Genomic DNA, 46,642 nt, shown 5'->3' with positions numbered 1-46,642 from the left:
AACCTTGGGGTTCCCGCCGCTTTGGGGCAATTCATCCCCTGATTCAGCAACGCCCTCCAGCATTAGCAGACGTTGCATTAAGATCCTTCACCTATCGCCCGCGCCATTTCACCGAACACCCGATCGGCTCCGTCGATGTGGGAACGATCGCTTCGCCGTTCAAGATTTTGGTGATCGCGGCTCTCAAATATTCCTGCTGGACGGATTGGGCCGATTCGGGACGGTCATCGACCGCGCCATTGTAGCAGAGAACGCCCTGCTGATTGAGCAAAAACACATGAGGCGTTTTGGTTGCGCCAAAGGTGTGAGCCACTTCTTGAGTCACATCGCGCAGATAAGGAAAATTGATCTCCTGGTCTCTGACAAAAGTTTTCATCTTGTCAAAGCTGTCTTCAGGATATTGATCCGCGTCGTTGGGATTGATGCCAACGATCGTAAAGCCCTGCGCCCGATAGTCCTGTTGAATCTGTTTGAGACGATCGAGATACATCTTTACATAAGGACAGTGATTGCACATAAAGACGACCGCAACCGCCCGATAGTCTTCTAGATAGCGAGCGAGATGATGAACCGTCCCATCTGTTCCAGGAATCTCAAAGTCTGGGGCATAGCTGCCAATCTGAGTGCCGATCGTGTCCATAGTGCTATTCAGGAATTGGGATTCTAGCTTATTAGTGTATCGGCAAGTTCGATCGCTGGAAACCGCAAAATGTTAAGAATCTGTTTCAACACAAAACTTCATAATTCTGTAATCTTAAAGATAGGTTCACTTATCGGTTGCTGTTATGCTGACTTCGCCCCCTGCCACAGATTACAAAACCTGGACGTGGAAAGGATTCCAGATTGCCTATCAAACCCAGGGGACAGAAGGGCCAGCCGTTGTGTTGATTCATGGATTTGGGGCATCGTTCTATCACTGGCGCAAAAATATTCCCGAATTAGCCAAAACTTGTCGCGTCTATGCGATCGATTTAATCGGATTTGGGCGATCGGCGAAACCCATTCCGATCAAGCAAGTCGAGTACACGTTTGAAACCTGGTCGGATCAGATTGCCGATTTTTGTCGCGAAGTGGTGGGCGAATCGGCGTTTTTGATTGGCAACTCGATCGGCTGTATTGTGGTGATGCAGGCAGCGGTTGATCATCCCGATATCGCACGAGGGTTGGCGTTGATCAATTGTTCTCTACGGCTATTGCACGATCGCAAACGAGTCGGACAGCCCTGGATCAAGCGAGTAGGGGCACCTGTGTTGCAAAAAATTCTCAAGCAAAAGTGGGTCGGAGATTTATTTTTCAACCAGTTGGCTCAACCCAAAACCGTTCGTCAGATTTTGCTCAAGGCCTATGCGCGATCGGAAGCCGTCACCGATGAGCTAATCGACCTCTTGATGGGCGCAGCCAAAGACGATGGAGCCGCCGCCGTTTTTGTCGCATTCACGGGCTATTCTCAGGGGCCGTTGCCCGAAGATTTATTCCCAAAACTGCCCTGTCCGACCATCATTCTCTGGGGAGAAAAAGATCCTTGGGAGCCGATCGCTTTGGGCAAAGAATTCGCAAACTATCCGCAGGTCGAGCAATTCATTCCGCTACCTGGAGTCGGTCACTGTCCGCAAGACGAAGCCCCCGAACTGGTCAACCCCATCCTGCAAGACTGGATCGCCAAGCAAACCTGATCTCAAGCTTGATTTAATGCAGATCGATGAACGCTTCGCTTCGCTTTTAGATCCAGGAACGCCCCCTAAATCCCCCAATTTTGGGGGATTTAGGGGGCTGAAGCCGATTGAAACGAAGCGATTCCGGACTTGTGTGTACACGGTAGCCCCAAGGAGAGGGAACCTCTAGCCCTCTTCTCCCCAGGGAGAAAGGTTGGCGAGGGCTTCGCCCCACTTTGTGAGGAGGGCGATCCGAGACTCTACAATTGTCGAAGTTATTTAATTCTTATTCCTAAGTCCTTTAAAACAGTTGCCAGTCGGGGGATTTTAGGCGTTTGAGTTGTTCTAGCCGCACAGTGAAATAGTGGTCGTCTAGTCGGCTGTATTCGTGAGTGTTGGCATGATTAACACTGATTGCCCATCGCCAAATCTGGGCCGCCTGCGTAAACGACTGTAGGGCAGTTATCTCTAACTCCGTCACCGCTTGCACCGACTGATAGCCCGTCAAAAAAGCTTCTCGCACCGTTTTTCCGACCCCTGTACAAAGGGCAACTTGCAGAAATTTAGCGATTTCAAACGCTCGCCAGCCATAGCCACACTGGTCAAAATCAAACAGTGTCACTTGATTGTCATCGGTAAAATGGGCATTGCCACTGTGCGGATCGCCCCAACAAATTCCCCAATAGGGCGGCGCTTGCGGAAAGTCTTGAAGCTGGAGTTTGATGTGAGCGATCGCTTCCTCGACGTACTCTAAGTGCTGCGCTTTGAGAAAGGGAGCAATGATCTTGAGAGAATCGTCCAGTAGATATTTGAGCGTGAGCGGATGGCGATCGGCATCACTGCGAAAATTTTCTGATACAAGATGCAGTTTTGCGACTGTTTCGCCCAGTTTGTGACTCTGAGTTGGATTCAAATCGCCCAAAGGGACTTTTCCAGGTGCGTAGATAAACAAAGAAGCGTAGCGCTTACCTTCGGGGGCAGTGATCTCGATCGCAAGCTGTCCGGTTTTGGTTCTTAGAGGGTGGGCGATCGGAATTCGGTTTTGCTGCAAAAAATCCAATAGTTCCAGTTCAAAATCAATGTCAGATTTAGAGCGCCAGTGGAGATGAGAAATTCTCAGAATATAAGGGCCTGCTTGAGTTTCGACGAGATAGACATCACTGAGTCCTCGATTCCAAAATTGGCAGCGGGTCACTATCCCAATCTCATAGTTGGGCAAAATTCTAGCAATCAGTGCCTCGGTGCTAAGCGTCGAGTAAACGACCGGAAACACGTCGTCAATCAGGCTGCTTGGGGTCTTTGAGATCGAATTTACCCGGCTGTATTCTGCGTTCATTTTTCTGAAAGCACTCCCTCTAAAGGACGCGCTCCTCACAGTTTGGTCGATAGACAAAAACTCATCCGGTCTAGATTAGAACAAGCCGTTTGATCAGATAGTGTTGACTTTGACAATTTGGCGATAGAAAGCTAAAAATTCTTTGCAGGGCTATTTTTCACAAGTTCGACATTCGACATTAGTTCTAGTCCAAAGTTCTAGTCCAAATGTCCACTAATACGCGGCTTGAAGCCGACTCAGCAAATACTCTCCTGACAAAACGGGGGCGTGGCGAGGGGGATTGTCTAAGCTTTGACAGCTAGGGAGACAGGCGATTTCGACCTCATAATCAGGTTGGCAAAAGAATGCGATCGAATAGCGATGAGAAGCTCGATCGCAGGTAGGCATAACGCGATGCTTGGTAGACCGAAATACATCATTGCTCCAGCGCTCCATTAAGTCTCCGGTATTGACCAACAGTGTATCGGGAATGCAAGGGGCAGAAATCCAGTCTCCGTCTGCGGTCTGCACTTCTAAACCACCCATTTGATCTTGAAATAACAAAGTCACCGAGCCATAGTCAGAATGTTCTCCGGCGCGAACTTGTCCTGGTTCCAAAGCTTGCATGGGTGGATAGTGCAACAATCGCAGCACAGATTCTTGATTGACATGACGATCGCTGATAAAGGACTCTGGCAAATTTAACGCTAAAGCAAACGCTCGAAAGACGCGATCGGCGGTTTCTGTACAGGCTTCAAAAAAGTCCAACATCGTCTCTCGAAAGGACACATCCTCAGCCAGCCAGCGATTTTGGGTCAGGGCAGGATTGGCAGAAGTTCGATCTTCTCTGCCCATGTTGAGCGCCTCTTTTGCGTCACCCGGACGATCGGGATTAAGCTGCTCTCGCTGCATGGCAATATAGCCCCGGTTGCTGACTTCATCGTTCCAGGCAAGCTGTTGTTTGGTGGCTAAGGGCAATGAAAAGAATTGTTGACTTTGAGCAAATGTTTTTTCTAATAGGGTTGGGTCAACGCCGTGATTTTTGAGGTAGATAAACCCGATCGTATGACAAGCTCGATAGATTTCTTGAGCGACAGTCTGCTGACCTGCCCGATCACCTTTCACAAAAGGCGCAAAATCAATGACGGGAATTTCTACCGAAGTTAACGTTTGTTTCGTATTCATTACAACCTTTGGAGAAAATACAGAATGATTTAATTGACTGCTACATTGCTTATCAAATAGCGATGGGTTGTGGAGTTTGACCTACCAGCGCCAATCTCTCGCTTGATGTATAAGAAAAGACCCAGTAGAGCCAAGAAAGCAACTCAGAAAGCCGTTTTCTACCCTAGAGAACTCTAATTGAGCGGCAAAATTTCTGCTGTGGCGATCGCGACAAACTGATCACCGCACCTTCATTGACCAAACTACATGAATCTGGGCACACTATGGCAGTTGAGACACCGACCTCTATTTTTAACCCTGCCGTCGATCGCACATTCTTTTTCGACAATGAAGCTCTCCACCGAGAAAAAAGTAACTGCTGGTTTTGGTGCAGCATTATCCTTATTGGGACTGGTGAGTGTTGTGTCTGTGGGGAGTGTCAGCCAGCTTAATCAGAGTTTGACCCAGGTAGCCCAGACGAGCAAAGTCGTAGAATCACTGCAAAGATTGATGTCTAGCCTCAAAGATGCAGAAACCGGACAGCGCGGCTACTTGATCACAGGCAGATCAGACTATCTAGCTCCCTATTACCGAGGCGTAAAAGCCGCACAACAAGAACTAAACGCGCTCCATCAGGCTTCTGCAAATCTCGAACAACAGCAGCGACTAGCGACCCTAAAACCGATCGTCGAGACCCATCTCGCAGAACTTAGTAGCACGATTCAACTCAGGCGATCGCAAAGACTCTCGACAGTCTTACAAAAGGTGCAACCTGACAAAAGTAAAGCAGAAATGGATTTGATCCGATCGCTGCTACAAGAAATGGAAGGCCGCGAACGACAAGTTTTAGAACAGCAAGAAGTACAGGCAAATATCAGAACCCAAACCGTTACCTGGATCATTAGCGGAAGTAGTTTGTTGGCATTCACGATCGTCGTTGCTTCAGCGTTAACGATTCATCGCGATCTCAAGCGTCGTCGCCAGGTTGAAACGGCTCTTCAAGAGAGTGAACTTCGCTTTCAAACCTTTATGAATCACAGCCCATTGTTAGCATTCATCAAAGACGAAATGGGGCGCTATGTCTACACCAATCAGTCTGTAGAACAGCGATTTGATCTTCCACCTAACAGCATTCAGGGAAAAACTGACTTTGATTGGCTCCCTCACGAAACGGCTCAACAAGTGCGCCAAAACGATCGCATTGTATTAACCACTGGGCAGACAACCGAAGCGATCGAAACCGTGAAAAACCCTGACGGCACATCAAACTATTGGCTGTCGTTTAAGTTTCCACTTAGGAGTGCGGGGCGATCGTGGTTGGGTGGAGTGAGCCTCGAAATTACAGAGCGAATTCGGCTAGAACATTCACTATTTCATCAAAAAGAACTGGCGCAGGTGACACTGCAATCGATCGCGGATGCGGTGATTACAACCGATGCCTCTGGTCGGGTAAAGTCGCTCAATCCAGTTGCAGAAGCGCTCACTGGTTGGACGCAGCCAGAGGCCGCAGGCTTGCCGTTAGAGACAGTTTTTCCGATTATTCATGAAACCACTCGTGAGGCGGCCGAGGGGTGTATTCATCAAGTCTTAAAGAACTGTACGGTGGGCGTAGATAATCAAAGGATTCTAATTGCCCGTGATGGTCGAGAGATTGCGATCGCAAATTCGGCGGCTCCAATTCGGGCGAGGAATGGGGCGATTTTTGGGGCGGTGATTGTGTTTCACGATGTTTCTCAGACTCGTCGCCTGACTCAGCAGCTTTGTTGGCAAGCCAGCCACGATGCGCTCACCGGATTGGTCAACCGTCAAGAATTTGAAGACCGTCTCAAGCAAATGGTGCAAAATGCTGAATCGCAGGGTCAACAACATGCACTGTGTTATTTGGATCTCGATCAGTTCAAAATTGTCAATGATACCTGTGGTCATGCGGCGGGGGATGAATTGTTGCAGCAGGTGGCAAATTTGCTCCAGGCTCAGGTGCGCCAAACCGATACGCTGGCTCGATTAGGAAGCGATGAGTTTGGACTGTTGCTGCACCGCTGTCCGCTACCACAAGCTCGAAAGATCGCCGAAACGCTCTGTGAACAAGTGCAGTCTTTGCGATTTCTTTGGCAAGAGAAAGTGTTTACGATCGGGGTCAGTATTGGTCTGGTGATGATCACAGCCGAGACAAAAAATGTCGCTGAAGCTTTGAGTACGGCAGATGCAGCGTGTTATGCGGCTAAGAATCGCGGGCGCAATCGAGTTCAGGTTTATCAGGCAGACGATCGCGAACTGGCTCGACAAAAGGGTGAAATTCGCTGGGTGGCTCGGCTGACGCAGGCTTTAGAAGAAAATCGATTTTGTTTGTATTATCAATCGATCGTGCCTGTCGTCCCGTCTTCTTTTGTCAGTGAGCATTATGAAGTCCTGCTGCGACTGCGAGATGAGGAGGGCAACATTGTGGCTCCAGGAATGTTTATTCCGGCGGCAGAGCGGTATCATCTTATGCACTTTATCGATCGCTGGGTGATCAAGACGTTATTCTCAACTCAAGGGCCGCGCTATCGTAATCTTTGGCAACAGTGTCAACACCAACACCACGCTTGTAATCATCTTTATGCAATCAATCTATCTGGTGCCAGTATTAATGATGATCACTTTATTGATTTCCTGCATGAGCAGTTTAGTATTCATGAAATTCCACCAGAGATGATCTGTTTTGAAATCACAGAGACGTTAGCGATCGCGAATCTAACTAAAGCGGCCCAGTTCATTTGTGATTTAAGAAGTTTAGGCTGCCGTTTTGCGTTAGATGATTTTGGCAGTGGCATGTCTTCTTTTGCCTATTTAAAGAATCTACCGATCGACTATCTCAAAATTGATGGCTGTTTTATTCGTCAGATGATGGACGATCCAATCGATTTAGCAATCGTCCGGGCAATCAAACAAATTGGACAGGTGATGGGCATTCAAACGATCGCTGAGTTTGTAGAAAATGACGAAATTTTGGAGCAGTTGCGATCGCTCGGAGTCAACTACGCTCAGGGATACGGAATTGCGATGCCTCGTCCTTTACCCAATCCCGAACGGCGCAATTCTCACTGTCATTACAACCCTCTAATTGTGGGCTAATGGGAAGCGATCGCGCGACTCCGAACTCAAGTAGAGTTAATGAAGTACGATTAGACGCTGCTCCTATTAAATAATTTTGCCCATGCGTCGGGATTCAATTTTTTATGCTCTGTTTCGTCAATCGCCCAGTTTGCTGTTTGAGTTGCTAGACACGCCTCCTGAGTTGTCTGAGCAATATCGATTTGAGTCGGTCGCTGTCAAAGAGCCAAAATTTGAGATTGACGGCGTGTTTTTACCGCCAATGGCTGAAGCGTCGGGGACAGTTTTCTTTGCTGAAGTACAGATGCAAAAAGATGAGCAATTGTATGAACGGCTGTTTGGTGAATCCTTTTTATATTTTTATCGCAATCGTGATTATTATGCAGATTGGCAGGCGGTGGTGATTTATCCCTCGCGATCAGTGGAGCAGACAAATTCTCAGCCGTATCGAGCGCTTCTAAACAGTGACCAAGTGCATCGGGTATATCTAAACGAGTTGGGTAACGTTGAAGAGTTGCCCTTGGGTGTGGCGGCGATGGTGCTGACGATCGTCGATGAAGTGAATGCACCAGAAATTGCCAGACTGCTAATTGGAAGAGCAAATCAAGAGGCTTCTACAGGAGCAGCGAGACAAAGCATAATAGAGATGATCAGCACGATTATGGTCTACAAATTTACTAATCTGTCACGGCAGGAGATTGATGCGATGTTAGGGACTAAACTTGAAGAAACACGAGTCTACCGAGAAGCACAGGAAGAAAAGGCGATGGCGATCGCTCTCAACCTGCTGCAAAAAAACCTATCGCTGGAGATGATCGCTGAAGCTACTGAACTCAGCATTGAACAACTTCAAAACCTCCAATCTCAGATCAAACGGGATTAGAAAGCGATCTTGTTTTCTACGTCCAAGAAGATTGCTCGATTTTACTAATCTGTTGCGGCAGGAGATTGATGCGATGTTAGGGACTAAACTTGAAGAAACACGAGTCTATCGAGAAGCACAGGAAGAAAAGGCGATGGCGATCGCTCTCAACATGATGCAACACGGTTTTCCAATAGATAAAATTTCACAGTTGACAAAGCTTACGATCGAACAGCTTCAACACTTCCAATCTCAGCAGAACTAGAGAACGACCGGGTTCACCTAAAGAGAAAGAGGTCGATGTAGAAAAGCGGGAACTTCGCTTGTTCTCTATGGAATTGAAAAGTTGAATGTTGACCTGAGTTTATAGGTTAGGCATCATGGCTAAACTCTCGACGTAGAATGGCTTTACTCATTTCAGGAGTGCCGATCGAGACAACTGATTGGGCATCCACCGACCATTTTTGTAGTTCTGCGCTGTGCGCTGAATTTAGGTTAATGTCAATTCGATGGACGCAGCAGTGAGGCGCTTCTAAATCAAAAAATAGGACTGCATATCGTTGTTTTTCGACCATCAACCGCAGCATTTTTTGTCCTTCTGCTGACTTCAAATCGAGAAATACTTTGAGACGGCGCTTGCCATGAGTCGGGTTTGAAATCGCGATCGTCCACATCACCATCGGGTGCGGCGACGGGCAGAAAAAGGGTCGCTGATGAATCTGGTTGTACAGCTTATTGATTTGAATTGACTGAATCTCAGCATGGGGCAACATCACCCACAAAGCAGGCAGCGTTTCTCGCTCGGCCGCAAAAGGGTGAGCAAAGACACTCTTGCTGTACTGTCCACGGTCTGGATAAATCGGAACGCCTGTGACTTTTTCGGGTTGAGTAGAGATCGGTTTGACTTCACGCCAGCGAATCGGTCGATCGTGACTAACCTCTCTCGAATGTCGCTCGACCAGGGGGTTGAGTTCGGTGAGAATCTCGGCGATCGACTGAGGGCGCTGTTCTGGTGATTTCTCTAGACAACTCATGATCAGATTTGTCAGCGCTTTAGGAAAGTCTTTCTTGGGAGCAACTTCTCGAAAGTGACGCGGAGACTGAGAGCAGTGGGCATGATACCAGCTTTGGTGAGAAGGTGACCCGGCTGATAGCGGCAACTGACGAGTCAGCATCTCAAACAGCGTCACACCCAGACTGTAGATATCAGAACGCACGTCAAAGCTTTCACCCGCGAGTTGCTCTGGCGCTGAGTAGGCAGGTGTGCCCATATAGGCGGAGGCAGCTTCGTCTGCTGCAAGCATGGTGGCAATGCCAAAGTCGAGAATTTTAACCAGTTCTTGCCAACTGGGGTCGGGACTGATCAAGATGTTGCCGGGTTTGATGTCTCGATGCACGATCGCGCGTGCTTGTTTACCATCGATCACAATTCCTGTGTGAGCACATTGCAGCCCCAGGCAAATTTGTAGCGCCAATCGCAGAAACCGAGACAGTGAGAGCGCTTCGAGTTGAATCACGCTGCTCAGACTCTCACCAGACAGATACTCCATCACATAAAACGGCACGTCGTAAGCATCAGTTCCGTAGTCTGTGACGCGCACAATATGGTGACTTTTTTGACCCAGTTGAGCGCAGACTTTTGCTTCATTTTCAAAGCGATCGCAGGCTTTTTGGCTGACTAAATGACGTTTCAGTAGTTTGACCGCGACTGGGTTGCCTAACAGCACATCCTTTGCTCGGTAAACACTGCCCATTGCACCTTGACCGATCGCTTCGATTAGTCGATAGCGATTGTTGATCAGTCGTCCGAGGTTGGGGTCTAGGGTCATGGATTGGGGCGATCGTTCCAGGTCGAGAGGTGACAAAAGCTACTCCATTCTGCTAGGTTTTCCAAAAATTTGCAGAAGCTGTTCCCTAACTTCATAAACTCAGGTTGCCCGTCTACCCAAGTCTTTGAACATCGTTGGTTTAATTTGCCTAGTCAACCAGGTTTAGTCTTATTTCAAAAACTCTAGTGAAAGGCTGGACAACGTGGTGTTACAGATGTAGTATACAAATAGTTACCGTAATACAGCCACCAAAGCCTTCCATGATTTGTATCCTCCGATCGTTCTTACGCAATGCTATGTCACGCCTACTCCATCAGGGTTTGGGCGAAACATTAGTGCGGGCGTGTGAGGGAGCAGATTGCTTTAGCGGACACAAATCCACCAGCGAAGGCATTACAGCCGCCAGATGGCTAAATCCGGGTCAATCGATCGACAGCGGGAGGTGCAGGGCAATCCTGACACTGGTCTAGAGAAAAGTACATCTAACTTTCTCCCCCCGCTCCTGATCGTCAGAGGTGGGGATTTTTTTTAGGAGTGAACTTTAATGCAAGCTCAACAGACCGAACAACCACACATACTTCAAAACCAGGTGGTCGTGTTTTCCAAAAACTATCTGCCCCTGGCACGCATCAATATCAAACGAGCGATCGTGCTCCTCGTCACCGGACAAGCCGAATCGCTGGAGTATGGCAGCCCTCGTCAATGGGAAGTGCGATCGCCCAGCGTCGTACTACAAATCTCAGAACACATTCGTCTGACCGGTGGTAACTCCGAGCGGCGCTGGAAAATCCCTCCTGTGGGTCGTCGAGAACTGTTTCGCCGTGACAATCACACCTGCCAATACTGCGGCACAACCAAACATCTCACGATCGATCACGTCATCCCCCGCTCAAAAGGCGGAACCCATACCTGGGACAACGTGGTAGCCGCTTGTGAAAGATGTAACTCAGCTAAGGGTGATCGACTACTACACGAAATCGGCATGGTTCTCAACACTAAGCCCAAATCACCCATTCACCCAGCGATCGCCTTCGCCGAACAATTTTGGAAAGAACAACCCCTGTTGTAAAGGATGGGTTTTCTGAGTAGCGTCTAAGTACAGGACAAAAGCTTGCAAAAACCAAGCAGGAAAGGGTTTCATGAGAATTACCACATTCTTTAACCACGAAACCCTTATGAATCAGGTTACTCTACTTCGAGATGCCTTGCGGCCCCATCTTACTTCTTGGCACGGAGCCAGACTGAGCTTTGTCGCCGCCTTCTTAATGGCTCTGCTGCGGGTCAAAACAATCAACTTGAGTGAACTGGCAACTGCCTTCAGCGGCAAAGCTCAAACGGATTCCCACGACAAACGACTTCAGCGGTTTTTCCGTCACTACGAACTCGATTATGCCGAGATCGCTCAAGCAGTCGTGGCGCTGATGGGCATTCCTGAGCCGTGGGTACTCTCAATCGACCGTACCGAGTGGCAGTTTGGCGATTGTGTCTTCAACATCTTAATGCTGGGAGTCGTCCATGAGGGAGTCGCCTTTCCCCTAGTGTGGACAATGCTCGACAAGCGAGGCAACTCCAACAGCGATGAACGCATGACGTTGTTCAACCAGTTTTTAGAGCGGTTTGGCGACCGAAAAGTTGCCTGCCTGACGGCAGACCGAGAGTTTGTGGGCAAAGACTGGTTTGGCTACCTGCTACGTGACCCGCTCACCCCCTTTCGGATTCGCCTTCGAGAGAATCACATCCTCCATCAAGGGCGCAAAAGTCTCAAAGTCGGGATTGTGTTTGCAGATTTACAAATTGGACAAACTAAAGTTCTGCGCCACAAACGTCGCCTCTGGGGACATTGGCTCTACATTGCGGCTTTGCGATTAGCGGACGGCTCCCTTCTGGTCGTTGCCACTCAAAGCGCTCCCCACTCAGCGATCTCGGATTACGCCAAACGCTGGGGCATTGAAACGCTGTTCGGCATCTTCAAAACTCGTGGGTTTTGTTTAGAGTCAACCCACCTCACCGATTCAAAGCGGTTGAGCAAACTGCTGGCGTTGCTCTCGTTAGCCTTGTGTTGGGTCATCCTCACCGGAGAGTGGTTACAGCAACTCAAACCGCTCAAAGTTAAAAAACATGGACGTAGAGCCAAGAGTATTTTTCGCTATGGTTTGGATCATCTCCGCACTATTGTGTTCAACTTGGAGCAGAAAATGAATGATTTCTTGCAGGTTCTAAGTTTTTTGTCCTGTACTTAGGAGTAGCGTAGTCAGCGAATCCGTCATAGAGAGGGCAATACAGGGATTTCTTCACCCTTGTCCTCTCGCCCTCCAAAAAAAAGTTGTCGTATGCCCTTGACAGTATGTAGTACGTTGTATTATGTTTGTAGTATGAAAGCGAAACACCAGAACACAACACCAAAACACAACACAAAGGAGCTAATCCGATGACCACTCGCTCCCTTCTACTAACTAGCAACTTCTCAAAGCCCTGGGAACTACTGCAAACACATTCCCTGCAACGCTTTGAGAGACACCACTCAATCAGGGAAGCAATTCTTCTTACGCTATCCAACAGCCTGAAGTACGCCAGCTAATAGCGATCGAACACGACTTTCTCTAATTCCGGCTGACACCAGCAAACCTGAACCATGAAAACTAAATAGAGACCACCTTGGGAATGTAGCTTAGTCTGGCTCAAAGCAGCGGTTTGTCGAACCGAAGATCGTGGGTTCAAATCCCATCATTCCCGTGTAGCCTTGTGGACGACTAGAAAAGTCGCTGTGCCGCTCAAGTACAGAGAAGCGGGTGCAACTCCCGTCGAGGCTCCCAAATGAGGATGTAGCTCAGATGGACAGAGTACTTGTTTCCGAGACAAGTTGCCACAGGTTCGACTCCTGTCATCCTCGCTGATGGGGACGTGAATGGTATTCGACTGCTCCGAAACCAACAAACGGACGGTTGCAGAATTGGGGTTCGATTCCCCACGTCTCCACCAATCCAGGTTTGCATCTCCAGGTTGCCAAATGGGAAGGCGTTGGTCTGCAAAACCAATTATTCGTGAGTTCGATTCTCACCCTGGAGTCCAACGATCGCAGTGTTGCTTAATTGGTAAAGCCCCAAGTTCATATCTTGGTGATTGTGGGTTCGACTCCCACCGCTGCGACCAAATGCAGAGATAGTGTAACGGCAGCACAAGGGTCTCCAAAGCCTTTTGTCCGGGTTCAAATCCTGGTCTCTGCGTTCTACGGTGTGCCTTAGTCTAAGAAGCTTACAAACTGGTAAAAACTGATTTGCCTATTAGTCTGATTGGTTTGTGTCTTACAGTCTGCTTGCAGGTTAAGACGACTTCTGAAACTTACACATCGTAGAAATCTCGAAGTAGAAATCTCGAAGTAGAAATCTTGAAGTAGAAAACTCAAATCCTGGTGCCGTAGGCAAATTGGTAAAGCCACAGAACTTTCAATTCTGCGTTTGCGGGTTCGACTCCCGTCGGCACTGCCTGGGTAGGTATGCAAATGGCTGAAGCAGACCGACTGTAAATCGATCGTCTATGACCGTTGGGGGTTCGAGTCCCTCCCTACCCACCTGACAAGTTCCATCAAGAACAAAGTGAGAATCCCTCATCCCTTCCTTGACACATCAATTATGGAGAGTAACCCTATTAGGCAATAGGCGCTGTTTGCTAAACAGATGGAGTTTACTACTTGTGGTTCGAGTCCACTGCTCTCCGCCTGATGAGAACGTAGTGTAACTGGATAAACATCTCGGTCTACGAAACCGAAGATTGAAGGTTCAAGTCCTTCCGTTCTCGCCAATTTGGGAATGTAGCTGAGTTGGTTTTAGCACCAGGTTGAAGCCCTGGAGACGCGGGTTCGAGTCCTGCCGTTCCCATCCCATCTGGGAAATTGTATTGCCCCATAGCTCAATGGCGGAGCTGGCGGCTGTTAACCGCACGGTTGTAGGTTCGACTCCTACTGGGGCAGCCATTCATTGCCGAGTAGACGAATTGGTAGAGTCATCCGTCTCTGAAACGGAGGTTTGTAGGTTCAAATCCTACCTCGGCAGCCAAACATTGGGAAGTACGCAAATAGGCAAAGCGACTTGACTTTGAATCAAGTGTTTGAAGGTTCGATTCCTTCCTTCCCAGTCAGGGGGCGTGAGATGTAACTGGGTCACAATCTCTATCCTCCTGTTTCATGCTTCTGTAGCCCAACTGGTAGAGGCGGCTGTCTCAAAAACAGTCTGTGTGCGGGTTCGACTCCCGCCAGAAGTACCAATCATGCTGCTGTAGCCCAATTGGAAGAGGCACTGGTTTTAGAAATCAGGGGTTGTGGGTTCAAGTCCCATCAGCAGTACCAAGTTAGTTCGTGATTGTGATTTTTAATTTGAGGTTCAAAACAACCCCGAACGGTAAATCAGCAATCACGAGTGATGAGATATCGGGATGTAGCTCAGTTTGGTTTAGAGTTGCCGCTTTGGAAGCGGAAGGTCGTGGGTTCAAATCCTACCATCCCGACCATTTGCCCTTGTGATGCAATTGGAAGACATGCCGTGGTCAGAACGCGGTTTTTGTGAGTTCAAATCTCACCGAGGGCACTGATGCTCCTGTGGCGAAAGGGAAGACGCACTAGACCGAGGATCTAGTTTTTTGTGGGTTCGATTCCCACCAGGAGTACCAAGCACCGAAGGCGGAAGTGGTCTACGCGCACGCCCGATAAGCGTGTTATTAGCAGGTTCGAGTCCTGCTCGGTGTACCAATTAAAAAAGGGATGAGGGATGAGGGATGAGGGATGAGGGATGAGGGATGAGGGATGAAAGCTTCGGATTAAGTTTTAGTTGGTCACTCATTCTTTTGTTTGGGTCGTTGGCAGAGCGGATATGCGGCCGCCTTTTAAGCGGAAAGATCCAGGTTCAACCCCTGGGCGACCCACCAACTTTAGCGTCTGGTTGAGCGATCGATTTGATTGGTTAGTCGATCGCTGCATTCTACCTCCATAGCAGTTCTAAATCAGTTGTGAGACTCTTGAAATAACGAGTTCTTAGCGATGAGTTCTTAGCCATCCGCTAACGACTGACCACTAACGACTAACTACCAACTTCTCACAACTCAAATAAGACAGCGATAGTTGAGCGATCGCAAATGGGCTATTAGCTCAGTGGTAGAGCAGCCGCCTCTTAAGCGGAAGTGTGTAGGTTCGAGTCCTACATAGCCCACCAAGCCCCTGTGACGCAATCGGTAGACGTGTCCGGCTTAAACCTGGAATCTTTGCGAGTTCGACTCTCGCCAGGGGCACTGCGGGGATGGAGCAACAGTGGCTCGGCAGTCTCATAAGCTGCAAATCAGTGAGTGCAATTCTCACCTCCGCGTCCAAATGCAGGTGTGATGTAATGGGCAACATGAGGCTTTCGTACAGCCTTTTTGCAGGTTCAAGTCCTGTCACCTGCTCCAGATTTCTACTTTCAACATCAAATATCAAACATCAAACATCAAACAATGCAGACGTGGTGTAACTGGCAACACAGGGGCTTGGTACGCTCCCGATGTGGGTTCGATTCCCGTCGTCTGATCCAAAGAATGCTGATGTGGCTCAATGGGTAGAGCGCCTGACTTGTAATCAGGGGGTTGTAGGTTCAAATCCTATCATCAGCTCCAAAATGTGGACATAGTGTAGTGGCAGCATGAGAGGCTTCCAATCGGGAGCATCCCAATTGTGTAGCACAGTCTTTCTGCCCTCACCCTCACCTTTCCCCCAGGAGAGGAAATAAGAAATCTGGCTCCCTTCTCGCCAGCTACCGTGTACACACAAGTCCGGAGTCGCTTCGTTTCAATCGGCTTCAGCCCCCTAAATCCCCCATTCTGGGGGACTTTGACAAAGGAAAGATTTCCAAAGTTCAAAGCCATGACGACAGCTCAAAGTCCCCCAAATTTGGGGGATTTAGGGGGCGAAGGTCTCGGCAATGACGGATCAATCAACTTGTGTGTACACGATAGCTTCTCCCTGGGGAGAAGAGCCTACGGTGTATACACAAGTCTATACTCACTTCGTTCTAGTCGGCTTCAGCCCCATAAATCCCCCATTCTGGGGGACTTTAAGCAAAAAAAACTTCCAGAGTTTAGAACCCTGATCAGTGTTCAAAGTCCCCCAAATTTGGGGGATTTAGGGGGCGAAGGATTACGGCAAGTACAGATCAATCGACTTATGTATACACGGTAGGGGAGAAGGGCTGGGGATGAGGGCTGTCCATACCAATACAAAACCAATGTATAAAACCAATGTGCGAATGTGGTGCAAGCGGCAGCATCAGAGTATGCCAATCTCTAGACGCGAGTTCGAGTCTCGCCATTCGCTTTTGGAGTCCTGTAGCTCAATGGTGGAGCGTCTGTCTTACAAACAGATCTTACAAACAGAGGGTTGCGGGTTCAAATCCTGCCAGGACCACCAAACTGTGGGAGTGTCGCCTAATGGAAGGGCATCGATCTTCTAAATCGATCTGTGTAGGTTCGACTCCTACCACTCCTGCCAACCCTGAATAACCAATCACCAAACTTGGGTCTGTAGCTTAACTGGGAAAGCGTCTGCCTTGCAAGCAGGAAGATGTCGGTTCAAATCCGACCAGAATCCACTGTGACTGAACCCGAAGTGGTGGAGGGGCTGATCTGTGAAATCAGTGTTAGCGAGTTCGACTCTCGTCAGTCACCCCAATTAGTTTTGGGAATCTGGAAGGTGCCGCTGAATGGACGGCAACTGGTCTTGAAAACCAGGGTAAGGTTGCACTTAGGGGTTCGATTCCTCCACCTTCCTCTTAGACATTGGACAGTAGGCGTTGGATATTAGTACGTTGAATGTTAGACGTTAGATATTCGGTTTAATGTCCAGCGTTCAAGGGCTAGTGTCTAATATCCTTGACTAACTTACAGTCGATCGCTTCCCTTAACTTTAGTGACAAGCCCCAAACGCTGTAGCCCTCGGATGGTTAACCACACAAGATCAAGTTCCCACCATTGATAGCCATAGCGGGCCGAAGATTGACAGGCATGGTGATTGTTGTGCCAGCCTTCGCCAAAAGTGAGTAGAGCAACCCACCAGCAGTTTGTTGAGCGATCGCGGGTGTTGTGACTCCGATAGCCAAACTTGTGACAGACACTATTCACAAAACAAGTACTATGAAATCCGATAAACAATCGTACGAAAATCCCCCAGACGACAAAGGGCAGCCCGCCTAGTAGATAGAGCAAGACACCTAATGCGAGTTGCAGCGTAATGTAGTGCTGATGGCAAAACCGATAAACCCGGTCGTGGGCGATATCTTGAGTTAATCGAGGTAGTTCGGGTTGTAGGGGAACGGTGTGCATTAGCCAACTCACATGGCTCCACCACAGTCCTTTTGTAGAATCGTGTGGATCAAGGGGCTGATCAACATACAAATGATGAGCGCGATGGTAGCCAACCCATCCCAACACTGCGCCCTGACCTGCCAATGTGCCACAGACAATCAGGGAATATTCTAACCATTTAGGAACTTGAAAACTGCGGTGAGTTGCCAGGCGATGAAAGCCCATCGAAATGCCCAGCCCGATCGTAATCGTGTGCAACAATAGCGCAACTCCAACCGCATTCCAGCTAAAGGTGCCAGGGACGAATACGAGTAGGGTTAGCAGGTGTAATGCGATCGTGGGTAAAATCACTTCTAACCGGGGACGGGGCAAACTAAAAACGGAAATGGTCATGAGAAACCTTGGTAATCGTAAATTCTGGACAGGGTGAAAAATCTGCTTGTAGCATTCTCGGTGTCATCGCGAGCGTTTGCAGCAGGACTATGAGAGAAATAGCGGTTGTGAATGTGCAAAAATGATTGAGTTAAATAAGCTTTCTAGAACAGTCGAAAATCACGATTGGGAACACAATCTTTGGCATCGTATTCAGGCAAGCACGCAGCACTAAAACTTTGCAGTAATGCAAGCGAGTACCGATGATGAATAACTTTGTGAATGATGTAATTGCGATCGCTCTGTCGTGATAGCGAATCCCTTCTCAGAAATGCTGGCAACCTTGGATTAAGCGCTTGACTCCCTCGATCGCTCCCCAGATTGACCCCTCAAAATACTCAAAAACAAGTCCTCTATACCTCGCAGATTTTAGGTTAACGATCGGCAAACATCCCCACTCAGAAGCGATCGTTGGCTTCATTACCGTTATGGGACACCGGAGTTGCACCTGATCCCGTTATCTTCTAGGGGCTATTCTCCAGTAGAGCCGACAAAACGCCCTCAGTATATCATCAGTTAAGAAAATGACAACTGGAGAGCCAACCCGTTTGATTCAGATCCTTGAGGATGGCTTTAAAGTTCTAGCGTGTGTTGTGCAGCGACTCTTTAAGCCTTTCCGTCACTTGATCGACCCAGGGACAGGGGTGGGACTTTCAATCGGTCAGGTGATCACAAAAAAGTAGGATAGAGTCTTGTCCTGCAACTCTAACCGTCGATCGACCCCCTGAATTTTTGATTGAAATCCCAACTCGTTAAAAAGCGATCGCGCCTGTCAAACGATCAGTTCAGACAGATTGCTTACTCATTCTCTGGATTGACTTGAGGCAGACCCATGCTGTAGTTCAACACGCGGCTGTTGAGATTGTAGGCAACCTCGCCCTTGTTGAGCAGCGATCGTACAAAATGCTCTAGATCTGACCCGATGCGTCGCAGATTATACTCTGACAGAGGCGTGCTGCCGCAGGCTTCGACCAGTTCGTCAAACTTGCGGTAAACCTTTTGCAGCGCATCATCATTCCAGGCCAACTCATTATCGGGGTCAACATCCAGCGTCAAAACCTTTTCACTGGGCACCAACTCATTATTCTGGATTTCGGCAGTAAAAATATGAATGTGGCGGGTTGTGGACTTTAGAAGTGTCATAAGGTAAATCCGGCTGAACGCGATAAACAAACACCACTGTTATTGTAAATGGAGTTTAAGCCAAAGATTCTAGACACTTTGATCACAAAGCATTGAAGTTCTGAATGCTACAAATTGAGAAGATTAGCGTCTAATGTTGAATATCTTTTCAATTTCAGCCCCCACTCCCCATGTCAAAAGTCCTGAAAATCCTCTTTGTCCGCCACGCCCAATCTGTCGGTAATCAGCAAAAACGAATGCAGGGACACGGAGATTTTGAGTTGTCCAACATTGGTCGCACCCAATCTGAGAAGCTTGCCCAATATCTGCTGGCTGAGTCGTGGCGACCGTCTCACGTTTATAGTAGTCCGCTCAAACGCGCGGCCCAGACGACTGAAATTTTGTTGTCCTATTTTCAAACGGCTCCCTTGCCCGCGACCGTCAGCGACATGATCGATTCGGGGGTCGATTCTCCTTCGGATGAGCCAGAAAGCGGAGGAAAAGCGATCGCCCTCGAATACGCCGAAGAACTCAAAGAATTTCAAAACGGCATCTTTAAAGGTCTCACCTGGTCAGAAGCCCGCCACCAATATCCCGACCTCTGCCGCACGCTTGAGGCTTCGCCCGACTGGATTCAAATTCCCAAAGCCGAATCGCTTCAAGATGCCCGGACTCGTTCTCACGCCTTTATTACCCGCCTGCTCGATCGCCACGTTGACGGAGATCAGGTCTGGGTCGTCAGCCACAGTTGGATTTTGCAGCATTTGATTGCCGAGTTGATGGGCTGCGATCGTTCCTGGCGACTGAGGGCGAGAAATACTGCCGTGTTTGAATTTTGGATCGACCGATCGCGCTGGCACCAGACTAACCAAAACCGCTTAAATACTGACCTCTGGCAAATTCGCCGCTTTAACGACTGTCGCCATCTCAACTGGGCAGGGGGTGGAGAGTAGGAGGGAGGAGGGAGGAGGGAGGAGAGAGGAGATTGGGGCATAGAATTCGTGCCCAAAAGATGCGAATCTGGAGTTTTTTAATTCGCGACGGGATATTTTTTGCTCGTAATGGTGGTTTGAACGGCTAGGCAAAAAGTTTTGTTGGTCAAGTCTTTGGTCGTTTAATGGCTCGATCGCGCTCCATTTCCCATCACCTGATATCATGGCAACTGAACAAGGCTACAGGGTTCATTCTCTACCAAATTATGAGCATGACGGTGAATCCGCTTAACGATATCTACAAGCAGGCACATCAAGGCAGCGTTGCGGCGATTATCCAGGTTCTCAACGATAAGTTGTCTGACTCTGGGGTGAGAACTCGTGCGATTTTTGCCAACGGCGTTTTACAACTGCTGTGTGAAGCCCCCACCGAGGAGCAGCTAGAGCAAACCATGCTCACCGATCGCGTCCGCAAAATTTTGGAATCGATCTCGCCGCGCAATATTCGTCGGGTCAATATTAATAGTCGCATCGTTCGAGAACAGCAGCTTCTCTGGCTCGAAGAAATCAATCGCGATCCCGATGGGCAGCTTCTCTGGTCAAAAGAAATTTCTCTGGCGCGTCAAAGTCTTTTCAAACGGTTTCGAGAAGACCTGAAAGAACGGTCAGCCAACAGTTACGACCTCTCTAATCTGCCTAAATCGATCTCTCCTCAAGTCGTCCGCGAACAGAGACAGTTCACTAGGGGCATCGTGGGAGGATTGGCGCTGAGTCTGGGGCTGCTGGGAATCGGGTGGGGAGTCTATGCGTGGCAAAATGGTCGATCGGTCGCCGAATCTCAACCCGCTGCCCCAGCTAATCCCATCGCGCCCGTCCCAAATGCCGAATCTCAACCCATTGCTTCACCCAGCCCGGTAGCGCCCGTCCCAAAAGTCGATCAACCGACTGTCACATCCAACTCAGTAGCGCCTGTGACCAAGAACGTCGCCCCCGTCCCTGCAAAGACTGCCCCAACTACCCCAACACCTGCTCAAGATCCCTTTGCTGCTGCCGTCCGCCTCGCAGAAAAAGCCGCCCAAACGGGACAGACCGCCCAAACGCCTGCTCAGTGGTTAGAACTCTCCAACACCTGGGGCAAAGCCTCTGACCTGATGAGTGCCGTCCCGACTAGCGACAAACGATATGTGATCGCTCAAGACCGCAGAATGCTCTACCGCAGATACCAGGAGTCGGCTTTGCAGAGAACCAGATAGCGATCGGGTCGGGGATCGAATCAACCTGGCTTTTCTGGCGTTGCTGAATCAGGGGATGAACTGCCCCAAAGCGGCGGGAACCCCAAAGTTCAAAGTCCCCCAGAATGGGGGATTTAGGGGGCGAATCCCTCAATAACGAAGTGAAGAAACTCCACCGAGTTCACGTTGACTTCACAGCGGTTTGGGTAAGATTTCGCTGACGATTTCGTAGTCGTTGACGATCGGCGCACCCGAAAACAATGGAGCCATCTTCTTGAGAATTGCTTTTTGAGCGTCGTTGTCGTTGGCTTGCATCATCTCTTCAGTCTCCCAAAGAATGATCGAAATGCCGCGATCGGTGCCTTTTTCACGAAGCAGATAAGCGCCCTCAAACCCTTGCGCGTAAGTGGAAACTGCCTCCTGATAAAGCTGTTGCGCCTCCTCAAACTTGCCGAGCTTAAACTCACCAATGGCAACCTGGGCACACTTATGAATCAAAAAATCCTGAAAATCTGACATAAAATCTTCCTGTCTCTAAGCCGAGTCGATCGCGGGGGGTTGCTTCTATTAAACGCTCTTGATGGAACGCTGAGACTTGACCCCACCGCAAATAGACATATTTCTTAAACCAATGCTTAAACTAGCGTCAGTTCGATAAACGTTTTGGCGCTTCATTGTCTGGCATCTCCCCTCAACTTCTGAAGGGCGTTAAGACAAAAGTTCCGGTGCAAAGTCTTCCACGGGTGGAGGATCTAGGAAGCAACCCGATGGAACTGCCGACAGCCTCTCTAACTAACCTGTCTAACTGATGTTGAACCGGGCGATCGGGAACTCCCAAGAAACACCAATTGTCATTTGCCATTAGCTACAGATCAGGGTTTCAGTGCTATCGTCTATTGCTGATATTGCAATCGGTTCGCAACCATCTCGCTAAAATACAAACCTGTTCACTTCTACTCACACAACTCCTCACACAAAGTTATGGCACGTCAGGGCACTCAAACTCGATCGTTTCTTTCTTTCTTTAGGCTTATCACCTCGGCGCGACTCGGATTGGCCGCCCTGCTCTGGGTGAGTGGCAGCTTGGCGGTCTTGTCTCAGACTCCTTCTGCTCCCAGTGTCGTCGTCCCCACCGAAGCGCCCGCCCCCATCCCGACACAACCCCCCGTTCCGATCGAAACTCCACCTTCTACAACCCCCACCCCGATCGAAACTCCGCCCTCGATCGACCCTGCCCCGGTGCAAACGCTTCCTTCGACCACACCTGGCACAACTCAACCGGGAGTCTCTTCGCTAACCCTTTTTGTCAATCCCGCTTCGGGGAGCGATAGTGCTGACGCAGGTAAAGTCGCCACCACGCCTTATCGAACGATCGCTTATGCCCTTCAGCAGGCGGTTTCTGGCACGACGATTCAACTGGCTCCCGGTACTTATAGTGCAGAAACAGGCGAAGCCTTTCCGGTGCGGATGAAGCCAGGAGTCATCTTGCGAGGCGACGAAGCAGGCAAAGGGCAGAGCATCCAAATCACCGGAAGCGGCTCCTACACTAGCAAAACCTTTGCATCGCAGCTTGTGACCGTTTTGGCCGCATCGGGTAGCGAAATTCGGGGCGTGACGGTGACCAATCCGGCTTCCCGCGGCTCCGGAGTTTGGGTCGAGGATGTGAATCCGATCATCGCCAACAGCACCTTTACCAACAGCGGACGAGAAGGCGTGTTTGTCACAGGCAGCAGTGCGCCCAGTATTACCGACAACCTGTTTACCAAAAATGGCGGCAACGGCATCTCAGTCGCCCGATCGGCACGAGGCGAAATCAAGGGCAACACCTTCTTGAATACCGGATTTGGACTGGCGATCGGCGGCACATCTACCCCCATTGTCGAAAACAATCAAATCAGTCAAAACCAGGCCGGCGTTTATATTAACGACAATGCCCGTCCCGTGCTGCGAAACAACGTCATCACAGACAACTTGGGCGATGGCATCGTAGCCACGATCCGCGCACAGCCCGATCTCGGCAGCGAAGAAACCGCCGGAAACAACACCATCCGCAACAACAAAGGCTTTGATCTCAACAACTCAACCGGAAGTAACGTTTTGGTAGCGATCGGCAACAACATCGACCCCAAGCGCATCTCTGGCAAAGTTACCTTCGTCGCCAGTACCGGAAACGTTGCTTTTCAGGACATTCAAGGTCATTGGGCGCAAGCTTACATTCAGGCTCTCGCAGCGAGAAATGTGATCACGGGCTTCCCAGATGGCACCTTCAAACCGAGCGATCCGGTGACTCGCGCTCAGTTTGCCACCATTATTGCTAAAGCCTTTACCCCGGCTCCTCGTCGGGCGGCAACTAATTTTTCAGACGTTGCCAAAAGCTTTTGGGGATTTGGTGCAATCCAGACGGCTTCTCAGAGTGGATTTATGGCGGGCTATCCCGGTGGTACTTTTAGCCCAGAGCAGAAGATTCCACGGGTGCAGGTGTTGGTGGCGATCGCCAATGGCTTAGAGTTTGGGGCAGGGGATGTTTCGGTTTTGTCTAAGTTTGCAGATGCGACGGCGATTCCTTCTTACGCAAGTACGGCTGTAGCGGCGGCGCTGTCTCGTCAAGTGGTTGTCAACTACCCGACGGTGGGCCAGTTGAGTCCCAATCGTGAGGCAACCAGGGCCGAGGTGGCCGCATTTGTCTATCAGGCGTTGGTGAATGCAGGTAAGGCGCAGGCGATTCCGTCGCCGTACATTGTGCTGAGTCCTTAAACAGAGAACTGAGAGCCAATCTTCCTGACTAGGATTTGCGGCTCTCTAAGCGAAACAGCCACACCATCAGAGCGACCACGCCGATTTGTAGGGCCAGGTTAGGAAGGGCAGCTTCTATGTCTCGACCCGCCAAAAGCTGTGCCAAAAACACAAAGGCTCCGATCGCTCCCGATGCGCCAAAAGTGCCATAGATAAACTTTCTCAGCCCTCGATAAGGCGCTCTGGACTCTGCCATGAGAAAAGCGTACTTTTCGGGGTCGGTTTGTTTGAGGGTGGGACGTTTGGGCTTTGGGTCTGGCATGGGTCTGCAAAAAGGGTGATTCGATCGTGACATGAGTTGGGATAATTTGTCACACTTCAAAATTTGGATGGCACACGTACCCAGAGACTGCTATACTGGCTAATCGTATTGCCGATGTGGCTCAGTGGTAGAGCAATCGATTCGTAATCGATAGGTCGCGAGTTCAAATCTCGCCATCGGCTTTCTAACAAAACTGTACGTTTGCTGTACATTCGCACACTGCGCGATGTGCAACTTAAAATTCATGCGAATCCACGTCTTTTTGAGGGAGATAGGAGGATCTCACGTCAGACTGTTTGCGCGGTGATTCTCTCAACCCGTCTTAAAAAGGGGAACTTCAAAAAGTCGCGTATGGCGTTAGTTAAGATTCGGGCAGTTCACCAAAGCGATCGCGATAGCGAGCAAGTTCGGCGGCAAGATCTTCGGCGCGCTGGCGTTCTTGAGTGGCTTGGGTTTTTGCGGCTTCGAGAGCAGCGGCTAACTCATCGGGAATCAGCAGTTTTTCGCCCTTGTCTAAGCGGTAAAAGCCGATCAAGCTGCCTTCTAGGGTAAATCAAAGCTGTAAAGGCTGACTCTGGCCGTCAGTAATGAGTTCGTAAGTCTCTCTCCGTAGTCGATAGCCGCGCAGCTTTTCGGGAATCCATTCTCCTCTAGGGTCAAACTGCCAATATTCTTGAACCCCTAACTGCTCGTACAGTGTCTTCTTAAAGCCTTCATCTTGGTTGTCGCGTCCGCCAGGTTCTACGTCAAAAATGACCATCACATCTGGAGCAGTCCGCAGTTTTGGAAAGCCTTGTAGTGCATGTGATCTAGTTTATCGTACGATCGCGCCTGAAGGGTTGACGGCTCTCTGTGGTCGCCTGCGGATAGGCTGGAATATTGTTCTCGGCAGCGGCGACGCAATTGAAGATTCCTAGCGGTAATGCTTGAGGTTCCCTGTTTAACGATCGCCATAGCTAACCGGAATCGAGATGATAACCTCTGTGCCTTGACCCACCTCAGATTTAACCTTTAAGCAGCCATTGTGTTTCTCAACGATCGCATAGCAAACGGATAGCCCCAGTCCGGTGCCTTTACCGACAGGCTTAGTTGTGAAAAAGGGATCAAACACACGCTGTTGCACTTTTTCTGACATACCGCTTCCGTTGTCCGCAATCCAAATCGTCACGGTAGAGTGCTCTGCTGCTGTGCGAATGCGAATCGTGGGAGGTGATTGAGACTTGATTGCCGACTGAGCACTATCGCATTGCCGCTTGTCTTCTAGTGCGTCGATCGCATTGCTGAGAATGTTCATGAACACCTGATTAACTTGGCTGGCATAGCAAGTCACTTCTGGCAATTGCCCATAGTCCTTGGTCACGATGATTTCCAAACGACTTGCCCTCACCTGCAATCGATGCTGCAACATCAAAAGCGTACTATCAATTCCCTCATGAAGATTGACGGGTTTCATCTCGGCTTCGTCCAGGCGGGAGAAGTTTCGTAGAGAAAGGACAATCTGACGAATCCGGTCAGATCCTAATCTAATCGAGCTAACCAGCTTGTGAACGTCCTTTTGTAGAAAATGCAGGTTTGTCTCTTCAAGTTTGTTTTGAATCTGAGGAACCGCTTGAGGATAGTAGGTTTGGTAGAGCGCAATCAGGTCAAACAACTCCTGGAAGTAGGTCTCAGCATAGATGATGTTGCCGTGGATAAAGCTAACTGGGTTATTGATTTCGTGAGCAACCCCCGCAACCATCTGCCCCAGTGACGACATTTTCTCAGTTTGAATCAGTTGAGCCTGAGTCTGTTGTAGTTGTGCCAGCGCTTCTGAGAGATGTTGATTTTTTTCATGTAGCTCTTGAGTGCGCTGTTCTACTTTCTGCTCCAGGGTGTTGTAGAGCATTGAATTTTGCAACGAGATCGCACCCTGAGCTATCAAAAGCTGTAGTACCTTGAGGCGATCGCGAGTAAATACCCCGGAAGTTAAATAATTCTCTAGATACACCAGTCCGATCACCTCCCCTCGACTGTGAACAGGCGTACACAATACACTTTTGGGCTGCCGTCCTAGAATATAAGGATCGCTTGAGAAGGGCAGCTCGGTGCGGGCATCATCGATCACGATCGTTTCGGAAGTACGAGCCACATAGTTCAAGATAGACTGCGGCATGACCTGGCTAGAGTCAAGTGGGACTGATTGCACCGTTGGTTTAACCGCATCGCTAGACTGAGCCGCAACCACCCATCGCTGATCCTGCCGTAACAGCAATACACTCCTTTGGGCACCCGCATTCTCAATAACGACCTGCATTAAGCGATCGAGCATTTGGTCGAGTTGAATTTCGCTAGACAGGGCTTGAGACGCTTTGATCACCGCAGTCAAGTCTAGAACTTTGGAACCCTCCAGGCTACTGTTTAAGCTAGAACTAGCGGAAGTAGAGGAAGTCACTCTTTGAGACAGCGATATCTCTTCGGATTGCAGCGTGAGTAAGGTTGGATAGTCTTGCTCTAGGCGGGTTACTTTTGCTTTTGCGCCCCAACGAATATAGGCATAGTAAGCATCCGTCAGGTAAACTTGAGCGATTTTAGGTTTGCCCCAACCTAGATAAAACTTGCCCGCGAGTTCACAAGCCAGAGCTTCTTCTTGCTGATATTGGTGGGTGATGGCTCCTGCGATCGCGTGATCGTAATGCTCGATGGCGCTGGCAGATTGTCCCAAAACACGACAGTGTTCTGCGGCGACTAGATGAAACTTGTGTAGAAAATTGGTAGGCGTGTCTGCCCATTGCTGCATTCTCTTTTGATTGTGCTGTACTTTCTCCAGGATTGTCGTTTGTTCTGCTTCTGAAGCGATCGCATACAGTGCCAATCTTGCTAGTGAATCATAGAAGTAAAATACTGGAATAAAATATAAGCCTGAAACTCCATCAATGTAATGCTCTGCCAGGTTTGCGGAGTCAACGGCTTGCTGTAGGTCGCCAAATAGATAGCTGAGAATTAGTTTGTTAAGATAGACCTGATAGAGCGCATATCGATCGTCTGCTTGTCGATGCAGTGGTAGTAGTCTCTCTTCGTCATACGCCGCACCAGACAGCACGATCGGGTTCTCAGTAGACCCTAATAGATTTAAGACGGTTTGCTGATAAATCTGGTGATAGGTCAGTGAGTTAATCTGATTGATTTGAGTCAGGGCATCCTGATAGATAGTAAACTGTTCTGCGAGTTGGTTTAGCTCCCATCCGCTAAAGTAGGCGTACTCATTGCGGTGTAGAATGCAGTAGGAGGCATATTCCAAATCTCCTGTCTCTAAGCCACTGTGATAGCCTTCTTTAAGCGGTTGTAGTGATGCAGTTAAGGGCTGTTGCCAGTGGGTCGTCATGCTGTAGACGATCGTAAAGATTTTTGCCTTCAGGCTTTTAGCGTCAAGCTGCTCTAGTAGACGAATCGCTAACTGTCCAAAGTGGTAGCCTGTTTTAGGATTGCCAGTGGTGGATAGTAGAAGCCCATAGTTGGCGTAAGCAAACGCAGACCAGGATGAATTTCCGTACTTCAAAGAGAGATTGACTTGCTCACAGATCACCAAAGGCAGCAGCATTGGAGCACAGACAAACGTAATAGAAATCAGGGTAGACAGAATTCGCATTGCTGCCAATTTTTCGGGTAGTTGCACCAATGGGAGATGAATCAGGTCATCAACGGCTCGATCGACAAGGCGAGTTTGAATCTGTTGCAGGGCGAAGTCAATATCCGATGAGGTTGGAGTTTTAGGAAGATCAATGTCTAGCAGGCTCAGAACTGATAAAGCGAGTTTTAGTGCTTCTGACAATCGGTTTTGAGCAATGTTTGCTTGAATCTTGACTTCATAGACTTGAATGCGATCGCACAGGGTTTTAGCGTGCTGTAGTACCTGTTCTGTGAGGTAGTCCATTTGTTTGAGATCACCATTGAGATAGGCAGACTCGACTGCTTGTGAGTACAGCATTAAGGTGAGATCGTAGTCTTGCTCCCAGGTGTCGATCGACAATAAGGCTCTTCCAGCCTCAAAGTAGCTAAAGGCAGCACTGTACGCTGCGGAGGCAACTGCTTTTCGCCCTGCTTGTAGGTTGAGTTGTGCTAAGTTTTTGCGCTCGATCGCGTCACCCAGCAAAGTAGCTCCTAAGTTAAGCTGATTGACAATCTCAAACAGTTTTTCGTCGCGGTTTCCTTCGGTAAGCAACCGTTGACCAATCCGCAGGTGAGTAGCTTGTTTTTGATCGTCAGGAATCAGTAAGTAGGCGGCCTGTTGAACGCGATCGTGGAAGAATTTGTAGCTCGGTGACGGACAGGGTGCCTGATCACTCAACTGCCACAAGGCATCATCGCCCGCTTGAAATAGCTTATACTCCTCTCCAGTGGGTACGAGCAATCCTTCTTGTAGGGCAGCCCAGAGATCAGTTGTTGTTTCATTGAGCGATCGCTCATACACGACAGCTAACGTCGCTAGATCAAACTGGTTGCCAATACAGGCCGCGAGCTTGAGAACGGCTTGAGTGGACTCAGGTAGCTTTTGTAGCTGGAGCCGCATAAACTCAATGACATCTTTGTCTAAGGACAGGATTTGGATTTGCCCCAGATCGGACTGCCACCTGCCAAGCTGAGGGTCAAATGTGAGCCATCCATCCTCCTGCAAAGACTTGAAAAACTGAGTGCTAAAGAAAGGATTGCCATTTGTGCGGCGATAGATCAAGTCGCTTAAAGGCTGGGCTTCTGGTAGTGAGTCATTGAGGGTGTCTGCAACAAGGTGATTGAGGTCGATCGGGCTGAGGGGGAATAGCTCGATCGTCTGGACAGTTGCCCCCGCCGTTTGAATCTCCTCGATCGTCACAGTAAGCGGATGACTAGGAGAAACTTCGCTATCTCGATAAGCGCCAATCACTAACAAATCGTGACTATCTGGGTCGCTCATCAATCGCTGCATTAGCTTTAACGAGGCGCTATCTGCCCACTGCAAGTCATCCAAAAAGATTACTAAGGGATGTTCTGGCTTTGTAAAAATCTGAATAAAGTTCTTAAATAGAAGATTGAAGCGGTTTTGTACAGCACTTCCTGTTAGTTCTGGTGCAGCAAGTTGCTCACCTGTAATGTAGGCTAGTTCGGGAATGACCTCAATCATCACTTGAGCATTTTCGCCCAGTGCTCGCAAAATTTTGAGTTTCCAGCGTTCTATCTGAGTGTCGCTTTCGGTGAGACACTGCCCGGTCAAGTCGCGAAAGGCTTGCACAAAGGCAGAAAGGGGAATGTTGCGCTGAAATTGATCAAACTTGCCTCTGATAAAATATCCTCGCTGCCGCAGAATTGGTTTGTGAATTTCGTTGATCACAGCCGTTTTGCCAATTCCAGAAGCCCCTGTTACCAGGATGAGTTCGCTTTTTGAGGCGGTCAGGCGTGTAGAAGACGGTTCTAATGGTTGACGCTGGGCGACTCGTTCAAATGCGGATAATAGCTGGGCGACTTCTTGAGATCGACCATACAGCTTTTCAGGAATGATGAAGTGATGGGAGTAGTCTTGTTGTCCTAGTTCAAACGTAGCAATGTTGCCGCGCTGTTTCCAGTCGTGTAAGCAGACCTCTAAATCATGCTTTAGCCCCAAAGCACTTTGATAGCGATCTTCTGCATTTTTGGCCATCAGCTTGCTCACAATGGCTGAAACCATGAATGGAACAGTGGAATTGAGGTGATGAACGGCGGGCGGCTGTTTGGCGATGTGGCAGTAGACTAGCTCGATCAGGTCGTCTGTACTAAACGGTAGCTGTCCTGTGAGCAGTTCAAATAGCGTAATGCCTAGTGAGTAGAAATCTGTGCGGTAGTCAATGCCGCGATTCATGCGTCCGGTTTGTTCGGGGGAGAGATAGGCGAGGGTGCCTTCTAAAACGTTGGGGTTAGTCAGGGTTGGCGTTTCGCGGGGCAACTGGGAGGCAATGCTAAAGTCAATTAGCTTAACTTGTCTGGTGAGCGGATTGATCAGAATATTGGCAGGCTTGATGTCTTTGTGAATGATGCGATCACAGGACAGACCATCGAGAATCTGGGAGAGCGCGATCGCAATGTGTAGAAACTCTACCAAAAACTCTGAGGTTTCTAGTTCACGACCGTCCCAATTTCTCATTGCACCATACTCTTTGAGCGAAATGCCGCCAAAGTCTTCCATGACGAGCACAAACCCATTCTGGTAAGGCTCCAGGCTATAGGGTCGAATGACTCCCGGCAGATTAAGCTGTCGCATCAGGCTGTACTGATTTTTGAACTGCACGAGTTCGACAAAGCTGGGATAGGGGTTTTTGAGGAGTTTGAGGACAACGGGCTGTTGAGTCAATTCTTGGCGACCCCGATAAACTAGCGTTCTAGACCCTTCGTAAATGAGATGTTGAACTTGATATCCCGCTAACTGAATTTGTTTTGCCATCGTCTCCTAACCGTTGATGAGTTATACCGAGTCATCTGTGCTAGTTATTCCCCACTGAGGCGCGCTTTTCACCGAGGTTTAGTTGTTTTCTGGTGGCTAGTTGAGAGTTTCGATCGCTCATCCATCAGAAACTGGATTGAGAAGAATTGCTTTTTCTAAAAAAATATTGAGAAACAAGCGTTAACTTTACAGTTCCTCTTTGACTCAAGCCGCAAATATACTGAGGTAGATTAAAGAAATAAACTTATGAATTACAATTTTTCAGTAGCTACACTGAAGCAATGAACATTTAGATATTTCCGAACAATGAAGTTAGGTCTTGGGTGGCGATCGAATAACGCTCTAAGTATTTTATATTACAGGGCGTAAATTACCTCTCATTCAATACATCAATCTTCGGTCTGATTTTTGGCTGATCTAGAAAAAATTTCGCGCCTGCCAACCGTACTGAGACGAGGTTTCTTTTAAGATTTATCGTGTTAATCAATACTTAGAAACGTTTTGAAAATATCCGTAACTGATCCAAATACTTCTATTTTCTGCTCAAAAGTCAATTTGATTTTTCTTGAGTTCTCCGTAAATTCACTTGAATTTCGCTCTACGGGAAATCTCGCTATCGGCTAACGCAGAGGGCAGGCTATCTTATCGAACAACTCAGTGTTTTCACGCTGACCTTACTCAAATTTCATCAACTATCTGCAAACAACCTGCATAGCATCCTTGCTCAGGTCGATTTCCAGAACTGCACTTTAGAACTGGTTTTTGCAGAATCAAAACATTTCAACGCATCTAACAAGGCGCGTGACAGTGTTGTATTTAGAATTCGCGAATCAGTTGCTGAGGTGCCTCAGATTGCACTTAACAGGTAACAATGCATATGGTACTGTCTAACAAAACCGTTCATTCTTCCTACCTTGTCGATCGTCTCTTGTCAGGAAAGGATGAAAATCTGTTCAACTCGGTCAAGTTTCGGTTGATTGCTCAAGCATTGAGAAAGTCTAATCTCAAACAACTTCGCATTCTTGATCTCGGCTGTGCGGATAAGGTTGCATTCCGCTATCTCTCTAATTTGGGCGTTGATTTTGACTATTGTGGTGTGGATTATGAATCCCCTTTTTCACCTGATATTTTGTCGGATATTCGAGACTCCAATCAAATCATCTCAAAGCTTCCGTGGCAACCAAATGTCATCTTTTTACTAGATGTGTTGGAGCATCTGGAGGGACTCGAAGTAGACATTTTGCAAGTGCTGCAAGCTTGTTGCTCGATTTTGCCGCCTGGGGGTTTGGTGGTTGTGACGATTCCACAGATGTATCGGCTCGATCGCTTCAAGTTCAAGCATCTCCACTACAAAGAACATAAGATTCGGCTCCGTCAAGACGAATGGTATAACCTCCTCAGCCATGAACTTAAGGTTTGCAACAGTCAGGGGGTTGGCTTTATTTCGGTTCTTCCCTACTTAGTCATGTTTCACCCCCGCTATGAAAAGACTCCTTTCCTGATGCGTCTATTCAAGCAACTGCGCGAGAAAACTCTGGAAAAGCCATTTCTACGCAAGTTAGACTGGCATCTGAGTCGGTTGCTCGGTGGTGTACCCTTTTTCCGCAAGTGGACGAATGATGTCTTGTTTGTCTGCGAAGTGCCGCGCGCTAAGTTCTAATAGAGCGATCGTCAATCTTGCACCATCCTGGTTTAATGAAAGTTGGAGGAGGGAGGTTTAATAGACTTCCTGCATGAATACCTGGCGATTAATGTTAGCTTCGCAAGAGCCTTCGGAGGGCATCTATGATTCGTGCAGGAGTCTAATGTTAAATTTCCCCCTCGTTTCAGTGTGGTTTGCTCACCAGAATCAACTGTGAAACAGGGAGACACTTAATGAATCGTTTTCATCCAGATTTTTTGGGTGAGGTTGCTCGTCGAGTCGGCATCAAACCTCATTCTGGATACCGTCAATTTGTCGTACAACATCTCTATGAAGATACGCTGCGGCTACTTCTGACTTCTCATCAGTTTTTTGCGATCGAAGTTGTGATTGGCATTGGCTACTCTGGCAAAGACCACGTTGTAGAAGCCTTGCAGCGTCAGGGCATTCGGGTACTCACTCCAGGGTTTGACGAATTGGAAGAAACTATCCAGGTTGAGTTGAAAAATAGCCTCGAACAGTGTCGTCAAGCAGGTCATCAACTCCTTTTGCATGAAGTAGGTGGGTATGCAATCACTTGCTTTCACAAATACTACCGAGACTATCAAAACTATGTGCGCGGCGGTGTTGAGATTACTAAGCAGGGGGTCTGGGCGGCGCAGCGTATTGAAGATCTTTTGATTCCTCAGTTAAATTGCGCTGAGACTCGTCTCAAGGAAATTGAGGGGGATTATGTCGGAGATGCGGTGGTGTCGTCTCTGGATACAATTTTGCGGGAGATTGGCTATGCGATCGCAGGTCGTCTCGCTCTCGTCAATGGCTATGGTTGGGTGGGTCGCGGGGTTTGCCGCAGTCTACGAGCCAAGAATCTTGTGGTTGCAGGACAGGATCTTGATGTGATTAAGAAGGTTGCGCTCAAGCTAGACGGCTTTTTGTTGCGAGATGAGTTGGATAGCCTGGATCGAGTCTCGATCGTGATTGGTGCGTCGGGTGGCTGCTCGATTACTCCGGAGTTGATTGACCGATTGAGCGATCGCACTATTCTAGTCAGTGCTAGTTCTAAGAAGGTTGAGATTGACTTGGACTACTTAGATCGACAGGCAAAATCAATTGAGTTGATTCATCCCCATGTGGAGGCTTATCACCTTCCAGATAGAACGCTTTATCTCGTCAATCGAGGTTATCCGGTTAACTTTGTGGGTAGTAGTGTTCCGGATGAGATTGTTGAGTTTCTATTTGCAGAAGCGCTTATCTTGTTGGAGCAGTTAGTTTCTAATGATTTTCCACCGGGGACGTTCCCGCTTGCTCCTGAGCTAGAAGAGATTCCAGCACAGGTTTGGCTAGATTTACGTTAAGGTTCTTTCACGTCGTATATTGTTCGTATATTGGCGGTTTTGCCCCCCAACTCCCTAATTTTGGCTGACTTTAGCATAATTGGTGGGGCTGTAGGCGGGGTTTTGTGGACGGTAGATGCATCCTGGTTGAGCGATATGGTTTGATTTAGCTGAAATTTAAGATCATGTCCGACGCGAAGGTGTGGCTCGACAAAAGTGTAGTTTGCCCTGGCGAAAAACATGGCGTTCCGAGGAGATCTCGTGGGATTAGGGCTGTAGAAATCTTTGGAACAGGTCAAAGTTCCTTGCCCGTAAAGATTGCCTGAGTAATCACTCAAAACGAAAGGTGCAGCGATCGCCCTTTGGGTTGTCAACGAAAAGACGGCGATCGCTACGGATGCCAGCGCAAATATTCTCTTGATGAAATCACGGGTAGCTTTTGGAGTCATCATGAAAATTGCACTGTTGACACTGTTGATGGTTGTCGGAATTGAGAGAGCGGCGATCGCTAATGAAGCTCAGGATTCAAGAATAATGTACCTGACAGATATGTACCCTATCTGTGAAGGGGATCTATATAAAATATGTCAGTCAGTTGCTCCTTCAGAAGCACCTTCCCCAGCTATCAAAAGAGTGTTTGTATTACCTCCCACGCTAGTTATTGAAGAAGGTTCTCAGGGCACCTTACTTGAGCTGAGTGGACTTTCATTGATTCCATTTTCTAGCTCAAACGAAAGCTCCCCATTGTAGAGGAATTGCCCATTTTTAACCGACACAGGGCTGTTCAAGGTGCATCGAAGAAGACTAGCGTTAAAGAACGATCTATCAACAGGGTCTGACGAAACTATCTTCGTTATTAAATCTGCGAATGTCCAATCCAGATGTTTTGAAGTTAGCGATGTACAGGTACTAGGAAAATTGGATGTCGGAGAACAATCGGAAGACGGCTGCTTAATTCCTAATTAGTCCACCATCAAGATCAGTCGATCGAGCCTCGCATACCAGGGGAACGGTTGGTCTTTGAGAACAGTCCACTTTTCTTTGAAGATCTCTGCTTGCACATGATAGTCCTGCGAGTCAGTAGCCACCGATTTGAACTTGAGAAAAAGGGTCATTCGGTGCGGCGTTTCACTAGTTGCGGCTAACCAACAGGGATAAGTGTAGTCGTCAGGATCAGTGGTAAGGCTAATCTGATGGGCACGAATGCCAACGTCGGTGAGGCGATCGGGAATTGCTTCGAGAACCTGCAACGTCAGACCCCAATCGGTTGCTTCAACTAAGTTAGTTCCGACTACTACTGCACGAGAGAAGTTCTTACAACCTGTGAGTTGAGCAATGCGAACAGTTTGGGGATGCTCAAAAATCTGATGTTTGGAATCATAAGCGATCGGCTTTCCACTAGACATCACCATCAGCGTCTCACAAACTCGAAAGGCTTCCTCCAGGTTATGGGTGACAAACAACGTCACTCCGCGATAGGTAGACAAAATTTTGATGAGTTGTCGCTCTAGTTGGCTGCGGAGGTAGGTATCAAGCGCCGAAAAAGGCTCGTCTAACAACAGGACTTCCGGTTCGGTTGCTAATGCTCTTGCTAGGGCGACTCGTTGTTGTTGTCCCCCCGAAAGCTGGTGAGGATAGCGTGCAGCAAAGCTGACTCCTCCGGGCGTGTCTAATTCCTGCAATTGTACTAGGGCAAGCTGTTGTCTGATTCGCTGAAGGCGCTTGGGTTTGGACAGATGATGTAGCCCAAATCCTACATTTTGAGCAACCGTCATGTGGGGAAACAAAGCATAGTTTTGAAACACTAAACTAACGTTGCGTTTGGAACTAGGCAGGTTGATTTGCTTGTCGGCATCAAATAGAGTTTGTCCATTCAAAACAATGCGCCCTTTGGTTGGGGTTTCTACTCCAGCAATACAGCGCAGCGTCATACTTTTTCCTGACCCTGACCCGCCGAGAATGCCTAAAGTTTCTTGCTGCGCCGTGAGTGTGGTGTCGAGTGTGAAAGTAGATAGCTGTTTTTCAATGTCAACAAATAGTCCTTGTCCTGTGTCAGATTGAGGTTGTGTGCAATGGTGTGCTCGATGCTCTGAGGGAGTCGATCGCGTCCACTTTCCCCCTCGATTTACGGGTTCATCAGCTTCGATCGTGCCTGATTGTTGCCGATACAATGTCTGCTCATATTGCTTTTGCCACAGGTTGACCATGATCAGACCCGACACTGAGAGCGCCATGATCACACTTGCCCACAACCAGGCTTGACCCACATCTCCGGCTTCGACTGCGAAGTAGATAGCCATTGGCATGGTTTGAGTTTCCCCAGGAATGTTGCCCGCCAGCATCAGGGTGGCTCCAAATTCTCCTAATGCCCGCGCAAAGGCGAGTGTGCTTCCGGCTAATAGTCCAGGCACTGATAACGGTAAGAGAATCTGTCTAAAAATTCGTAGTTCTGAGGCTCCTAATGTTCTGGCTACTTGAAGTAGGCTAGAGTCGATTTGCTCAAATGCCCCCAGTGCTGTTTTGTACATCAGAGGAAACGAGACGACGATCGCCGCCACAACTGCCGCATACCAGGTAAAGATGATTGTAAAGTCAAACTGCTCCATCAGGTTGCCAAGCGGCCCATTTCTACCAAACAGCAATAGCAGAAGAAACCCAACTACAGTCGGCGGTAAAATCAATGGAGCAATGAGAATGCCTTCGATAATCGCTTTCCAGCGACCGCGATAGCCCAACATCCAGTAAGCGGCGGCCGTACCAAGCAAGAAGGTAACGATCGTTGCCAAGCCAGCCGTTTTGAGGGAAATCCAGAAGGGGGAAAGATCTAGTTCCATAGGTTCAAGCTATTAGCTCGTGACTGGTGAATCAAGGAAGTTTTGTGACTTGAAGAACTTTAACGACAGGCTTTAACTACCCCAAAATTCTCGACTAAGACACGTTAAAACCGTACTTCTGAAACACTTGTTTTGCTTGATTGCCAAACAAAAAATCGACAAAGCTTTTGGAAGCAGTTTGATCACGACTATTTTTTAGCACTGCGATCGGGTAGACGATCGGCGAATGTAAGCTGGCTGGAACCGTTTGGGCAATTTTAACTTTGTTCGTGGTTCTCGCATCGGTCAGGTAGACTAATCCAGCGTCGGCATTTCCGGCTTCGACAAACTGCAACACCTGGCGGACATTGTTTGCCAGAACGTACTTCGATTTTAGTTGATTCCAAATACCCGCTTTAGTCAAGGCTTCTTGGGCATACTGTCCAACCGGAACACTACGCGGGTCACCGATCGCAATCCGTTTGACTCGGACATGGGTTAAACTCTTTAAGTCTGTCACGCTAGACCGATTACTAGGAACAACCAACACAAGCCGATTAGTCAACAGATTACGCCGAGTGTTTGAGGTGAGAAGGTTTTTATGTTGTAGGGCATCCATCTGTCTCACGGCGGCTGAGATAAAAACATCAGCAGGGGCACCATTTTCAATCTGCTGTTGTAGTGCGCCGGAGCTACCGAAGTTGTAGCGCACCCCGACATTAGAGCGAGATTGTTGATAGATTGGGTCTAGTTCTTTTAGGGCATCAGCCAGGCTGGCAGCAGCAGAAACAATGAGTTGAGTATTTACCTGAACGATCGCCACGGGTGTATTGAGCAGCCGAATCCCAAAAGATACACCAAAGGCTAGAACTACAAGAGTGACGAACACCAGAATGCGTTGCTTTTTCATACAAACCTCTAAAGGACGCTGACAACAAATCCGGAGGTAGCTGTCACCAGAGCTTTGAGTTTTATATCATGGTTGTAAAACCTATAGCAAAGCGCTAAGTGCTGAGGTTGAGAAGCCGTTACGTCTGTCTTTTAGTTTCTTCCAAAGTCGTTGAGTTGCTTGGATCAGGCTTTTTTTGAGCAACGATGTGAAAGATGTGCCAATGTTTTTCTTCACCGATCGCCGTGATTCCATCTCGTTCTTCTTCCTCAAACCACTCAATCTCAAAGGGTTGTAAAAGCACTTCAACTTGTGGGCGCGTGTGATGCGATCGATGAGGATAAACCGCCCAGGAATCACGATCGCCAAACAACTGCCCACAAAAGCGTCCTTGTGGTTTGAGCGAGGTCACGATCGTTTGCCACAAGTCTGAGAAATTGGCAGGTGGACAAAAGGGAAGACAAAAGCTGGCATTAATCAAATCAACCGCAGCAGGCAAAGTCAAGGCTTCAAAACGCATCAGTTGAGTTTGAAGGTGGTCTTGTTGAATCGGACGATTGAGGAGACGATCGAAGGCGGCTTGTTCTGCGTCGATCGCCAATACCTGCCAGCCGCGATGCAGCAGTTCGACAGTATCTCGCCCATCCCCACAGCCTAAATCAACTGCTTGGAGCATGGGACAATCTAACAATCTCTCTGTGTCAAACCTCGCTAATGCTTTCAACAATGTTTCTCGCGGTGAGCCACCTTCTACGGCTTGATAGTAGATTGTCCAGTCGGGGTTATTAGCAGGGATAGATGGACTCATTAGTAACGCTCATTGAATGCAGGGTTAACACTGTCGATTTCTATTTTATTCAAGCACTTTTGAGATTGCTGAAGTACCAGTAGAGATTAGCCACGGTTAGATCAGAAACATCTTGCCAACTAGACGGCACTAGAGCGGAGTAGCCTGATTTGGGAGCTAGATCAGCGATCGCGACTTCATATTCTTGTCGTGACTCAGGTTTGATCATAAAGCGCAACTGATCGCGCAATCCTCGAAAATCAGTTTGAGTCCGCAGCGTTTCATACAATGCCTCTTCGGGGGGAATTTGTAAAATGTCAGGTGTGATCGTCTCAAAGTCTTCAAGCGTCAGATTAGGAAGTTGTTGTAATTCACTGGGCGAAAGGGATCGGATTACATCAATTTGAGTTTGCCACGCTTCTAAAACCTGCAAGTCTTGATGATGAATGCGAGTAATTTCTGGAAAGATAAAGTCTAATTCAACTTGAGATTCACAACTAGTCACCACTGAGAGAACATTCTGTTTAATCTTGTTTTGCAGATCAGAGATACATTTGCTGGCAGCGATCGGTTCATTGTGTAATTGAAAGACTAGCGCGATCGTTTGCTCGATCGTCCAGGCGCATTCAAATCGACGCAATTTCCCAGCCGCATTCATCTCTGGCATCAAGTGAGGGTCGTTGTAGATTGCCAGTGACTCACTCATCGTCTGCACTGCATTGGCTAAATACTTGTCTCTAGCACTTACATTTTGGCACTCTAGCGCTAGTCCAACTAACTTTGTGGCTTCTGAAAACCGGGCGTAGGCGCGTTCTAATTCTCGGCGGCGATCGTCCAAGGCCTTCTGATCAATCCGCTGCAAAATCTCTGTATGTTGTGAGGTCAAGACTTGTTTAATATCCAAAAAGCCATTGTTCAATTCTTTTCGCAGTTGCTTTACGTCTTCTCGCAGTTGCACTGTTTGATATAAATTCACTGCGGTCAAAACTCCGGTGACTGCAACCCCTGCCCCGATGATAGCTGTTGTCGTTTGCAAGACTCCCAAACTTTGTTGAAGCGTTTCGAGCATCCTGTAAGTCTTTTGAAAGCCGCGATGAATTTGAGCCATTTGAGCAGTCGTTCTTATCAAGTCCAGAGGCACAATAGCAGGATTGAACTGAGTAGAGGCAGAAGCTTTGGCGATCTCAATAATCTTCTTTGTTATGGGATCAATTAAGATAGGCAATCTTTTTCCGTCTTTTGTCATCATGTAGATAGCTTTGCCCGCTTCTAAAAGTTTTCGCCCTTCAGGTGAGAAAAGATATTGAATGAAATACTGCATGAGGTGATTTGCACATTTTCGAGTGAGAGTGCCGCCAGTCTAGCCGTAAATTTCCTGATTGAGTAGGATGTAGGGAGTAAATGAGCTAGTAGCCGACTCAGGTTCAGTAAATTTACTGATTTTTCTGGAAGTTTGACTGATGAACGAATATTTCACGTCTCTGAGGGCGATCGCTCAATCTTCAACAGAGCTATTAGCAGATCAATACCACTCAATAAATTCTTCAGAGATTAAACAATCTGCTAAAGCATTGCGTAGCTCGATTCAGCCATGTTTAGACAATCTTCTACAAGCACAAGTCCAACTCAAAAGGAATTTGATGGGCTGCATGAAAACTTTGGAGCAGTCCGAAGCAGTCTTGCAAAGCAAGCAGCAAGTTATTAAGACTTCAAACCTCACTATCTTAGAGAGACTTGGGGAAATTAGCGGATGTTGGAATCGTATTCAGCAACTTGCAGCCGAACAAAAAGTGGAAGTCATCGCACAAGCAAAGCAGAAATGGTATCAGCAGATCGAAGAATTAAAAGAAGGCTGCTTCTTAAATACGCAAACAAAGCAATATCGAGAGGGCATTGGCTGGGGTGAGAAAGACAAATTTAGGCGAGACTTGCCTGGAAAAGTAGCTTCTGTCTCCGAAAATCTAGATAGCGAAATCAAAGAGGTTCTCAATCATCTGCTGCAAGCACTCGACACTAAACATCTTAATTCAGCGCAGTCTTTTGTTGACCTATTTGACCCAAAGTTGAAATTTCAGCTAACTAAAAGGAAGGAAGATATATTAACAGAAGTAGAAGATGGATTTGATCGCCACCTAGATACTCTGTCTGATAGTCATACCGTCAATTTATCCCAAGGTCTTCACTACAAAATAGAAGAGTGGCGGCAACGTTTTGGAGACATCTCCTGGGAAGAAGTTGCTAAGTTTAGAGATGAAGGACTGACAAAAATTGAGCAGCGAGTTGAAATGGTGATTAGCGATCGCCTCGCCATGCTTCAAAAAGTCGTGAAGTGGGCGCTCACCTTCTACAATTATTTTCTCAACATTCAAAAGCGCTATCAACAAGAAACACCCGAACAGCGCGCAGCAGAAAAAGCTTGGATTGATCAACAAAGACAACAACTCAAACAACTACTAGCCAGTATCGAACTAAGCCTGAAGTAATCTAAGCTTATGGGAATTTGATGAAAGGCTTCATTCAAAACGATTACAAATCTGCAAGTCCTCCAAGCTTCCCACAGATAAAGAACTTTGACATAAAAATCCTCGCTTAAAGTTCGCCAGAATTGGGAGTTGGGGGGCAGAAGATTTGCACACCGAAGCGAAAAAACTCCATCGTCCAGTGCCCCGCCCCATGAACCCAACAAAAAACCCCCAACTCCAAATTCAGAATTGAGGGCAATGAATTAAGCTATCTCTTGAGACTATTTACTTTTCCCACTTTTGGGCGACCACTTCGGCTAGGTCAACCACGCGCTGACTGTAGCCCCACTCATTGTCATACCACGCAACAACCTTCACCATGTCGCCACCCATCACCATCGTCAACGCCGAATCCACGATCGACGACTCATCCGTCCCTGCGTGGTCACTCGACACCAAAGGCAAATCGCAATATTTGATAATGCCCTTCATCGACCCTTCAGAGGCATCTTTGAGAACTTGATTGACCTGCTCGGCGATCGTCGCCTTTTCAACGTTGACGACCAGATCGACCACAGACACATTGGGAGTCGGCACCCGCATCGCGATTCCGTTCAGCTTACCGCTCAGTTCAGGAAGCACCAGAGCGACTGCCTTAGCCGCCCCCGTCGAGGTCGGGACAATGTTCATCGCCGCAGCCCGTGCCCGACGCAAATCTCGGTGGCTGGCATCCAACAAACGCTGATCGCCTGTATAGCTATGAGTCGTCGTCATCGTGCCTTTGATGATGCCAAAATTATCATTGATCACCTTGGCGATCGGGGCAAGACAGTTGGTGGTGCAGCTTGCGTTACTGATGACATTGTGTTTGTGGTGATCGTACTTCTCATGATTCACGCCAACGACAAATGTCCCATCTTCATTTTTGCCAGGAGCCGTAATCAAAACCTTTTTGGCACCTGCATTGATGTGTTTTGTGGCACCTTCTTTGCTGATGAAGACCCCCGTCGATTCGATGATCAGATCGATGTCCCAATCTTTCCAGGGCAAGTTCTCAGGATTGCGATCGGACGTACATTTCACCACTTTGCCGTTGACGGTAATGGTGTTTTCGTCAGCATCGATATCTGCGTTAAACCTGCCCAACATGGTGTCGTACTTGAGCAGGTGAGCATTGGTTCTAGGGTCAGACGTGTCATTGATGGCGACGACTTCTATCTGACTGTTTTCCCTGCCTGCCCAACACCGCATGAAGTTGCGTCCGATGCGCCCAAAGCCATTGATCGCTACTCTAATCACTGCGTCTTGCCCTCTGTAGATAAATACCTATTAATGAGAGTCATCATATCGTAAAAGGTTGATCGATTCTTAAGGAAAAATGTAGAAAAGTGAGGAGGGAGGAGGGAGAAGTGAAGAGTCGCTCAAAGCCTATGATTGGTATAGTTTGTGGGCTTCGATATAGGCTTCTACAGACTCTGGAATCAGGTGACAAAGCGGTTCCTGCAAGGTTGCGCTGCCTCGACAGTACTGACGAATCAGACTAGACGAAAGCGCGATCGGCTCCATCTCAATCCACTGCAATCGCACCCCTCGCTCGTTCTGAGTTTTGAATCCTAAATTCTGACTTAATTTCTCCTCACCCCTGACCCCTGGCCCCTCTCTCCTCCCTCCTCTCTCCTCCCTCCTCTCTCCTCCCTCCTCTCTCGATCGCGGAGCCACCAGCCAAATACAGGCTTGCCGCAATTCCTCACTGCCTCGCCACCGGGCCAAATTCTCAAACGCATCAGCACCAATGATCCAGAACCACTGGGTGTCGGGATAAACCACTTGCAGATCGTGAAAGGTGTCGATCGCCCAGGAAACGCCTTCTCGCCGAGCTTCGATGTCTGAGGTGGTGAAATGAGGATGAGGGGCGATCGCCAACCGCACCATTTCTAAGCGATCCTCAAACTTGGCGAGGTCTCGTTTGTGCGGCGGTAGACGACTCGGAACCCAGAGTACGCTGTCCAGAGCAAACTGCTCAACAGCCGCCTCCGCGATGTGCAGGTGCCCCCGATGCACCGGGTTAAACGTGCCGCCAAAGATGGCTAACTTTTTCATGAAAAAACAGAATCAAACCGCGACATGCGACTTCTTTGAGTTTTCTATTTTAAGGAGTTAGAGAATTATTCTGTAGATGACCTCACGTTGAGATCTCTTTAGCTCGTTTAAAGAGGGGAGACATCAATTTAAGGTTGCACATCGCGTGACAAACTCCATTTTTCCTGGTTAAGTCAAACAGCAGCATCAATTTTCTTTATGGTTGTGCTGTTTTAAATGATCCAGGGTATCGTAAATGGCAAATCAAATTTAACTAGAAAAATTACTGAACTGACTCTGTATTTTTATCAGGAAATCGTCGAGTTGGTGGCGTAGTTAACCAGTTAGGATGATCCACAAAACGCAGATGTATCAAAACCGCTAGACAAAATCCGATTTTTCACTTAATTAATAGGAATGCTTTGTCACTTGTCTAGAGGAAAAGACCGCAAATTCCAATTAATCTATACCGTGAAAAAGCAATCCTTGATATGATAGCGCGTGTTATTGGTGTGGTGTGTAAGGAGCTAAGATGCTGAATTCCGTTGATTTCAGCGGCAGACCATTTCATTTTATTGGAATCGGTGGAATTGGAATGTCAGCCCTCGCTTATGTCTTAACAAAGCGTCGGTTGCCTGTGTCCGGTTCTGATGTTCGCTTGAGCCATATTACGGCGCGTTTGCAAGAATTAGGTGCCCACATCTTTTCGAGTCAAAACGCCTCAAACCTTGAGTTTTTTAAGTCCCCTCTAGAGCAGCCTGCCCCTGCGATCGTCGGGGTCGGTTCGGTTGCTGCTAGAGCGTCTCAAAAAAGCTATTTTAGTCAAAGTGATTTGGCGCAGCTTCCCCAGGTCATTTGCTCGACGGCTATTAATCCGGCCAATCCAGAATATCGAGCGGCGATCGAGCTAGGCTGTCCTATTTTTCACCGATCAGATCTTTTGGCAGCGCTGATTCAAGATTACCAAAGTATTGCTGTCGCGGGCACTCATGGTAAGACCACGACCAGTAGTTTGATTAGCTACCTGCTGTTAAAGGCGGGGGTCGATCCGACCATCATCGTCGGCGGTGAGGTAAACGCCTGGGAAGGCAATGCCCGTGTCGGTAGTGGAAAATACTTAGTCGCCGAAGCAGACGAATCAGACGGTTCGCTGGTCAAGTTTTCTCCGGCGATCGGCATCATCACCAATATCGAACTCGATCACCCCGATCACTACAGCAGTCTAGAACAGGTCGTCGAAACCTTCCAGACGTTTGCGAGTCATTGTCACACGTTAATTGGCAGCATTGATTGTGAAACGGTGCGCGATCGCATTCAGCCGACCATCACCTATAGTTTGCACCGAGACTCTGGCGCAGATTACAGCGTTGATCAGGTAGACTATCGCTCAGATGGGACAGTTGCACGAGTTTGGGAACGCGGAAGAATTCTTGGACAGCTAAAAATTGCGCTTCTGGGCACTCATAATTTGAGTAACGCTCTAGCAGGCATCGCGACCGGACGGCTGTTGGGACTGGAGTTTGAAGTGATTGCTGAGGCGATTGCGCTATTCGAGGGTGCCCGCCGCCGATTTGAGAAGCGGGGTCAGTTTAACGACATTCTCTTTATCGATGACTACGCCCATCACCCCAGCGAGATCCAGGTGACGTTGGCGGCCGCAAAATTACAGGCAAGTCAGACCGTCCCACCTCAGCGCGTGGTGGCCGTCTTTCAACCGCATCGCTACAGTCGAACGCTAACATTTTTACCGGAGTTTGCCGCCTCTTTTGCGAACGCCGACCTGGTGATTGTCAGTGATATCTACAGCGCAGGCGAGCCTGATTTAAACCAGATCACTGGACAGCAGGTGACCAGCTTGATTGCTCACCACAACCCTAATGTGCTCTACCAGCCGACCCTTCAGGCGATCACTCACTTCTTGAACGACACCTTAGTTCCGGGAGACCTGGCGATTTTCTTGGGTGCGGGAAACCTGAATCAAGTGATCCCAGATGTGATGGCGCATCAGTCCGGGGTTGCTCAAGAACGTATCTCCAGGACGGTGTAACCGCTCCAATTTTTGTGGCAAAAATTTAGCAACTGCCCATCCGACCCGTGAGGGGTTTCGGTTGGAGTATTCAAGCAACTAAAAACCATGACTCTCTCCAGTGATCCCCGGACTTCGATTAGCGCTCTCAAATCAAGTTTTTCAACTAAAATCAATTCGTCTCGATCGCTGCCTCCTCAGCCGAATGAGATATTGTCGATCGCGCTCCCTGGTACTGACTGTTTGCTAAAAGCCAAAGTTCCACTCTCTACACTGACATCGTTTCGGGTCGGAGGCCCGGCAGAGTGGTATGTTGCACCCCGTCGATTAGAAGATCTGCAAGCGAGTTTTGAGTGGGCAACGGCTCAAGGCTTGCCGATTACAATGCTCGGTGCAGGGTCAAATCTGTTGATTAGCGATCGTGGGCTGCCGGGGTTGGTGATTTCGACTCGTCATTTTCGCCATATGGCCTTTGATGCAGAGTTGGGACAGGTGACGGTGGGCGCTGGAGAGCCGCTTCCGAGACTTGCGTGGCAACTAGCCGATCGCGGCTGGCAGGGCTTTGAGTGGGCAGTTGGGATTCCGGGGACGGTCGGCGGAGCGGTGGTCATGAATGCGGGCGCTCATGGGGGATGCGTCGCTGATTCTCTGGTCAAGGCTCACGTTTTGTTGCCCAATGGGTCGATCGAGATTCTCACCCCTGCGGACTTAGATTATCGATATCGAACGTCGGCCTTGCAGGGCGATCGTCGTTTGGTGACGCAAGCCACGTTTCAACTCAACCCTGGTGCCGACCCCACGCAAGTTTTAGAAGAAACCAGCAACCATAAGCATCACCGTCTCAAAACTCAACCCTACGATTTGCCCAGTTGTGGGAGCGTTTTTCGCAATCCACGCGACTATAAGGCGGGCTGGCTGATCGAGCAGTCGGGTCTAAAGGGGCATCAGATTGGCGGCGCTCAGATTGCTCAACGTCACGCCAATTTTATTCTCAACTGCGGCGGCGCGACTGCAACCGACATTTTTGCCCTAATTCAGCATGTCCAGCATCAGGTTCAGCAGCAGTGGTCGCTTTGGTTAGAGCCAGAAGTCAAAATGTTGGGCGAGTTCCAACCGATCTAGGTGCGTTGCTGAAGACATTTGCGAAGCTAACAGCATTTGCCAACTTTGACTACCATTTGACCACCCACAGATTAAGAGTTCAGGACTTTTGTCATTCAACCGGGTGAGCGACCTCTAGCAGCTTCCCTTTTTACTTTTTGGACTCAGTGAACTGTCTGAGTCAGGCGATGTCATAATGAAGCTTGCTTGACTGTTGCTTGATAAAAATTGGGCAAAGAGTCGATCGCATCTGCGAAAATTCTGATCTACATTCCACTCACACCCCGTAGGAAGTTATGTCACAAGGACAGGGATTTGGCTTTGGTCTCGGCAAAATGAAAGAGCTAAAAGATGCCTTTCAAAAAGCGCAACAGGTTCAAGAAGGAGCAAAACGTCTCCAAGAAGAACTCGAACAGATGGAAATCGAAGGCGAAGCGGGCGGTGGGCTTGTCAAAGTCGTGGTGAGTGGAAACCAAGAGCCGCTAAAGGTCACGATCGCCCCCGAAGCGCTGCAAGAATCTGCGGATGTTGTGTCTGATTTAGTGTTAGCTGCCACCAAGGATGCTTACAACAAATCCACCGCTACGATGCGCGAACGGATGGAAGAACTCACAGGCGGTCTCAATCTCCCTGGCTTGGGCTAAGTTCAGTTTGGATTTTAGATTTTGGATGAACGTTGTTGTGAATTTGACTCCTCAGTGATTGAATAATCAGTGATTGAATAATCAGTGATTGAATAAAAGGTTGTTGAATAAAAGTTCCGCTATCAAGTCCAGAATCTAAAATCCCAATGCCTTACAAACTGCTTTTTGTCTGTCTCGGTAACATCTGCCGCTCTCCGTCTGCTGAGAACATTATGAATCACCTGATCCAGCAGGCAGGTCTCTCAGATCAACTTATTTGTGACTCAGCGGGGACTTCGAGCTATCACATTGGCAGTCCGCCCGATCGCCGCATGACTGCTGCTGCCAAACTGCAAGGCATTGAGCTAGTGGGTCGCGCCCGTCAGTTTACAAAATCCGACTTAGGGCCTATCCGAAAACCATAAAATCTGTGAGATGATGAAGGCAAGCGAGT

Annotated in this window: 37 protein-coding genes and 31 tRNA genes; 50 read left to right on the top strand and 18 right to left on the bottom strand. The window is 48.4% G+C overall.

Features of this window, described 5'->3' with window-relative positions; genetic code table 11:
- Positions 1–91: 91 nt before the first annotated feature.
- Positions 92–640, bottom strand: a complete 549-nt coding sequence (locus ACJ2PR_RS18795) for a thioredoxin family protein (protein ID WP_446878104.1) — start codon at positions 638–640, stop codon at positions 92–94.
- Positions 641–785: 145 nt separating this feature from the next.
- Here ACJ2PR_RS18795 and ACJ2PR_RS18790 point away from each other — a divergent pair, with 145 nt between their 5' ends.
- The gene (locus ACJ2PR_RS18790; RefSeq protein ID WP_446878103.1) at positions 786–1,673 is read left to right on the top strand and encodes an alpha/beta fold hydrolase; all 888 of its coding nucleotides are present in this window, start codon (positions 786–788) and stop codon (positions 1,671–1,673) included.
- A gap of 280 nt (positions 1,674–1,953) precedes the next feature.
- Here ACJ2PR_RS18790 and ACJ2PR_RS18785 read toward each other — a convergent pair whose 3' ends face one another.
- A complete protein-coding gene (locus ACJ2PR_RS18785; RefSeq protein WP_446878102.1) occupies positions 1,954–2,988 on the bottom strand; it encodes a homoserine kinase in 1,035 nt (344 codons plus the stop codon).
- 213 nt (positions 2,989–3,201) lie between these two features.
- Entirely contained in the window at positions 3,202–4,152 is a 951-nt protein-coding gene (locus tag ACJ2PR_RS18780; RefSeq protein ID WP_446878101.1) for an isopenicillin N synthase family dioxygenase, read from the bottom strand.
- 327 nt (positions 4,153–4,479) lie between these two features.
- Here ACJ2PR_RS18780 and ACJ2PR_RS18775 point away from each other — a divergent pair, with 327 nt between their 5' ends.
- From ACJ2PR_RS18775 to ACJ2PR_RS18765, 3 genes are all read left to right on the top strand, one after another.
- Positions 4,480–7,245: an EAL domain-containing protein gene (locus ACJ2PR_RS18775; RefSeq protein WP_446878100.1), complete on the top strand. Its 2,766-nt coding sequence runs from the start codon at positions 4,480–4,482 to the stop codon at positions 7,243–7,245.
- An 82-nt stretch (positions 7,246–7,327) separates the two neighbouring features.
- On the top strand, positions 7,328–8,107 hold the full coding sequence (locus ACJ2PR_RS18770) for an Rpn family recombination-promoting nuclease/putative transposase (RefSeq protein ID WP_446871546.1): 780 nt from the start codon (positions 7,328–7,330) through the stop codon (positions 8,105–8,107).
- Between the two features lie 73 nt (positions 8,108–8,180).
- Positions 8,181–8,351, top strand: a complete 171-nt coding sequence (locus tag ACJ2PR_RS18765) for a hypothetical protein (RefSeq protein ID WP_446860988.1) — start codon at positions 8,181–8,183, stop codon at positions 8,349–8,351.
- 106 nt (positions 8,352–8,457) lie between these two features.
- On the opposite strand, the gene ACJ2PR_RS18760 is transcribed toward ACJ2PR_RS18765, so the two are convergent.
- Positions 8,458–9,951, bottom strand: coding sequence for a serine/threonine protein kinase (locus ACJ2PR_RS18760; RefSeq protein ID WP_446871544.1), 1,494 nt, complete (start codon positions 9,949–9,951; stop codon positions 8,458–8,460).
- A gap of 260 nt (positions 9,952–10,211) precedes the next feature.
- Between ACJ2PR_RS18760 and ACJ2PR_RS18755 the strand changes: the two genes are divergently transcribed.
- From ACJ2PR_RS18755 to ACJ2PR_RS18595, 33 genes are all read left to right on the top strand, one after another.
- The gene (locus tag ACJ2PR_RS18755; RefSeq protein ID WP_446871543.1) at positions 10,212–10,385 is read left to right on the top strand and encodes a hypothetical protein; all 174 of its coding nucleotides are present in this window, start codon (positions 10,212–10,214) and stop codon (positions 10,383–10,385) included.
- Positions 10,386–10,459: 74 nt separating this feature from the next.
- Positions 10,460–10,984, top strand: a complete 525-nt coding sequence (locus ACJ2PR_RS18750) for an HNH endonuclease (protein WP_446878099.1) — start codon at positions 10,460–10,462, stop codon at positions 10,982–10,984.
- A 106-nt stretch (positions 10,985–11,090) separates the two neighbouring features.
- Positions 11,091–12,155 carry an IS4 family transposase gene (locus ACJ2PR_RS18745; RefSeq protein ID WP_446878098.1) on the top strand — a complete coding sequence of 355 codons (1,065 nt, stop codon included), beginning with the start codon at positions 11,091–11,093 and terminating at the stop codon, positions 12,153–12,155.
- A gap of 417 nt (positions 12,156–12,572) precedes the next feature.
- Positions 12,573–12,648, top strand: a tRNA-Asp gene (locus ACJ2PR_RS18740).
- 83 nt (positions 12,649–12,731) lie between these two features.
- Positions 12,732–12,805, top strand: a tRNA-Arg gene (locus ACJ2PR_RS18735).
- A gap of 5 nt (positions 12,806–12,810) precedes the next feature.
- Positions 12,811–12,894, top strand: a tRNA-OTHER gene (locus ACJ2PR_RS18730).
- A 14-nt stretch (positions 12,895–12,908) separates the two neighbouring features.
- Positions 12,909–12,984: transfer RNA gene (locus tag ACJ2PR_RS18725), tRNA-Cys, on the top strand.
- A 5-nt stretch (positions 12,985–12,989) separates the two neighbouring features.
- A tRNA-Ile gene (locus ACJ2PR_RS18720) sits at positions 12,990–13,065 on the top strand.
- Between the two features lie 3 nt (positions 13,066–13,068).
- A tRNA-Trp gene (locus ACJ2PR_RS18715) sits at positions 13,069–13,139 on the top strand.
- Between the two features lie 184 nt (positions 13,140–13,323).
- Positions 13,324–13,397 (top strand) — tRNA-Glu (locus ACJ2PR_RS18710).
- A 3-nt stretch (positions 13,398–13,400) separates the two neighbouring features.
- Positions 13,401–13,483 (top strand) — tRNA-Tyr (locus tag ACJ2PR_RS18705).
- Between the two features lie 63 nt (positions 13,484–13,546).
- Positions 13,547–13,629 (top strand) — tRNA-Ser (locus tag ACJ2PR_RS18700).
- A gap of 6 nt (positions 13,630–13,635) precedes the next feature.
- Positions 13,636–13,713 (top strand) — tRNA-Arg (locus ACJ2PR_RS18695).
- A 4-nt stretch (positions 13,714–13,717) separates the two neighbouring features.
- Positions 13,718–13,790: transfer RNA gene (locus ACJ2PR_RS18690), tRNA-Phe, on the top strand.
- A 20-nt stretch (positions 13,791–13,810) separates the two neighbouring features.
- Positions 13,811–13,885: transfer RNA gene (locus tag ACJ2PR_RS18685), tRNA-Asn, on the top strand.
- A gap of 5 nt (positions 13,886–13,890) precedes the next feature.
- Positions 13,891–13,967: transfer RNA gene (locus tag ACJ2PR_RS18680), tRNA-Gln, on the top strand.
- Positions 13,968–13,972: 5 nt separating this feature from the next.
- Positions 13,973–14,046: transfer RNA gene (locus tag ACJ2PR_RS18675), tRNA-Gln, on the top strand.
- A 51-nt stretch (positions 14,047–14,097) separates the two neighbouring features.
- Positions 14,098–14,175: transfer RNA gene (locus tag ACJ2PR_RS18670), tRNA-Leu, on the top strand.
- 5 nt (positions 14,176–14,180) lie between these two features.
- Positions 14,181–14,257 (top strand) — tRNA-Leu (locus ACJ2PR_RS18665).
- Between the two features lie 82 nt (positions 14,258–14,339).
- Positions 14,340–14,418 (top strand) — tRNA-Pro (locus ACJ2PR_RS18660).
- A gap of 3 nt (positions 14,419–14,421) precedes the next feature.
- Positions 14,422–14,495: transfer RNA gene (locus tag ACJ2PR_RS18655), tRNA-Leu, on the top strand.
- Between the two features lie 5 nt (positions 14,496–14,500).
- Positions 14,501–14,577: transfer RNA gene (locus tag ACJ2PR_RS18650), tRNA-Leu, on the top strand.
- A gap of 1 nt (position 14,578) precedes the next feature.
- A tRNA-Ile gene (locus tag ACJ2PR_RS18645) sits at positions 14,579–14,656 on the top strand.
- A gap of 101 nt (positions 14,657–14,757) precedes the next feature.
- Positions 14,758–14,832 (top strand) — tRNA-Lys (locus ACJ2PR_RS18640).
- Positions 14,833–15,041: 209 nt separating this feature from the next.
- Positions 15,042–15,116 (top strand) — tRNA-Lys (locus ACJ2PR_RS18635).
- A gap of 1 nt (position 15,117) precedes the next feature.
- Positions 15,118–15,192: transfer RNA gene (locus tag ACJ2PR_RS18630), tRNA-Leu, on the top strand.
- A 1-nt stretch (position 15,193) separates the two neighbouring features.
- Positions 15,194–15,270, top strand: a tRNA-Met gene (locus ACJ2PR_RS18625).
- Between the two features lie 3 nt (positions 15,271–15,273).
- Positions 15,274–15,348, top strand: a tRNA-Thr gene (locus ACJ2PR_RS18620).
- 128 nt (positions 15,349–15,476) lie between these two features.
- Positions 15,477–15,552, top strand: a tRNA-Thr gene (locus ACJ2PR_RS18615).
- Between the two features lie 625 nt (positions 15,553–16,177).
- Positions 16,178–16,249, top strand: a tRNA-Gly gene (locus tag ACJ2PR_RS18610).
- Between the two features lie 99 nt (positions 16,250–16,348).
- Positions 16,349–16,423, top strand: a tRNA-Arg gene (locus ACJ2PR_RS18605).
- Positions 16,424–16,449: 26 nt separating this feature from the next.
- Positions 16,450–16,523 (top strand) — tRNA-Ala (locus ACJ2PR_RS18600).
- Positions 16,524–16,525: 2 nt separating this feature from the next.
- A tRNA-His gene (locus ACJ2PR_RS18595) sits at positions 16,526–16,602 on the top strand.
- 210 nt (positions 16,603–16,812) lie between these two features.
- Here the strand turns inward: ACJ2PR_RS18595 and ACJ2PR_RS18590 are convergent.
- Both ACJ2PR_RS18590 and ndhM read right to left on the bottom strand, forming a co-directional pair.
- Positions 16,813–17,628, bottom strand: a complete 816-nt coding sequence (locus ACJ2PR_RS18590) for an acyl-CoA desaturase (protein ID WP_446878097.1) — start codon at positions 17,626–17,628, stop codon at positions 16,813–16,815.
- An 837-nt stretch (positions 17,629–18,465) separates the two neighbouring features.
- Positions 18,466–18,810: an NAD(P)H-quinone oxidoreductase subunit M gene (gene ndhM / locus ACJ2PR_RS18585; protein ID WP_446878096.1), complete on the bottom strand. Its 345-nt coding sequence runs from the start codon at positions 18,808–18,810 to the stop codon at positions 18,466–18,468.
- A gap of 170 nt (positions 18,811–18,980) precedes the next feature.
- On the opposite strand from ndhM, the gene ACJ2PR_RS18580 reads away from it, so the two are divergent.
- Positions 18,981–19,742, top strand: coding sequence for a histidine phosphatase family protein (locus ACJ2PR_RS18580; RefSeq protein ID WP_446878095.1), 762 nt, complete (start codon positions 18,981–18,983; stop codon positions 19,740–19,742).
- A 164-nt stretch (positions 19,743–19,906) separates the two neighbouring features.
- Positions 19,907–20,974: a hypothetical protein gene (locus ACJ2PR_RS18575; protein ID WP_446878094.1), complete on the top strand. Its 1,068-nt coding sequence runs from the start codon at positions 19,907–19,909 to the stop codon at positions 20,972–20,974.
- 171 nt (positions 20,975–21,145) lie between these two features.
- On the opposite strand, the gene ACJ2PR_RS18570 is transcribed toward ACJ2PR_RS18575, so the two are convergent.
- Complete coding sequence (locus ACJ2PR_RS18570; RefSeq protein WP_446860978.1) at positions 21,146–21,472, bottom strand: antibiotic biosynthesis monooxygenase family protein; 327 nt, start codon at positions 21,470–21,472, stop codon at positions 21,146–21,148.
- 462 nt (positions 21,473–21,934) lie between these two features.
- Between ACJ2PR_RS18570 and ACJ2PR_RS18565 the strand changes: the two genes are divergently transcribed.
- On the top strand, positions 21,935–23,707 hold the full coding sequence (locus tag ACJ2PR_RS18565) for a DUF1565 domain-containing protein (protein WP_446878093.1): 1,773 nt from the start codon (positions 21,935–21,937) through the stop codon (positions 23,705–23,707).
- Positions 23,708–23,735: 28 nt separating this feature from the next.
- Here ACJ2PR_RS18565 and ACJ2PR_RS18560 read toward each other — a convergent pair whose 3' ends face one another.
- Positions 23,736–24,008, bottom strand: a complete 273-nt coding sequence (locus tag ACJ2PR_RS18560; RefSeq protein ID WP_446870329.1) for a DUF3493 domain-containing protein — start codon at positions 24,006–24,008, stop codon at positions 23,736–23,738.
- A 110-nt stretch (positions 24,009–24,118) separates the two neighbouring features.
- Here ACJ2PR_RS18560 and ACJ2PR_RS18555 point away from each other — a divergent pair.
- A tRNA-Thr gene (locus ACJ2PR_RS18555) sits at positions 24,119–24,190 on the top strand.
- 179 nt (positions 24,191–24,369) lie between these two features.
- Here ACJ2PR_RS18555 and ACJ2PR_RS18550 read toward each other — a convergent pair.
- Both ACJ2PR_RS18550 and ACJ2PR_RS18545 read right to left on the bottom strand, forming a co-directional pair.
- Positions 24,370–24,543, bottom strand: a complete 174-nt coding sequence (locus ACJ2PR_RS18550; RefSeq protein WP_446862306.1) for a hypothetical protein — start codon at positions 24,541–24,543, stop codon at positions 24,370–24,372.
- 18 nt (positions 24,544–24,561) lie between these two features.
- Positions 24,562–24,768 carry a hypothetical protein gene (locus ACJ2PR_RS18545; RefSeq protein WP_446870330.1) on the bottom strand — a complete coding sequence of 69 codons (207 nt, stop codon included), beginning with the start codon at positions 24,766–24,768 and terminating at the stop codon, positions 24,562–24,564.
- On the opposite strand from ACJ2PR_RS18545, the gene ACJ2PR_RS18540 reads away from it, so the two are divergent.
- A complete protein-coding gene (locus ACJ2PR_RS18540; RefSeq protein WP_446870331.1) occupies positions 24,761–24,925 on the top strand; it encodes a hypothetical protein in 165 nt (54 codons plus the stop codon). The two genes, ACJ2PR_RS18545 and ACJ2PR_RS18540, sit on opposite strands and share 8 nt — an antisense overlap.
- 23 nt (positions 24,926–24,948) lie before the next feature.
- Here the strand turns inward: ACJ2PR_RS18540 and ACJ2PR_RS18535 are convergent, their stop codons facing one another.
- Positions 24,949–30,432, bottom strand: a complete 5,484-nt coding sequence (locus tag ACJ2PR_RS18535; RefSeq protein WP_446878092.1) for a trifunctional serine/threonine-protein kinase/ATP-binding protein/sensor histidine kinase — start codon at positions 30,430–30,432, stop codon at positions 24,949–24,951.
- A gap of 877 nt (positions 30,433–31,309) precedes the next feature.
- On the opposite strand from ACJ2PR_RS18535, the gene ACJ2PR_RS18530 reads away from it, so the two are divergent.
- Both ACJ2PR_RS18530 and ACJ2PR_RS18525 read left to right on the top strand, forming a co-directional pair.
- A complete protein-coding gene (locus ACJ2PR_RS18530) occupies positions 31,310–32,092 on the top strand; it encodes a class I SAM-dependent methyltransferase (RefSeq protein ID WP_446878091.1) in 783 nt (260 codons plus the stop codon).
- Positions 32,093–32,307: 215 nt separating this feature from the next.
- Positions 32,308–33,429, top strand: a complete 1,122-nt coding sequence (locus ACJ2PR_RS18525; RefSeq protein ID WP_446862311.1) for a hypothetical protein — start codon at positions 32,308–32,310, stop codon at positions 33,427–33,429.
- On the opposite strand, the gene ACJ2PR_RS18520 is transcribed toward ACJ2PR_RS18525, so the two are convergent.
- Positions 33,426–33,860, bottom strand: coding sequence for a hypothetical protein (locus tag ACJ2PR_RS18520; protein WP_446878090.1), 435 nt, complete (start codon positions 33,858–33,860; stop codon positions 33,426–33,428). The two genes, ACJ2PR_RS18525 and ACJ2PR_RS18520, sit on opposite strands and share 4 nt — an antisense overlap.
- On the opposite strand from ACJ2PR_RS18520, the gene ACJ2PR_RS18515 reads away from it, so the two are divergent.
- Entirely contained in the window at positions 33,859–34,158 is a 300-nt protein-coding gene (locus tag ACJ2PR_RS18515) for a hypothetical protein (protein ID WP_446862313.1), read from the top strand. The two genes, ACJ2PR_RS18520 and ACJ2PR_RS18515, sit on opposite strands and share 2 nt — an antisense overlap.
- Positions 34,159–34,370: 212 nt before the next feature.
- On the opposite strand, the gene modB is transcribed toward ACJ2PR_RS18515, so the two are convergent.
- The 4 genes from modB to ACJ2PR_RS18495 all read right to left on the bottom strand — a co-directional run bounded on the left by modB (position 34,371) and on the right by ACJ2PR_RS18495 (position 39,218).
- Positions 34,371–36,242, bottom strand: coding sequence for a molybdate ABC transporter permease subunit (gene modB / locus ACJ2PR_RS18510; protein WP_446878089.1), 1,872 nt, complete (start codon positions 36,240–36,242; stop codon positions 34,371–34,373).
- A gap of 94 nt (positions 36,243–36,336) precedes the next feature.
- A complete protein-coding gene (gene modA, locus ACJ2PR_RS18505) occupies positions 36,337–37,131 on the bottom strand; it encodes a molybdate ABC transporter substrate-binding protein (protein WP_446870336.1) in 795 nt (264 codons plus the stop codon).
- Between the two features lie 118 nt (positions 37,132–37,249).
- Complete coding sequence (locus tag ACJ2PR_RS18500) at positions 37,250–37,918, bottom strand: class I SAM-dependent methyltransferase (protein ID WP_446878088.1); 669 nt, start codon at positions 37,916–37,918, stop codon at positions 37,250–37,252.
- A gap of 49 nt (positions 37,919–37,967) precedes the next feature.
- Positions 37,968–39,218 (bottom strand): hypothetical protein, encoded by a 1,251-nt coding sequence (locus ACJ2PR_RS18495; protein WP_446878087.1) that lies wholly within the window; start codon positions 39,216–39,218, stop codon positions 37,968–37,970.
- Positions 39,219–39,357: 139 nt separating this feature from the next.
- Between ACJ2PR_RS18495 and ACJ2PR_RS18490 the strand changes: the two genes are divergently transcribed.
- The gene (locus ACJ2PR_RS18490; protein WP_446878086.1) at positions 39,358–40,380 is read left to right on the top strand and encodes a hypothetical protein; all 1,023 of its coding nucleotides are present in this window, start codon (positions 39,358–39,360) and stop codon (positions 40,378–40,380) included.
- Between the two features lie 264 nt (positions 40,381–40,644).
- Here the strand turns inward: ACJ2PR_RS18490 and ACJ2PR_RS18485 are convergent, their stop codons facing one another.
- Both ACJ2PR_RS18485 and nadD read right to left on the bottom strand, forming a co-directional pair.
- On the bottom strand, positions 40,645–41,658 hold the full coding sequence (locus ACJ2PR_RS18485; RefSeq protein ID WP_446878085.1) for a type I glyceraldehyde-3-phosphate dehydrogenase: 1,014 nt from the start codon (positions 41,656–41,658) through the stop codon (positions 40,645–40,647).
- A 129-nt stretch (positions 41,659–41,787) separates the two neighbouring features.
- A complete protein-coding gene (nadD, locus tag ACJ2PR_RS18480) occupies positions 41,788–42,459 on the bottom strand; it encodes a nicotinate-nucleotide adenylyltransferase (RefSeq protein WP_446878084.1) in 672 nt (223 codons plus the stop codon).
- A gap of 511 nt (positions 42,460–42,970) precedes the next feature.
- Between nadD and murC the strand changes: the two genes are divergently transcribed.
- From murC to ACJ2PR_RS18460, 4 genes are all read left to right on the top strand, one after another.
- Complete coding sequence (gene murC, locus ACJ2PR_RS18475) at positions 42,971–44,485, top strand: UDP-N-acetylmuramate--L-alanine ligase (RefSeq protein WP_446878083.1); 1,515 nt, start codon at positions 42,971–42,973, stop codon at positions 44,483–44,485.
- A gap of 87 nt (positions 44,486–44,572) precedes the next feature.
- A complete protein-coding gene (gene murB, locus ACJ2PR_RS18470) occupies positions 44,573–45,586 on the top strand; it encodes a UDP-N-acetylmuramate dehydrogenase (RefSeq protein WP_446878082.1) in 1,014 nt (337 codons plus the stop codon).
- Positions 45,587–45,861: 275 nt separating this feature from the next.
- A complete protein-coding gene (locus ACJ2PR_RS18465) occupies positions 45,862–46,209 on the top strand; it encodes a YbaB/EbfC family nucleoid-associated protein (protein WP_446862321.1) in 348 nt (115 codons plus the stop codon).
- A 146-nt stretch (positions 46,210–46,355) separates the two neighbouring features.
- Entirely contained in the window at positions 46,356–46,613 is a 258-nt protein-coding gene (locus tag ACJ2PR_RS18460; protein WP_446878081.1) for an arsenate reductase/protein-tyrosine-phosphatase family protein, read from the top strand.
- The last annotated feature ends 29 nt before the right edge of the window (positions 46,614–46,642 follow it).

The organism is Phormidesmis sp. 146-33, assembly GCF_052939515.1.
Note: the sequence above shows the minus strand (reverse complement) of the source record. Positions and strands in the feature narration are given on the sequence as shown.

Bases quoted from the DNA above. Each gene is read 5' to 3' on its own strand.
- ACJ2PR_RS18795 (WP_446878104.1), bottom strand. From the start codon at position 640: ATGGACACGATCGGCACTCAGATTGGCAGCTATGCCCCAGACTTTGAG.
- ACJ2PR_RS18790 (WP_446878103.1), top strand. From the start codon at position 786: ATGCTGACTTCGCCCCCTGCCACAGATTACAAAACCTGGACGTGGAAA.
- ACJ2PR_RS18785 (WP_446878102.1), bottom strand. From the start codon at position 2,988: ATGAACGCAGAATACAGCCGGGTAAATTCGATCTCAAAGACCCCAAGC.
- ACJ2PR_RS18780 (WP_446878101.1), bottom strand. From the start codon at position 4,152: ATGAATACGAAACAAACGTTAACTTCGGTAGAAATTCCCGTCATTGAT.
- ACJ2PR_RS18775 (WP_446878100.1), top strand. From the start codon at position 4,480: ATGAAGCTCTCCACCGAGAAAAAAGTAACTGCTGGTTTTGGTGCAGCA.
- ACJ2PR_RS18770 (WP_446871546.1), top strand. From the start codon at position 7,328: ATGCGTCGGGATTCAATTTTTTATGCTCTGTTTCGTCAATCGCCCAGT.
- ACJ2PR_RS18765 (WP_446860988.1), top strand. From the start codon at position 8,181: ATGTTAGGGACTAAACTTGAAGAAACACGAGTCTATCGAGAAGCACAG.
- ACJ2PR_RS18755 (WP_446871543.1), top strand. From the start codon at position 10,212: ATGTCACGCCTACTCCATCAGGGTTTGGGCGAAACATTAGTGCGGGCG.
- ACJ2PR_RS18750 (WP_446878099.1), top strand. From the start codon at position 10,460: ATGCAAGCTCAACAGACCGAACAACCACACATACTTCAAAACCAGGTG.
- ACJ2PR_RS18745 (WP_446878098.1), top strand. From the start codon at position 11,091: ATGAATCAGGTTACTCTACTTCGAGATGCCTTGCGGCCCCATCTTACT.
- ACJ2PR_RS18590 (WP_446878097.1), bottom strand. From the start codon at position 17,628: ATGACCATTTCCGTTTTTAGTTTGCCCCGTCCCCGGTTAGAAGTGATT.
- ndhM (WP_446878096.1), bottom strand. From the start codon at position 18,810: ATGACACTTCTAAAGTCCACAACCCGCCACATTCATATTTTTACTGCC.
- ACJ2PR_RS18580 (WP_446878095.1), top strand. From the start codon at position 18,981: ATGTCAAAAGTCCTGAAAATCCTCTTTGTCCGCCACGCCCAATCTGTC.
- ACJ2PR_RS18575 (WP_446878094.1), top strand. From the start codon at position 19,907: ATGGCTCGATCGCGCTCCATTTCCCATCACCTGATATCATGGCAACTG.
- ACJ2PR_RS18570 (WP_446860978.1), bottom strand. From the start codon at position 21,472: ATGTCAGATTTTCAGGATTTTTTGATTCATAAGTGTGCCCAGGTTGCC.
- ACJ2PR_RS18565 (WP_446878093.1), top strand. From the start codon at position 21,935: ATGGCACGTCAGGGCACTCAAACTCGATCGTTTCTTTCTTTCTTTAGG.
- ACJ2PR_RS18560 (WP_446870329.1), bottom strand. From the start codon at position 24,008: ATGCCAGACCCAAAGCCCAAACGTCCCACCCTCAAACAAACCGACCCC.
- ACJ2PR_RS18540 (WP_446870331.1), top strand. From the start codon at position 24,761: ATGACCATCACATCTGGAGCAGTCCGCAGTTTTGGAAAGCCTTGTAGT.
- ACJ2PR_RS18545 (WP_446870330.1), bottom strand. From the start codon at position 24,768: ATGGTCATTTTTGACGTAGAACCTGGCGGACGCGACAACCAAGATGAA.
- ACJ2PR_RS18535 (WP_446878092.1), bottom strand. From the start codon at position 30,432: ATGGCAAAACAAATTCAGTTAGCGGGATATCAAGTTCAACATCTCATT.
- ACJ2PR_RS18530 (WP_446878091.1), top strand. From the start codon at position 31,310: ATGGTACTGTCTAACAAAACCGTTCATTCTTCCTACCTTGTCGATCGT.
- ACJ2PR_RS18525 (WP_446862311.1), top strand. From the start codon at position 32,308: ATGAATCGTTTTCATCCAGATTTTTTGGGTGAGGTTGCTCGTCGAGTC.
- ACJ2PR_RS18515 (WP_446862313.1), top strand. From the start codon at position 33,859: ATGAAAATTGCACTGTTGACACTGTTGATGGTTGTCGGAATTGAGAGA.
- ACJ2PR_RS18520 (WP_446878090.1), bottom strand. From the start codon at position 33,860: ATGATGACTCCAAAAGCTACCCGTGATTTCATCAAGAGAATATTTGCG.
- modB (WP_446878089.1), bottom strand. From the start codon at position 36,242: ATGGAACTAGATCTTTCCCCCTTCTGGATTTCCCTCAAAACGGCTGGC.
- modA (WP_446870336.1), bottom strand. From the start codon at position 37,131: ATGAAAAAGCAACGCATTCTGGTGTTCGTCACTCTTGTAGTTCTAGCC.
- ACJ2PR_RS18500 (WP_446878088.1), bottom strand. From the start codon at position 37,918: ATGAGTCCATCTATCCCTGCTAATAACCCCGACTGGACAATCTACTAT.
- ACJ2PR_RS18495 (WP_446878087.1), bottom strand. From the start codon at position 39,218: ATGCAGTATTTCATTCAATATCTTTTCTCACCTGAAGGGCGAAAACTT.
- ACJ2PR_RS18490 (WP_446878086.1), top strand. From the start codon at position 39,358: ATGAACGAATATTTCACGTCTCTGAGGGCGATCGCTCAATCTTCAACA.
- nadD (WP_446878084.1), bottom strand. From the start codon at position 42,459: ATGAAAAAGTTAGCCATCTTTGGCGGCACGTTTAACCCGGTGCATCGG.
- murC (WP_446878083.1), top strand. From the start codon at position 42,971: ATGCTGAATTCCGTTGATTTCAGCGGCAGACCATTTCATTTTATTGGA.
- murB (WP_446878082.1), top strand. From the start codon at position 44,573: ATGACTCTCTCCAGTGATCCCCGGACTTCGATTAGCGCTCTCAAATCA.
- ACJ2PR_RS18465 (WP_446862321.1), top strand. From the start codon at position 45,862: ATGTCACAAGGACAGGGATTTGGCTTTGGTCTCGGCAAAATGAAAGAG.
- ACJ2PR_RS18460 (WP_446878081.1), top strand. From the start codon at position 46,356: ATGCCTTACAAACTGCTTTTTGTCTGTCTCGGTAACATCTGCCGCTCT.